Genomic DNA, 40,463 nt, shown 5'->3' with positions numbered 1-40,463 from the left:
ATGACGGTGGGCTCGCCGCCCTCCAGAATCGCGACGACCGAGTTGGTCGTCCCGAGGTCGATACCGACCGCACGTCCCATGTCTCTCGTCCTCCGTCGTTACTGCGTGTGCCCCCGGTCGCGTCCCCCCTGTACGCGGCGGCGGCCGGGTTCGCGTCTCTGTCTCGCCAGGGTGCCCCCGGCGGAAGTCATTGTCAAATCACTTGAGTCTGGGCGACTCAACTTTGCTGACGTTCACATCAACAGGACGTATGAGCCCCCTATTCCCGTTCCCGCCCGCGCCCCTCCGGGCCGGGAATCCGCACCCGGAACGAGGCCCGCCTCCGCCCGGAGGACGAGAGAACCCCTCCTGCCGGCCCGTAAGAAACCGGATCTTTCCCGGAGTACTCCGGGAAGCTCCTGCGCCGGTTCGGGTGATCAGGGGTGAGGACAACTTCAGAGAGGAGCCTCATGAGAGGCAGACGGATCGGCCGCGCGCTGCTCGGCGCGGCGGTCGTGGGCGGCGTGGTCGCCGCGCCGCCGGGCGTGGCGGACGCGGCCAAGCCGCCGGCCGGCGCGGGAGGAGACGGCGGAACGGGCGGTGCGGCGGGTGCCTCGGGAGCGCTGCCCGCGGGCCGCTCGTGGACGGTGACGCTGCTGACCGGCGACGTCGTCCGGGTGCGCACGGTCAAGGGCCGTCCCCCGATGGTCACGACCACGCCCGGCGAGGGCAGGACCAACCGGACGTTCCGCACCTCGTACCGTCCGGACGGGCACGTGGTGGTGACCCCGGCGGACATGGCCCCGCTGGTCGGCCGCGTTCTCGACCCCGACCTGTTCGACGTCACCACGCTGATCCGGCAGGGGTACGACGACGCGCGCGCCCGCGAGCTGCCGCTGATCGTGCAGCGGAAGGGCGGCGTGCGGCCGCGCGCGGCGCTCGGCGGGACGCTGCGGGAGACCCGTGACCTGCCGAGCATCGGCGCGGTCGCGGCCCGCCAGCCCAAGAAGGACGCGGCGCGTCTCGGCGCGTCCCTGGCCCCCCGCACGCGGACCAAGGCGGCGAACGACATCCGCCGCATCTGGCTCGACCGCAAGGTCCGCGCGAGTTCCGCACCGTCCGCGCCCGCACTCGCGTCGGGGGCCGCGCGGGCCGCGTCGGCCGCGAAGCTCGACCGCAACCTGAGCCAGATCGGGGCGCCCGCCGCGTGGCAGGCGGGGATCACCGGGCGCGGCACCAAGGTGGCCGTCCTGGACACGGGCGTGGACCCGGCCCACCCCGACCTCAAGGACCGCGTCGCCGAGACCGCGAACTTCTCCGAGGCCGCCGACGCGGCCGACCGGGTCGGGCACGGCACGCACGTCGCCTCGATCGTCGCGGGCAGCGGCGCGGCCTCGGGCGGGGAGCGGCGGGGCGTCGCCCCGGACGCGAGCCTGCTGGTCGGCAAGGTGCTCGACGACGACGGTTTCGGCACCGAGTCGTCCGTCATCGCGGGAATGGAGTGGGCCGCCCCGCGCGCCAAGGTCGTCAACATGAGCCTCGGCGGCGACACCACCGACGGCACCGACCCCCTGGCGCAGGCGCTGGACCGGCTCACCGACCAGTACGGCGCCCTGTTCGTCACGGCCGCCGGGAACACCGGCGCCATCTCCTCGATCGGTTCGCCGGGATCCGCCGACGCCGCGCTCACCGTGGGCGCCGTGGACGGCCGGGACCGCCTCGCCGACTTCTCCAGCCGCGGCCCGCGCACCGGACGGTACGCGGCCAAGCCGGAGATCGTCGCCCCCGGCGTCGACATCATGGCCGCGCGCGCCGCGGGCACGTCGATGGGCGACGCCCTGGACGCGCGCTACACCTCGGCGTCCGGCACGTCCATGGCGACGCCCCATGTCGCGGGCGCGGCCGCGCTGCTGCTGCAGAAGCACCCGAAGTGGACGCCCGCCCAGTTGAAGTCCGCCCTGGTCGGTTCCGCCTCGCCGGTGGACGGGGACGCGTTCGACCGCGGCGCCGGACGTCTCGACGTCGCCGCCGCCACCACCGCCCCCGCCGTCTCGCTCCAGGCGGCGCCGCACCTGGGCACCTCCGCCTACCCGGGGCACGCCCCGCTCAAGACCGACCTTCGCTGGGCGTCGCGTTCGGCGAGCACGGTACGGCTCGACCTGGACGTGCGGGTGACCGACCGCCAGGGGAACACCGTGGACGGTGCCGCGTCGCTGTCGTCCGCCCAGGTGGACGTCCCGGCGGGCGGCGGCGCGTCCGCGACCCTTCGGGTGGACGCGGCGAAGCTGGGCGGCAAGCCGGGTCTCTACACGGCCGAGGTGACCGCCAAGGCCGATGACGCGACGATCCGCACGCCGGTCACGTTCTACGTGGAGCCGCCCAGCTACGACCTCACCGTCAAGGCGACGCCCCTGCCCGGCACCCAGGACGGGAACATGAGCGCCTACGCGAGCGTGGTCAACCTGGACGACATCGCGCTGTTCACCGACTATCCGTCGACGGGCGAGGACGGCACGGCACGGCTCAGGGTGCCCGCGGGCCGCTACAGCGTCATGGGCTCGGTCTACGACGACAACCGGGAAGCCCCCCGTTCCGCCATCGCCGGCACGCCCGAAGTCGTCATCGACCGCGACACGACCGTCGTCCTGGACGCGGCACGCGCCAAGGAGGCGGGCGCCAAGGTCTCCGACCGTACGACCGAGACCGCGATGGCCGGGTCCGTGCAGGTGCGCAGCAACCGGCAGGCGGTTTGGGGCGAGGCGGCCTACACGTGGGAGCCGCAGAAGGAGAAGGTCTACGTCCAGCCGACCGGCACCGCGCAGACCGGCGAGTTCCGCCCCTACGGCCTCTACCGGCTGACGGCGCCGGGGGAGGTCTACGACCTGCTGGAGCCCATGGGCGACCGGGTGCCCGACGACCCCGTGCACGTGGTGACGCCTGCGTCCCGCGCGCGCTTGGCCCGCGTCGACCAGCGGTTCGCCGCGCTCGACGGGGACACCCAGACGCCGATGAGCGAGAAGCGCTACGGCGTGACCCCCGAGGGCTTCCTCAGCTTCGAGGCGAGCGGCGGGGTGACGCCCGGGACGACGCGCACCGACTACGTCTCCGCCGGCCGTGGCGTCCAGTGGCTGGACGAGGCGTTCTTCGACGCGCTGAACGGGTGGGTCGACCAGCTTCCGCTGCTGCGGCGCGAGCCGGGCAGCCGCACGACGCAGACGTGGGGCCGTCAGCCCCTGCGCCCCGGGCCCGTCTCCGTCACCGCCGTCTCGCCGAGCGAGTGCATCCGGTGGCCGGTGGCCCGCACGCGCGGTGCGCTGAACGTCGCCTTCGTCGACCTGCAGGCGCGCCCGGACGGCTTCGACTGCGGCTACTGGGACGAGAACGACGACGACCCGCTGACCCGCCACCTCACCGTCACCGCGGACGGCCGGAAGATCGGTGAGGCCGCCGGGCCGGCCGGCCGGTTCGAGGTGCCCGCGCGGGCGGCGACGTACGAGATCCGCTACGACAACGACGCCTCGAAGCTCACTGCGGTGTCGACGCGGACGTCCACCACGTGGCGGTTCCGTTCCGCCGCGCCCGAGGACCACTCCAGCGTGCCGGTCCCGCTGCTGACCGTCGACTACGACCTCGGCCTCGACCTGCGCAACCGGCCGACCGGCGGCCCCGCCACGTTCCAGGTCGCGCGGGTGGCGGGCAGCGGCACGGCGAAGGTCACCGGGCTGCGCCTGTGGACGTCGCTGGACGACGGCAAGACCTGGCAGCAGGCCCAGGTGAAGGACCTGGGCGGCGGGAAGTTCTCCGGGACGATGCCGAAGGCCGCCGCAGGCCAGGCGGTGTCGGTGCGCGTCGCCGCCAAGGACGCCGGCGGCAGCGCCATCGACCAGCAGATCATCAGGGCGTACAACGTCCGCTGATCCGCGTCCCTCCCTAAGGGGCCGCCGTGCGCCGACGCGCACGGCGGCCTTTTCGCGTCCGCGAGCGAAAGCGACCCGGGGGTGCGGCGGAGTAGGGGTTCCCGGGCGTGCGGCCCGGATCGGTCGTCGAACGCCATGCGGTGCTCGACTCCGGCTGGACGAACGAGTCGCCGCACCTCGGCTGATCCGGCGGACGTCCCGGCGGGCGCGCGGGCGGCGCCCGTGAAGAAGGAATCCGGGTTCGGCTGAGTAACGGGTGACCGCCGTTCGCCTCGAAAGGCCGGATATGGAATGGAGCCACGGATGACCGCTCCACCGGACGTCGCGACCGACGACGACGCCGCGGTGATCGAGCAGTCCTGGCATGAGCCCGATCGATTCGCCGTGATCTACGACAGGTACTTCCCGGAGATCTACCGCTACGTCGCGGCCCGGCTCGGCAGGGACGTCGCCGACGACATCGCCGCCGAGACGTTCTACGCCGCGTTCCGCAAGCGCGACCGCTTCGACCCGGCGCGCGGGGCCGTACGGCCCTGGCTGTACGGGATGGCCACCAACCTGGTCGGCCGGCACCGGTGCGACGAGGGCCGCCGCAGCGGGCCGGCAGGGCCTGCTGGAGCTGACCCGCACGGCGGGCCGGGCGCCCGCACACCAGCACGAGCGCCGGGACGAGCGCCGGGCCGGGCGCCGGAACGGGTGGCTGCGGGGGCGCCGCCCGCTCGGCATCGGGCTCGGCCTGGTCGCGGCCGCCGCGGCGACCGCCGTCGCCGTCGCGACCGTCGGCTCCGGCGGCGCCGCGCCGGCCCAGCGGAGCGCCCCCGGTCCCCGGGAGATGGTGCTCGCCGCGGCCGTCCAGGCCGAACGGCAGGCCGACGGCCGGTACCTGGTGACGCACGTCCGAAACTGCCACGCCGAACCGGTCAAGGCCAGGACGGGCGACTACATCGTCCAGCCGTGCTACGAGAACTGGCGGTGGCGGGCCCGCGACCGGGCCAACGAGTCGGCGGTCTGGACGCGCGACCTGCCGGCCCGGCCGCAGACGCCCCAGGACGAGGCGCTGTGGAAGCGGGCCGGATCGCCGCGCACGTTCCCCTACAGCCAGGACCCCAAGGCGCTGCCGAACCTCTACCGCACCACGCCGACCCCATGGAAGGAGGATCGCAGCGACCGGAACGAGAACTCCGACCGCTACTTCCTGCCGCTCACCGGGCGGTCGCTGACGGCGGAGGAACTGCGGAACCTGCCCACCGATCCCAAGGAACTGGAGAAGCTGCTGACGCCGCGGCCGCCCAAGGGCGTGGTGATGGACAGGCGCGCCTCCATGACGCCCACCGGACCCGGCCAGAAGATCGTTCAGGCGACCCTGGCGGTGTCCGACCTCCCGCTGCCGCCGAAGGTGTGGGCGGCCTTCATCAGGATGCTCACCGACACCCCGGGCGTGCGCGCGGTCGGCCGGGTCACCGACCCGATCGGACGGCCGGGCGTGGCGCTGGAGGCGCCCCGCACCGCGCCGGCGAGCGGCGGCGGAACCTCGATGGAGCGCGCCATCTTCGACCCGGACACCGGTGTGCTGCTGGCGACGGTGTCGACCACGGTGAAGCGCGGCACGAAGGAGCCCGCCGTCTACCGGCCGGGCACGGTGGAGAACTACGAGGTCATCGTCAAGTCCGAGTGGACGGACAGCCGTCCGTCCCGCCCCGCGAGCGACTGACGACGCGCAGCCCTGACCGCCCGCCGCCCCCGTCCTGCGTGAACGCGCGGAGCGGGGGCGGCCGTGTTCAGTGCGGGGTCCTGCCGCGGCATGCCCTGGTCGCCGGTTTCGGTGCAGGTTCTAATGGTGATGAGGAAGCGCCCCAAAAGGGGGGATTGAGGGGAGGGCGGAGTCGGCTTGGGTGACCACAGAGGCCGCCGTTCCTCGTGCGGCGTCGCCGGGCGGGGTGCCTGGCGCGCGGTGGGCGCGCTGGGAGCCGCCTTCGTCATCCTGCTGCCGGTCTCGGCGTCCGGGCCCGGGGTGTGCCCGCGATCCGGTGCCGGTGGCGTTCCTCCGGGCTTCGTCCCGCCGCCCGGCGCTCCGCGTTCCGGCGGGCCGCCGGAACGCGGGCCGCCCGCCGGCAGTCCGGTCGCGGTCAACGGAAGGCTGCGGGTCTGCGGCATGCGGCTGTGCAACGAGCACGGCGGCCCCGTCCAACTGCGCGGCATGAGCGCGCACGGCCTGCAGTGGTACCAGGACTGCCTCACCCGCGGCTCGCTGGAGGCGCTGGCCCGCGACTGGAGGGCGGACGTTCTCCGGCTGCCGGTGTACGTGCGGGAGGGCGGCTACGAAAGCGGCCCCCGCCGGACCACCGACCGGGTCCACGGCCTCGTCGCGCAGGCCGCCGCCCTCGGCATGTACGTGATCGTCGACTGGCACGTGCTCGGCCCGGGGGATCCGCACCGCGACCTCGGGCGGGCCGCGACGTTCTTCACCGAGATCGCGCGACGGCACGCGGCGCGGGGGAACGTGCTGTACGAGATCGTCAACGAGCCGTACCTGGTGCCCTGGACGCGCGTCCGCGACTACGCCGAACGGCTGGTGCCGTTGATCCGGCGGTACGACCCCCGCGCACCGGTCCTGGTCGGGACGCGGGGCTGGTCCTCGCTCGGGGTGTCGGAGAACTCCGACGAACGGGAGATCGTCAACGCCCCGGTGCGCGCGGACAACATCATGTACACGTTCCACTTCTACGCGGGCGGCCATGGACGCCGGTATCTGGACGCGCTGTCACGCGCGGCCGACCGCATCCCGGTGTTCGTCAGCGAGTTCGGCACCACCGACCCCGAGGGCGTGGGCGACGACTTCGGCCGGGCCGGGCGGTATCTCGACCTGATGGCGCGCAAGAAGATCAGCTGGGTGAACTGGAACTACAGCGACGCCTCGGTGTTCCACGCCGGGACCTGCCCGCACGGCCCGTTCGCGGGCACCGCGTCCCTGCGTCCCGCGGGCGTCTGGATCCGGGCTCGGCTGCGGGCCCCCGATCACTTCCCGGCGCCGCGGCGGCCACGGGGCTGACCGGTGCCGACGCGGGCCGCGAGGCCGTCGAGGACGCAGTCGAGGCCGAACGTGAAACGGCCCTCCAGGACCTCGGCATCGTCCTTGGCCCAGATGTGGGTGATGTGCTCGGCCAGGCGCGGGCGCTCGGCGTTGACGCGTTCCAGGTAGGGGGTCATGGAGGCCATCCACTCGTCGGTCGTGGTCCCCTTCTGGTGGACGCGCCAGCTGGCCTCGCTGCCCGCCGCGCCGATCACGTAGTCGACGATCGCCGACCAGGCGTATTCGAGGTCGAACCCGGTGAAGCCGGCGGTGCGCAGCGCGTCGAGCGCCTCGTCCATGACCCGGGTGGCGTTCGGGCCGATCATGGGGCGGCTGCCGAACAGCGTGACCGTCCACGGGTGGCGGTGGATCATCGCGCGCAGCGAGCGGGCGTAGCCGGTGGCGGCGGCGCGCCAGTCGCCGGGGGAGGCCGGCCGGGGGACGGTCACCTCGGCCATCACCCGGTCCATGGCCAGTTCGAGGAGCTCCTCCTTGCCGGCCACGTGCCAGTAGACCGAGGTGGCGCCCGCGTTCAGCTTGGCGCCGAGCCGCCGCATGCTCAGTTTCTCCAGGCCGTCGGCGTCGAGGAGGTCCAGGGCGGCGTCGACGATCTGCTCGCGGTCGAGGGTGGGCTGCTGCTCGCGCCGCGTGCGTCCCGGCCGCGTCCACACCGACGTGGGCGCCTGTGCTTTCGGCATGCCGTCAAGGCTACCCGGACTTGAACGGCGTGCGAGCTCCCTCGTACAGTGTGCGAGTCAGCTCGAACACTGTACGAGAAGGGCCTGTGATGGACCCCTACCGTCCCCCCCAGCCGCATCCGCGCCGCTGGCGGATCCTCGGCGTGCTGTGCCTGAGCCTGTTCGTGGTCGTGGTCGACAACACGATCCTCAACGTCGCCGTCCCGGTGCTGATGCGGGACCTGAACGCCACCACCGCCGACGTGCAGTGGGTGGTCGACGCCTACTCGCTGGTGTTCGCCGGGCTGCTGCTCACCGCCGGGAGCCTCGGCGACCGGTACGGCCACCGGCGCGCCATGCTCGCCGGGTTCGCACTGTTCGGCAGCAGCGCGCTGCTGGCCGCGTTCGCCGACGGGCCCGGCTGGGTGATCGCCATGCGCGGGCTGATGGGCGTGGGCGGCGCGTTGATCATGCCCGGGACGATGGCCGTCCTGGCGCACGTGTTCGCCCCCGACGAGCTCGGCAGGGCGTTCGCGATCTGGGGCGCCACCTCGGTCGTCGGCGTCGCGGTCGGTCCCACCCTGGGCGGCCTGCTGCTGGAGCACTTCTGGTGGGGCTCGGTCTTCCTGGTGCACGCGCCGGTCGCCGTCGTCGCCGTGGTCGGGCTGCTGGCGCTGGTCCCCGAGAAGCGCGGACCGAGGCGCCGGCCCGACGTCCCGGGCGCGGTGCTGTCCACGGCGGGCATCGCGGCACTGGTCTGGGCGATCATCTCCGGTCCCGGGCACGGCTGGACGGGCGTCCGCACGGTCGGCGGCCTGGCGGTGTCCGCGGCGGCGCTGGCCGCGTTCGTCCTGTGGCAGCGCCGCACGCCCGAGCCCATGCTCGACCTGCGCCTGCTGCGGCGGCTCGACTTCTCCGGCTCCGCAGTGATGATCGCCGCGTTCTCGTTCGCGCTGGCCGGGAGCCTGTTCGCGCTCACCCAGTTCCTGCAGCTGGTGCTCGGCTACGGGCCGCTGCGGGCCGGGGTGGCGCTGCTGCCGGTCGCGCTCGCCGGAGCCGTCGGCAACGGCATGGGCGCCGCCCTGGAGACTCGGCTCGGCAACGCCCGCGTGCTCGTCGCCGGCTTCCTGGCCATCTCCGCCGGGCTCGGCGTGATCGGCCTGGTGGACCCGGGCGACGGCTACGCCGCGATCGTCGCCGGGCTGGTCGTGCTCGGCCTCGGCGCCGGGCTCGGGTCCCCGCCCGCCTACGGGAGGCTGATGCGGGCCGTCCCCCGTGAGCAGGCCGGGGTGGGCTCGGCCGTGAACGACGCGGGCACCGAACTCGGTAACGCCATGGGCGTGGCGGTGCTGGGCAGCGTCATCGCCGCCGCGTACGCGCGCGGGCTGCCCGGCACCGCCCCGGATGCGGCGCGGCACTCGCTGGGAGAGGCGCTGTCCCTGGGTGACCCGGACCTGGCGCAGGCGGCCCGCGACGCGTTCGTGGACGCCCTGGCGACCGGGGCGCTGGCGTCCGGCGCCGCTACCCTGGCCGCCGCGGTCTTCGCGGCGGTGGCGTTCAGAACACCTCGGCCCCGAAGCGCTGCAGCGCCTCGGTCACCGGCTGGAAGAACGTGACACCGCCGACCCGGCAGTCGCCCGAGCCGCCGGAGGTCAGCCCCAGCGCGGTCGTCCCGGCGAACAGCGGCCCGCCGCTGTCGCCCGGCTCGGCGCACACCGTCGTCTGGATCATGCCGCTGACCGTGCCCTCGGGGAAGTTGACGGTCGCGCCGACGGCGGTGACCCGGCCGGTGGAGACCCCGGTGGTGCTTCCGCTGCGCGCGACCCGCTGCCCCACGACCGCCTCGCCGGCCTCGGTGATGTCGCGGGTCTGCCCGTTGTAGAGGTTGACGCCGCCCTGCCCGGCCTGGCCCGCCTGCGCGGACCGCACGAGCGCGAAGTCGTCGCCGGGGAAGCTGCTGGCGACCGTGGCGCCGAGCGGCCGGGCGCCCCGCTGGTCGGCCGTCCACTCCGGCACGGCGTTGCCGCAGTGCCCGGCGGTGAGGAAGAAGTCCTCGCCGCCGCGGCGGACGTTGAAGCCCAGCGAGCAGCGCGAACCCCCGCCGAAGATCGCGTCCCCGCCGTCGGCGAACGTGCGCAGCCGCCCGGCGAACCGCACCATCCGCACGGACGAGCCCATCTGCCGCGCCGTCCGCTGGACGCGGGCCATGCGGGCGCCGGTGACCGACGCGTCCGTCCACAGCACCACCTGGGACGTGACGGGGTCCACGGCCCAGCCGGTGCCCGGCACGTCCGCCATCGAGTCGCGCAGCGTCGCGGTGACGCGGTTCAGCGTGGCCGGGGCGCGCCGCGCCGTCTTCGGCACGGCACCGGCCGCGCGCACCATGGCCGCGTCGCCGTCGTTGGTGACGGTGACCACCGCGCGGCCCGCCGAGTCGACGTAGCCGCCGTTGGTGCGGGCCCCGAGCCGTCCGGCGAGCGTGGCGGCCAGCGCGCCCGCGCCGCCGCCCGCCTGCCGCCGCCCGGCCTGCGCGGCGTTCTGCCCGTTGCGGGCACCCCCGGCCAGCGCGGCCTCGCGCGGCGGGTCCGTCTTCGCGTCGGTGTTCACCGCGTACAGCGAACCGGCCACCAGTCCCGCGGCCCCGAGGGCCACCGAGGTACCGGTGACCATCGCGCGCAGACGGCGTTTCCTGGCGGTGTTCGGACGCCCCATCAGCCCTCCCAGCTCCGACATCCCGGATCTACGTCGGGGAGATACGGCGCCTGGCCGCGACGGAGTTCAAACCGGAACGGAATGGAGCCGGGAGGGGCCCGTCAGAGCAGGTCGCCCGGCGCGGTGCCGGCCGCGGTGAGCGGGAGGCCGAGTTCGGCGCGTTCGGCCAGCCACAGGCTGGGGCGGTAGCGCGGGTCGCCGGTCGCGGCGTGCAGCCCGCGCAGGACGCGCAGCACGGTGGCGGCGCCCGCGTGGTCGCCCCACTCCAGCGGGCCGCGCGGGTAGCCGAGGCCGAGCCGCACCGCCGTGTCGATGTCGTCCGCGCGGGCCAGCCGCTGCTCGGCGATGGCGCAGCCGACGTTGACGATCGAGGCGAGCAGCCGCTGCGCCACCGGCGCGGGCGCGTCCCGGACCACGGTGACGGGCCGTCCGGTCGCGGCGAGCGCGGCCAGCGCGGCACGCCCGGCGGCCGGGTCCATGCCGGGATGCACGCCCAGGGTGAGCCGCGATGCGAAACCGCCGAGCGGGTCGACGCCGAGCACCCGCTCGGCGGGCAGGCCGTGCTCGCGCGCCACGTCCAGCGCGCTGCGCCCGTACGGGGCGACGAGCACCACCGCGTCGGCCGACGGCCGCTCACCCCGCTCGACGTTCTGGCCGAGCAGGGAGCCGAGGGCGTCCCGCACGCCCGGCTCGGTGTCGTGTACCCAGACCGGACGCGCCTCGGCGGCCGGGACGGCGGCCTCCGGCGGCTCCTGCTTGGCGCCGTCCACGTACCGGTAGAAGCCCTCGCCGGACTTGCGGCCGAGCAGTCCCGCCTCCATCCGCGCCCGCGTGATCCGGGACGGACGCAGCCGCGGCTCGTCGTAGAACCCCGTCCAGATGCTCTCCAGCACCGGATGCGACACGTCCAGCCCGGTCAGGTCCAGCAGTTCGAACGGGCCCATGCGCAGGCCGAGCACGTCGCGGGCGATCCGGTCGACGTCCACCGGCTCGGCCACGGCCTCGCCCAGGATCTGCAGCGCCTCGGTCACCAGGCCGCGCCCGGCGTGGTTGACCAGGAACCCGGGGGTGTCGGGCGCCAGCACCGGTTCGTGGCCGAGCCGCCGGACGAGATCGGTCAGCGCCCCGGGGATCCACGCGGCGGTCCGCGCCCCGGCGATCACCTCGACCAGCCGCATCAGCGGCACCGGGTTGAAGAAGTGCAGCCCGGCCAGGCGGCTCGGATCGGCCAGTCCCGCCCCGATCGCCGTCACCGACAGCGAACTGGTGTTGGTCGCCAGCACCGTGTGCCCGGGGCAGATCTTCTCCAGCGCGGCGAACAGCTCCCGCTTGGTCGCCACGTCCTCGCGGACGGCCTCGATCACCAGGTCGCACCCGTCCGCCGGGGCGAGCGGCCCGGCCACCGGACGCAGCCGCGCCGTCGCCGCCGCCGCGTCCTCGGCCGTCATCCGGCCCTTGGCCGCCAGCCTGCCGAACATGCCCGACACGTGGTCGACGGCGGCCGTCACCGCCTCGGGACGGACGTCGGCGAGCTCGACCGTCAGCCCGCCCGCCGCCGCCAGCTGCGCGATTCCGCGGCCCATCACGCCCGTGCCGACCACCCGCACCGTGCCGACCCGTTCCGCCCAGCCGTCCATCGCCGCCTCCTGTTCGCGCGCGGATTCCTGACCGCATTCAACCTTCACTGAGCGGAAGGCCGGAGGCCGGGGTGATCGGCCGACGGCGTAGCCTCGCAGTGGCCGCTGTTCGTCGCGCAGTGGCCTGGTTGGGCCGGTTTCACGGTGAGGAGCGAAACGATGCGCGATGTGGTGATCTGCGAGCCGCTGCGTACCCCGATCGGCCGGTTCGGCGGGGTGCTCAAGCCCGTACCGCCCGTCGAGCTGGCCGCCACCGTGATCCGGGCGCTGCTGGAGCGCACCGGCCTGCCCGGCGACGCGGTGGACGAGGTGATCCTCGGCCACTGCTACCCGACCTCGGACGCGCCCGCCATCGGCCGGGTCGCCGCGCTCGACGCCGGGCTGCCCGTCGGCGTCGGCGGCGTCCAGATCGACCGGCGCTGCGGCTCGGGGCTGCAGGCCGTGCTCGACGCCGCCATGCAGATCCAGACCGGCGTCAGCGACCTGATCATCGCGGGCGGCGCGGAGAGCATGAGCAACGCGCCGTTCTACACCACCGAGGCGCGCTGGGGCCTGCGCGGCGCCTCCCTGGAGCTGCACGACTCGCTGGCGCGCGGCCGCGTCACCGCCGGCGGCCGCAACCACCCCGTCCCCGGCGGGATGCTGGAGACCGCCGAGAACCTGCGCCGCGAGTACGGCATCCCGCGCGAGGAGCAGGACGAGCTGGCCGTGCGCTCGCACCAGCGGGCCGTCGCCGCCCAGCGCGAGGGCCGGTTCGACGACGAGATCGTCCCGGTGACCATCCGGTCGCGCAAGGGCGACACGGTGGTCGACACCGACGAGCACCCCCGGCCCGACACGTCCATGGAGAGCCTGGCCAAGCTGCGTCCCGTCCTCGGCAGGACCGACGGCGAGGCCACCGTCACCGCCGGGAACGCCAGCGGCCAGAACGACGCCGCCGCCGTGTGCGTGGTGACCACCCCCGAACGGGCCGCCGAGCTGGGGCTGCGGCCGCTCGTCCGGCTGGTGTCGTGGGCCCGCGCCGGGGTGCCGCCGCGCACCATGGGCATCGGCCCCGTCCCCGCCTCGGCCAAGGCCCTGGACGCCGCCGGGCTCACCCTCGCCGACATGGACCTCATCGAGCTGAACGAGGCGTTCGCCGCGCAGGTCCTCGCCGTCACGCGCGAGTGGGAGTTCAAGGACGCCGACTTCGACCGTCTCAACGTCAACGGCTCGGGCATCTCCCTCGGCCACCCGGTCGGCGCCACCGGCGCCCGCATCCTGGCCACCCTCGCCCGCGAGATGCACCGCCGCGACGCCCGGTACGGCCTGGAGACCATGTGCATCGGCGGCGGCCAGGGCCTGGCCGCCGTCTTCGAACGCGTCTGACGGGCCCCGGCCCCGTCACGCCCGCGCCCGCGGCCCGATGGAACCGGACCCGGGTGCGGGGGCGTCCCTTCGTTGATCAACACGTCGATCACGGAGGAGAGACCCTCGATGAGCTACGCGATCATGGCTTACGCCGTGCCCCTGAACGAGCTTCAGGCGATGATCGGCTCGCGCGACACCGCGCTGCTGGACCGGCTGCGTTCGCAGTGGTCGAGCCACCTGGCGTCCCTGGACGAGCTGCGCGAGGACACCGGCCTGGACGGCGACGACGTGCCGTCCGCCGAGCGGGCCCTGGAGCAGATGATCATGGGAGAGCCGTACGACGACCGCATCGGCTTCCTCTACGGCTACTGCCTCAAGATCCTCTGCGGGTACGCGGGGTGGAGCCTGCCCAACGAGGGCTGGTGGGGCATGCGGTTCTCGTGGTTCGAGACCGTGGCCGGCGAGCTCAAGAACGCCGGCGTGGACTTCGACCCCACCGACCTCATCTTCGGCGGGGCGCCGATCTCGCTGCCCTTCATCGGGGACTTCCCCAACATCGGCCATCTGAAGCGCGCCGAGATGATCCCGCTGCTCGCCCGCTTCGACGGCCTGAACGAGGACGCCGTCACCGATCGGGAGGCGCTGGAGGCGATCCTGCAGATCCGCGACTGGCTCCGCCAATGCGTGGAGGCCGAACGCGACCTGGTCTGCTTCTATCACTGACCGGCGTCGCCGCGCCCCGAGCGCGGAAGCGCCATACCGCGCTACCGGCAGGAGCAGCCGCGACGGAGGCGGACGCATCCCCGTCCCGTGCGCCGGCGGCGCCGGCCGCCCGTCCGCCGGCTCGCTGGGGACGAGGTGATCGGGCGGCGGGTCGGGAGCCGGCAGAGCAGGTGGCGGGCCCGCCGGGTACCGACGCCGTCCGCGCGGTACCCGGCGGGCCCGTCCGATGAGGAGGAGAGCGCTTCAAGGGCGGTGAGGGCTTGGCCGCCGTCTTCGAACGCGTCTGACCGCCCACCACTGGCCACCCCGCGTCGGGGTAGGGAAGGCTGGGGCCATGGTGGCGGAAGGGATCACAAGGTTCGGCGAACCCATGAGCGAGCGGGGGGTGGCGTTCCGCTGCGCCGAGTGCGGCGAGGTGGCGGCCACCGTGCGGCTCCAGCCCCGCGAGGGCCCCGTGAACATGGGGCCACCGTTCGGATATCAGCGGCAGTCCCGGGACGGCGCCGTCCTGGACGGCTTCCTGGGCACGGTATGGCACGCGCTTGAGCGCCTGACCTATGACGAGATGGCCTGGTTCGTGGCACAGGAACGGCCGGACGCCGCCTGGCTGCGCGCCAAGGACCGGGAGCTCGCGCCGTTCTACTGCAGCCACTGCGAGCTGAACTACTGCCGCGCCGACTGGCACCCCCAGGTCCGCTTCGACGAAGGCTTCTACGACTGCACCGTGGGCCACTGCCCCCGCGGCCACCGCCAGACGATCGACGACTGACCCGCGCCGGAAACCCATGCGCCGCCGGGCTTGTCCGGCCGATTCGCGGTGCATATATATAGGCGATCTCGCGTGGCCGGGACCGGCCCTCGCGGGGGCGGCGTCCTGTGGCCGGGTGGGACGGCGCATGCGGTGGAAGGAGCATAAGCTACCGCCGAGTAGTATTCGGGGCCCGGATGAATCACGGACTGTCGCGAGCCCTACGCTGGCAGCCGACGCCGTACCTCGGGAGGACGGAACAGTGTTCTGGCTCACATTGATACTCGGGCTCGCCGGAACGGCGGTCGCGGTGGCGCTCGCCGGGCGGCGGGTCCTGTTCCTGTGGAAGCTGTTCACCAGCGGGCAACCCGACCCCGAGCGCGTCCTGCAGGTCAAGCGTGATCCCAAGGCCGACCTGGAGGGCCAGGTCGTGGAGGTCATGGGTCAGCGCAAGCTGCTCAAGTGGACCGCCTCCGGCCTGGCGCACTTCTTCGTCATGTGGGCGTTCATCCTGCTGATCACCGTCTACCTGGAGGCGGCCGTCGCGCTGCTGTTCGGGCTGGACGCGCACATCCCCGGCCTGCAGACGTGGGGCCCGATCGGGTTCGTCCAGGACACCATCGCGCTGCTGTGCCTGGCCGGGCTCGTCGTGTTCTCGATCATCCGGTGGAAGAACTCGCCGAAGAAGCTGGACCGCAAGTCCCGGTTCAAGGGCTCGCACACCGGCGGCGCCTGGCTGATCCTGTTCATGATCTTCAACGTGATCTGGACGATGTTCTTCTTCCGGGGCGTGGCCGAGGCCAGCGGCAACCTCGCCTTCGGCAAGGGCGCGTACTTCTCCTACCTGACCGGGCAGCTGTTCGAGGGGCTCGGCCACGACACCCTTGAGGTGCTGGAGTCGATCGGCCTGCTGGCCCACATCTACGTCGCGCTGATCTTCCTGGTCATCGTCGTCAACTCCAAGCACCTGCACATCTTCCTGGCGCCGCTGAACGTCATGTTCAAGCGCCGCCCGGACGGCCTGGGCGCCGCCCAGCCGATGATGAGCAACGGCAAGCCGCTGGACTTCGAGGAGGCCGACCCCGACGAGGACGTCTTCGGCCGCGGCAAGATCGAGGACTTCACCTGGAAGGGCTTCCTCGACATGGCCACCTGCACCGAGTGCGGGCGGTGCCAGTCGCAGTGCCCGGCCTGGAACACCGGCAAGCCGCTGTCGCCGAAGATGGTCGTCCTGGACCTGCGCGACCACGCGTTCGCCAAGGCCCCCTACATGCTCGCCTCCGAGGAGGAGCGGGAGAAGTTCACCGACGAGCAGAAGGCCGCCATGCAGGTGGACAAGCCGCTCGTCGGCGAGGACGGCGTCATCCACCCCGACGTGCTGTGGTCGTGCACCAACTGCGGCGCCTGCGTCGAGCAGTGCCCGGTCGACATCGAGCACATCGACCACATCCTGGACATGCGCCGCTTCCAGGTGATGATCGAGTCGAGCTTCCCGTCCGAGGCGGGCGTGATGCTCAAGAACCTGGAGAACAAGGGCAACCCGTGGGGCATGTCGGAGATGAAGCGCCTCGAATGGATCGAGGAGCTGGACTTCGAGGTCCCCGTCGTCGAGGAGAAGGTCCCCGAGGACGCCGAGTACCTGTTCTGGGTGGGCTGCGCGGGCGCCCTGGAGGACCGCGCCAAGAAGACCACCAAGGCCGTCGCCGAGCTGCTGCACATCGCGGGCGTCAAGTTCGCCGTGCTCGGCCCGATGGAGGCCTGCACCGGTGACCCGGCCCGCCGCCTGGGCATGGAGTTCGTCTTCCAGATGCTGGCCCAGCAGAACGTGGAGACGCTCAACGAGGCCGGCGCCAAGAAGATCGTGGCGACCTGCCCGCACTGCTTCAACACCCTGGCCAACGAGTACCCGCAGCTCGGCGGGAACTACGACGTCGTCCACCACACCCAGCTGCTGGCGCACCTGGTCGAGGAGGGCAAGCTCACCCCGATCACCCCGATCGAGGAGAACATCACCTACCACGACCCCTGCTTCCTGGGCCGCCACAACAAGGTCTACAAGCAGCCCCGCGACATCATGGCCAAGGTCCCGGGCGTCAAGACCCAGGAGATGCACCGGCACAAGGACCGCGGCTTCTGCTGCGGCGCCGGCGGCGCGCGCATGTGGATGGAGGAACGCATCGGCAAGCGCATCAACACCGAGCGCGTGGACGAGGCCCTGGGCACCAACCCCGACACCGTCTCCACCGCCTGCCCGTTCTGCCTGGTGATGCTGGGCGACGCCATCAACGAGAAGAAGAACGCGGGCGAGGCCAAGGAGTCGCTGGAGGTCGTGGACGTCTCCCAGCTGCTCATCCGCTCCGTCAAGGGCGAGGGCAGCCCCCAGGGGGAGAAGGAGCCCGCCACCGCCGAGTGAGCCCCGCGGAGTGAGCTGACCGACCGCGAGCAAAGGGAAAGGGCCGTCCGGTGACCGGACGGCCCTTTTCCTTGCGCGGCGACGTTCTCGGTGACGCCGTCGGCGCGATCAGCCGGTGATCGACGTGGCGAAGGTCGGGTTCGCCTTCAGCCACTCGTCGACCGCCTGGTCGGGCTTGCCCTTGTACTTGTTCTCCATGAGGTCCTCCAGGGACCCCAGCTGCTGGTCGTTCATCTTGAACTTCTTCAGCCAGCCGGTGACCTCGGGCTGGTCCTTGCTGAAGTCCTCGCGGGCGACGGTGTTGATGCCGTCGGGCTGGCCCATCGCGCCCTTGGGGTCGGCCAGGTCGCGGACCGGGTACTTGCTGTACGCCCAGTGCGGCCGCCACAGCGTGACGATGATGTCCTTCTTGGCGTCGGTGGCCTTCTTCAGCTCGCTGAGCATGGCCGCCGTGGACGAGGTCGTCACCTCGTACTCGTCCTTCAGCCCGTAGGCGGGCAGCATCTTCTCCTGCGCCACCCGGTACAGGCCCGAGCTCTTCTCGATGCCGATGATCTTGCCGCCGTACTGACCGCCCTTGCCCTTGAGGTCCTCCAGCGACTTCAGCGGCGAGTAGTTCGGGACCGCGATCGTCAGCGGCGCCTTGTCGTACCAGACGCCGATCTTCTCCAGCTTGTCGCCGTACCGCTTCCAGTAGTCCTCGTGGGTGCCCGGCAGCCAGGCGTCCACGAACACGTCCACGTCGCCGCGCGCCATGCCGGTGTAGAGCGGACCGGTGTCGAGCGTCTTCACCTCGACGGTGTAGCCCTTGTCGGTGAGCATCCGCTTCCACAGCGCCGTGGCGGCCTCACCCTCGGCCCAGCCCGCCACCACGCCGATGGTGATCTCCTTGTCGTCCCCCGAGCCCGATCCGCCGCCGCATCCGGCCGCGGTCAGCGCCACGGCCAGCGCCGCGGTGGCGATGGTCAGACCCTTGAACTTCAAGCGCATGCTGTCATGTCCTTCCGTCGGTTACAGGAGTTCAGGCGGGCGTACCGGGGGTTTCCGGGCACGGTCGTCCGGCGCCACGCCTGGACGGCCGCCCGCGTGCGTCACGGGTGCGCACCACGGCTCGTGCCCGTGTGCGCGCGGGGGCGGCCGTCCGTCCGCCGCAGGTCGATCAGGCGGTCATCTTGGCGGTGGCGCGGGACACGGCCGAGCGGTCGCCCAGCGCCGAGGTGACGCGGTCCAGGAAGATGGCCAGCACCACGACGGCGAGCCCGCCCTCGAAGCCCTTGGCGATGTCGACCCGCTGGATGCCCTGCAGCACCTCGTCGCCGAGGCCGCCGGCGCCGACCATCCCCGCGATGACGACCATCGACAGCGCCAGCATGATCAGCTGGTTGATCCCCGCCATGATGGACGGCATGGCCAGCGGGATCTGGATGCGCGTCAGGATGCGTCCCGGCGCGGTGCCGAACGCCTCGCCGGCCTCCACCATCTCCGCGTCGACGCCGCGGATGCCCAGCTCGGTCAGGCGCACCCCGGGCGGCAGCGCGAAGATCACCGTCGCCACCACGCCGGGCACCACACCGATGCTGAAGAAGAAGATCGCCGGGATCAGGTAGACGAACGCCGGCATCGTCTGCATGAAGTCCAGCACGGGACGCAGCACCCGGCTGGTCATGTCGTTGCGCGCCGCCGCGACGCCCAGCGGGAGCGCCAGTATCAGCGCCACCACCGTCGACACCAGCACCAGCGCGAGGGTGTCCATGGCCGGCTCCCACAGCTCCATGCTGTCGATCAGCGCGAAGCCCACCAGCGAGAACACGCCCAGCTTCCAGCCGCTCAGGAACAGCGCCAGCAGCGTGAAGACGCCCACCAGCACCAGCGGGGGCGGTGCCGTCAGCAGGCCGGTCAGCCCCTCGACCGCGCCCTCCACGGCCGAGCCGATCGCGTCGAACAGCCAGCCCAGGTTGTCGGTCAGCCAGTCCACGACGTCGGCGAACCACTCGCCGACCGGGGCACGCGGCAGCTCCACGGCCGCCACCATGGCGTCAGCCGGCATTGCTCACCTCCCGCGTCGCCGCGGGCACGTTCTCCCTGGGCTCCGCCGGGGGCGCGGCCGAGTCGGTGACCTCGTGCAGATGCGTGCTGATCGCGCCGAGCGCGGCCAGCAGCGTCACCCGCGGGATCACCCCGAGCAGCGTGCCCCTGCCGTCGGTGACCGGCACCGGCAGGTCGCTCTCGGCGCAGCGGGCGAACAGGTCGGCCACCGGGGTGTCGGGGGAGACGGGGTCCAGGTCGCCTGGGTCGAGCAGCCCGTCCAGGTTCTGCCGCCCGTCCTGCACCGCGTCGGCGATCTTGGCGGCGCTCACCCGGCCGACCAGCCTGCGGTCGCGGCCCACCACGAACGCCGCACCGGTCTGGTGCTCGCGCATGGTGCGCAGCGCCGTCCGCGGGCCGGTGTTGGCGGGCACGGTGACCAGCGGCTTCTCCATGACGGACGCGGCGGTCAGGACCCTGGTACGGTCCACGTCCTGCACGAACTGCGCCACGTAGTCGTTGGCGGGGTCGGTGAGGATCTCCTCGGCCGTGCCGATCTGCACGATCCGGCCCTCGCGCATCACCGCGATGCGGTCACCGATGCGCATGGCCTCGTTGAGGTCGTGGGTGATGAACACGATCGTCTTGCCCAGCCGGCCCTGCAGGTCCAGCAGCAGGTCCTGCATCTCCCGCCGGATCAGCGGGTCGAGCGCGCTGAACGCCTCGTCCATCAGCACGATGTCGGTGCCGGACGCCAGCGCGCGGGCCAGGCCCACACGCTGCCGCATTCCGCCCGACAGCTGGCCGGGCAGGTGGTCCTCCCAGCCGTCCAGGCCCACCACCTCGAGGAACTCGCGGGCGGTCTTCTCCCGCTGCTCCCTGGGCACCCCCTGGACCTCCAGCCCGTACGCGGCGTTGGCGAGGACGCTGCGGTGGGGGAACAGCGCGAAGTGCTGGAAGACCATACTGATCTTCTTCTGCCGCAGTTCGCGCAGCGGTTTGGCGGGCATGCGGGCGATGTCCTGCCCGTCGACCTCGACGCGTCCCGAGGTCGGCTCCAGCAGCCCGTTCAGCATCCGGATCAGCGTGGACTTGCCGGAGCCCGACAGGCCCATCACCACGAAGGTCTCGCCGCGCTCCACCTCGAACGTGGCGTCGACCACGGCGGGAGTCACGCCCAGGGCGCGGATCTCCGCCAGATCCGCACCGGCGTCAAGTTTTCGCAAAGCTTCGCCGGTCTTGCGGCCGAACAGCTTGGTAACGCTTTCCGCGCGGAGTATGGACACGGTCTCCTTTCCGGGTTTCCACGGACACCCGGTACGAGCCGGGTGCCACCCCCGGGGGCTGCCAGGGGCGCGCGGAAACATCTCCATGAGCGCGTCCTTGAGGCGCTCCGAGGTTTCCTTCCACGGCCTTGTCGTCCGGCGTGATGTGGTTCACACAAAGCGAAGGTCAACCGGACGTCAACGCTGTGCGTCGACTGAAACTACCCTCCCTGGGTAGATGTTTCATCTTTTGGTGATCTGAGTCACACTCCGCGGCGGTCCGCGCACACTCCTCCCACGGTGGGGCCCTCCGCTCACACCCCACCGCGATGTCACGTTCCAGTACCTACCCCCCAGCAACCACGCACAAGCCCCTGCGCTACCCCTCCCCACCTGTCCCCACACCAACACCCGTACACCCCGTGAACTCCCTCACGAAAACCAAAAACCCCACCAATCACCGAAGCCACAAACCCAACACATCCCGCGCTACGCGGCGTCCCGAACTGCTAAGCGCAAGCCGCAAGCACGGGAAGGGCGAGCCTCCCAGCCCAAGGCACACACGCGTAACCAGCCGAGCACGTGCACGAAGAGCGCGCGAAAGCTCCACACGCGCCGCGGCGCTGGAGGAGGCCCGTCGCGAGACGCCTGCCTAAGCAGGCGAGCACGCGCGGCTGAGCGCACACCGTGGCGGTGGTGCTCGGTGCGAGGCGCGTGCGTGTGAGCAGGTGAGCGCGTGCGTGGAGAGCATGCGGAGCTGAGCGCACATCGTGGCGGTGGACGGGCCTGGCGCGAGGCGCGTGCGTGTGAGCAGGCGAGCGCGTGCGTGGAGAGCGTGCCGGGGCTGAGCGCACATCGTGGCGGTGGTGCTCGGCGCGAGGCACACATGCATGGAACTGACGAGGTGTTGCCGGTGGGGCCGAGGGTTTTTGTGAGCGACGTTGCTGCAAAGGGAGCGTTCGAGCTGAGGCGCGCGCGTGGAAACAGGTGACGGTGTGCCTAGAGTGCTGACGAGACTCCGAGCGGCCCCCGGCCTGTCGCCGACCCGGTCGCATGCGTCGGCGCCACGCGGCGCAGGGCCACATGGCCATCGCGAGGCGCATGCATGAAACTGACGAGGTGCCGGATGAAGGCGGGCGCAGCGTTGTATGAACGGTGTCAGTGAAAAGGGCGCTGCTGGATGCGACATATCCGTGTGCAAATCGATGACAGTGGGCCTTGAGCATTGAGGAGGGCTGAGCGCCCCGGAGCGACCCCCTGCTTGCCGCCGGCCGGGGCGCGCGCGTCGGCGCCACGCGGCGCAGGCCCCCGTGGCCATCGCGAGGCGCATGCATGGAACTGATGGGGTGTGGGGGTGGGATGCGGGTGGCGGGTTGTTTGCGAGCACTGGGGTGAAAAGAGGCAGAGTTCGATGCGAGGCAGGAAGTGGAAATAGATGAGGCGGGGGCCTGAGCGTTGAGGCGTGGCGTAGAAGGCGGGGCCGCCTCCGGTGTGGGAGGCGGCCCTGCGGTGTTCAGAGTGGAGTGTTTGCCTGCGTGACCAGCGGGACTCTTGGTTAGTGCTTCGCCTCGTGGGCTCGGTCTTTGGGGCGGCCGTTGCCCTTGGTGGGCTTGCGGCGGCGGACGACCTCGTAGGGGCGCATCATCTCGTTGTCCTCGTGTTCCAGCATGTGGCAGTGCCAGACGAAGCGTCCGGGGATGTCGAAGCGGGCCTTGATCCGGGTCGTCTGCCGGGGCAGCGCGGTCACCGTGTCGAGGTAGCCGGTGTCACCCGGGCCCGGTGGCGCCGTGCCGTCCGGACCACGTCCGACCACCTGGAACTGGACCTGGTGCAGATGGATCGGGTGCGCTTCCACGGTGTCATTGCGCAGTGCCCAGATCTCGGTGGCGCCGAGGATGGGGGACTCGGTGACCGGGTCTCCCCACATGCGCGGTACCGCCGCACCGGATGCGCTGATCGTGCCGAGCAGCGTCCGGGTCGGGCTGGCGGTGGGATTGGAGACGGTCGACATCTCCTCGGTGAGCACGAGACGGCGGGTGTTGGCCGCCGCGCCCAGCGACGGGAACGAGGGAAGCCGGAGCTGGTCGGGCGGAACGCTGCGGTCGGGGCCGCTGCGCGGGCGGACCACGAACTTCAGTACCTGGCCCGTGGTCTGCGGGTTCGCCGGTGGGAAGTCCACGCCGGGAGCGCCACGGCCGATGGTGGTGTCCGGACCTTCGTTGATGAGCCACAGTTCGGTGCCCACGGGGACCTTGCTGAAGTCGATGACGGTGTCGCACCGGTTGCCGGGCGCGATCCGCAGCTGTTCGAACCGCACGGGCTTGGGCAGGAACCCGCCGTCGCTGCCGATCTGCCAGATGGACAGCGCCGCCCGAGCCGGCCGGGCGACCGGGTCGGCCGCGATCTTGAGGATCAGGAACCGCGAGTTGCAGCCGTTGAGGAACCGCAGCCGGTATCGGCGCTGTTCCACCGGCAGCACCGGCCATGTCCTCCCGTTGGCGACCATCGCGTTGCCGAAGAACTCCGGATTCCAGATCGGCGGCACGTCCGTGGCCGGGATGTACGGGCCGGGATAGCCGGCGAACGACCTGCTGTTCGGGTAGAACAGCGAGCCGTCGGCGTAGAACGACCGGTCCTGGATCACGATCGGGATGTCGAAGCAGCGCTTGCCTCTGGGGTCGCCGACACCGGGAGTCGGACCGGGCAGCACGCCGTCCGGCAGGTCCGACGGGCCGCCCCTCAGCAGGTAGAAGCCGGCCAGCCCTGAGTAGACGTTCGTCCGCGTCATGCCGAGGGCGTGGTCGTGGTACCACAGGGTGGTGGCGCGCTGGTCGTTTCCGTAGTGGAACGTGGCGCTGCCCGGCCGCCACCGGACACCGAACCGTTGCTCGGATTCAGCCCGGAACCGGTCGTAGAAGGACCCCACCCTGGCGTATTCACGCGGTATGTTCCTCGCCGCCGGGAGATACCACGCCTCCGGGTAACCGTCGCTGTCCTGCAGGGTGTGACCGCCGTGCAGATGCGTCACGATCGGCACCGGCCCGCGATAAGGGCCGGGTGTCGAGCTGAACCCCGGCGTGGAGTCCCGGCGGGCGGCGCCGCCCGGCGGGTTGGCCCAGTGCAGGGTCGGGTCCACGGCCTCCAGAGACGGCAGGAAATCGCCGCGGGAATCCATCAGCTGGTTGATCCAGGTCACGCGCACTGGACGGCCGACCCTGGCGTTGATGGTGTGAGCCGGATAGCTGAACGTCCCGGGATGCGCCGTCGAGCCGTAACCCCAGACGGTGGTCCGCGGCATGGACCGCGGCAGGACCTGCTGGCGGAACTGCCGCACCCCGATGCGGTACTCGGTGATGTCGCCGCGACGGCCCACTGGCGGCATCGCGGGCGGAATCAGGAGCTCCTCGACGTACTTGGGGATTCTCGCCGGATCCATGGGCCGCAGCCGTGCCGCTCCCAGGGCGCGTGCGGGAAAGAGCGTCAGCCCACCGCCGGCCGCGGCACCTGCGGCAGCGCCAACCTTGAGAACTTGCCTGCGCGTGAACATGAGCTCCTCCGAACCCGGCGATCAGCCTGCGAAATCGCCTGGAGACTGCCCCGGGAAATGGCGCGCCTAAACCGGCCGCCGGTAAACTAACCGCCGCGAAGTCGCCCGATAGTCGTGCTGACAGAAACGCCGGAAAGGTAACGAGATAAGGCGGCGGATGTGCATGTTCGCAGACTGTCGAATCATGCTGTTTGGGCTGCTCATCGGGTGGACGGCGGGACGTGCGGCCGTCTGAGGCGATCGGGAGGGTCGTGAACCTGTACCGGGATATCGTCCGAGATTCGGCGAAACGTCAGGCTGTTGGGCCTGCGCGCCCGCACGGCCGAATGCGCAATTGCGGCCCATGGCAGATGATCAGAGGAAATGGTCACGGCCGCTTCGGAGCGGCCACCCGTTGTGACCGCCGACGCCGAACGCCAACCACCGCGCCGCCGGACGCCAACCACCGCACCGCCAGCCGGTGCTGCGGGACGTCGGGCGGTGCTGCGGGACGTCGGGCGGTGCCGCGGGGCGTCGGGGGGTGCTGCGGGACGCCCCCCTCCCGGCGCCGCCGCCTCTAACGCCCGAACAACGCGGGCGTGCCCCTTGCCATCAGCAATTAGCTGCACGACACCTCCTTCGGCGGCGGCCTAGGATCGGGTGGCACCCGCCGTCTTTCCCTGACGACCCGGCACGGGCCGCCCGGCACGAGGCGATCCAGGCATGGGATCGATTTCGGCCGTCGTTTCTTCGTCCGCTACGGCGACGACGGACGGCGCTCAGCCATCGGCTCCCCGATGACCGCAGCGCCCTGCGGGCTCTTGCTGAGCAGGTCCTCGGCAAGGGGATCGCCTGCGACGCCGCCCACCGCTTACACCCGCTCGGCTCCGTCCGCGTCCGGATGGAACGCGACCGCAGCGCCGAGGAAGCCGCGGCCCCCTGCACGTCCATCCGAAAACTTCCAGACCGCCTGCACTGCTTCGCCGACCGCGGCCTGACGTCCGCCCGCCTTCACTGGGAGCTGGCCGGACATCCGGGGCGCCGGCCGGCTGGGCAGCACCGCAGACCGGCCGGCCGTGGCGCTGGTCAGCCCATGCTCTTGGCGCCGTCCAGGGACTCGCGGATGATGTCGGCGTGCCCGGCGTGCTGGGCGGTCTCGGCGACGATGTGCATGAACACCCGGCGGGCCGACCACCGCACGTCGCCGTCGAACCAGGGGGCCTTCGGCAGCGGCTGGTCGGCGTCCAGGTCGGGCAGGGAGACGACCAGCTCGTCCGTCCGGTGGGCCGCCTCCTCGTAGGCGGCCAGCACCCCGGCGAGCGTCTCCCCGGGCAGCATCCGGAACTCGTCGGCCCGCTTGGCCCAGTCCGCCTCGGTCATGGTGGTGAAGTCGCCCATCGCCGACGGGCCGTTCACGATGAAGTCCGCCCAGCTCCGCTCGACCGAGGTGACGTGCTTGATCAGCCCGCCCAGGCACAGCTCGCTGGCGGTCGTCCGCAGCCCGGCCTGCTCGTCGGTGAGGTCCCGGGTGGTGAAGCGCAGGAAGTGCCGCTGCTTGGCCAGCATCTCCAGCAGGTCGGCGCGCTCGCGGGTGATGGTCAGCTCGTTGACGGTCATGTTCTCGGCCCTCCGTGGTCGTCGCGTGCAGAACCCACGCTAGGAGCCACAGCGGTCACTTTCTGACCTCAATTGCGCGAGGATGGAGAACGTGGCGAACACCAGCACCCGGACGCTGCGACTGCTGTCCCTGCTCCAGACCCACCGGTACTGGCCGGGCACCGAACTGGCGGAACGGCTGGGCGTCTCCGTCCGCACCCTGCGCCGGGACATCGACCGGCTGCGTGAGCTGGGCTACCCGGTGGAGGCACAGCGGGGAGTGGACGGCGGCTACCAGCTGGCCGCCGGCGCGGCCCTGCCGCCGCTGATGATCGACGACGAGGAGGCGGTCGCCCTGGCGGTGGGGCTGCAGACCGCCGCGCAGGGCGCGGTCGAGGGCATCGCCGAGTCCTCGGTACGCGTGCTGGCCAAGGTGGTCCAGGTGATGCCGCCCCAGCTACGCCGCCGGGTCGAGGCGCTTCGCGCGATGACCGTGCCCGCCGGCTGGGGCGGTCCGGGCAGGGCGGGCGTCGACCCCGGCGTCCTCACCACGCTCGCGCTGGCCTGCCGCGACAGCGAACAACTCCGCTTCTCCTACACTGCAGCCGACGGCCGCCACACCGACCGGCACGTCGAACCGCATCGGCTCGTCCCCCTCGGGCGGCGCTGGTACCTGGTCGCCTACGACCTCGCCCGGCACGACTGGCGCAGCTTCCGGGTCGACCGGCTCTCGGCACCGGACGGCACCGGCACCCGGTTCCGTCCTCGCGACCTGCCCGCCGCCGACGCCGCCGAGTTCGTCCGCGCCGGCCTGGAGAACCTGCCCCGCCCCTACCAGGTGGAGGTGCTCGTCGACGCCCCTGCCGTGACCGTCCGCGAACGCATGGGCCGCTGGAGCACCGTCGAGGAGATCGACGCCGAGCACTGCCGGGTGCACATGACCACCGACTCCCTGGACTGGCCGACCATGGCGCTGGGCGCTCTCGACGCCGACTTCCGCGTCCTCCACCCGCCCGAACTGCTCGACCAACTCCACAACTGGGCGACCCGCTTCCACCGCGCCTACGCCAAAGGGCGGTGAACGCGGGGCCTCAGACCTTGGTGCGGTGGAAGTTCAGGTACGACCGCGACGGCGTCGGCCCCCGCTGGTCCTGGTAGCGCGACCCGTACCGCGCCGACCCGTACGGGTGCTCGGCCGGCGAGCTCGTCCGGAACAGGCACATCTGCCCGATCTTCATCCCCGGCCACAGCTTGATCGGCAACGTCGCCACGTTGGACAGCTCCAACGTCACGTGCCCGCTGAACCCGGGGTCGATCCACCCCGCCGTGGAGTGCGTCAGCAACCCCAGCCGCCCGAGCGAGCTCTTGCCCTCCAGCCGCGCCGCCAGGTCGTCCGGCAGCCCGAACACCTCGTAGGTGGAGGCCAGCACGAACTCCCCGGGATGCAGCACGAACGCCTCCTCGGCGTCCACCTCCACCAGCCGCGTCAGGTCGCTCTGCTCCACGGCCGGATCGATATGCGGATACCGGTGGTTCTCGAACACCCGGAAGTACCGGTCCAACCGCACGTCCACGCTGGACGGCTGGATCATGCTCGGCTCGTACGGGTCGATCTTCACCCGCCCGGATTCGAGCTCGGCCCTGATGTCACGATCGGAGAGCAGCACGTCAAGCACGCTACCGGGTCCGCGGCACCCCCGCGGCCTCCGCACACCGTTCTCACCAACCCCCTGGTTTCCGGTACGATGTGCGAGGCGGCCACCACCGCCACGCGGGTGTAGTTCAATGGTAGAACTTCAGCTTCCCAAGCTGACAGCGCGGGTTCGATTCCCGTCACCCGCTCCAGCATCAAGGCCCAGGTCAGAGACGGTCCTCCGATCTGGGCCTTGATCTTGCCCCCGCCTGTCCGCAGCCCCCGGGCCATTAGCGTGCCATTAGGCCACCGGCACCAGCACCCCCGCAGCGCCGCCGCCCTCGTCGTCGTCTTGACCACGCTCAGCCTGAACCAGCGCGTCGAGACCATCGGCGATAGCGCGATCACCCTTGGCTGACCTGTGCTGGTAACGCAGCGCAGCCCGCTCGTTGTCGTGCCCCATGCGCGCAGGCCTCTGTCACCGTTCCTACGGGCCGTCCTGGTGTCCGGGGAGTCGAAGCGATCTCAGCCGAAGTGCGGGGTTCAGCGTAGGTCACCGTCCCGCACGAACAGGTCATAGAGCAGTCTGCCGGCGGCGATCAGCACTGCCCCGTACCTGGCGAGGAACTCCCCCACTCTCTTTCTCCTCGGACGTTCGTCCATGATCACAGTCCTCTCGCGATGTGAACTCGATGATTCGAGTCTGCGGCGTCGGCGATCGGGCGAGTCGATAGATGACAGATGATCGAGGGAAACCGTTCCTGGAGGGTTAGAATCCCGCGTCGATGTGACACTAGTTGACGGGGGACGACATGCCTCGGATTCCGATGCTGGACGAAGACGCCCTCCCGCCGGGGCCGCACCGAGACCTCGTGGTCGCTCTCCAGGAGATCCACGCCGCGGCGGGATGGCCGAGCACGCGAACGATAAGCAGGGTCGAGGCGGAGGAGTTTCCTGGGACCCTGAGCCACGAGCGGGTCCGTACGATCATCAGCGGTAAGACGCTTCCACGCTGGGAGACCCTTGAGACGCTGGTGCGGGCGCTGGTCCATCTCAGGGTGTCCGCTCCCCGAGATGCTGCCGCGGAGGTCGGCCGGTTCATGTCGCTCTGGAAGGCCGCGTCGGTGGGCGAATACGGCGCGGTGGAGCAGCTCATCCACTCCGATCCCGCGGACGGCGTGCATGGAGACGGCAAGCAGTGGGTCGCGAGCGATATCGCTCGGCTCATGGTCAATCCGATCTACGCGATCGAGATAGACCCGCAATTGGCATGGCCGCATGAGCCGATCGTCTCGGAAGAGGAGTGGATAGCCGCCAATCTCCGCGTGATCGCGGATGTCGGCCCCGAGGCCTTCCTCAGGACGCTTCTCCACGTCCTCAAAGGAGGATGGGTCGCAGGCGGCGACGATGAGGACGGGAACGAGCATGCCGAAATCGCCCCTGAGGTCCTCGATGCCTTCATTACCGAACAGGTGCTCAGGCGGATCAGCGAAGAGCCGAACGTCCTGGGCCGTTCGGCTGCAGCGCTGGACCGCCGTGGGGACGCCGAGGAGGCCATCGCCGAGATCGAGGAACTCGAGTCCGACGTCGTCGTGCTTCGAGAAACGCTCACCATGACCCCGGACAAGTGGAACACGATGTCGCCGCAAGCGCAGCGGCTCGTCTTTCTTTATCTCCTAGATCACGTGCTTGTCGGCCCCCCAGGAACCGGACCCGAGCAGATTGAGATTGTCTGGCGTGTCCCTCCTGCTGACAGTGCTTCGGTTTGACGGCTTCGGAGACCGCACGGGCCGCGGGATGCCACGTTCCCGGTGCTGTTACCGGTGTGTGTAGACGCTGATGTGCCGCCAGCTCGACGCCGTGAACGGCTCTTGTTCCCAGCCGCCCCATCTGTCGGGTAGACGAAGATCCGCGACGCGGGCCATCAGGTCGAATTCTGGCGGATGGGCCTGGCGCAGCCGGATCGGCTCGAAGATGATGCCCCCTGCGGCGATGGTGACGGGGTCAGGAGGTTCCCGATCGTGTTGAACACCAGGTAGACGAGCCCGTAGGTACGGCCGGTGGTGACGCGCGACATGTCGCCCATCGTCACCGGGATCTTGTCGCCGTCCGGCTTCTCGCGGAGCCGATCGACCATGTCCTGTGACAGTTCGATGCCGTCCACGGGGACCCCCGCCCGCATGAGCGGCAGGGCGATGCGGCCGGTGCCCACCGCGAACTCCAGCGCGCGCCGTCCACCGGCGAGCCCGGCGAGGAACCTGACGGTCTGCTCCTCGTCCCCACGGGGGAAGCCGTCATAGCGCTTCGACACTTCGTAGCCGAAACTCTTGGCGGGATCGAAGCCTTCCATGGTGTCTCCCAGTGGTCACGCGTGAAGGGCCGAATCATGGTCACACGTGCATGCGCGTAAGGCGACCCATTTTTCGGCGACCCGGCTTTTGTTCACTGCGGCCGCCGTGAATGTGGCCGGACGCGTGGTTGTTAGAGCGGAGATCACGGTCGTTGACGGGGCAGTTTGCGCTTAGGGGCAGGTCAGTGGCGCCGCTGGTGATGGTTGATCAACGGGCGAAACTTTTCAAGGTGACGGCGCGGCGGCGATTTCCGTCAGTAGTTTGGGGGTGGCGAAGTCGCAGCTCAGGAGTGGTTTTTGGGGAGTGGGGTTCTTGGTTTGCGAGCCTTTTTCGCCTTCTTCGGTTCGCGCTTGACCACCTAGGTGACCGCTGAGGGTGGCGGCGCTCGCGTCGTTGCGCCGGACGGCACCGTTGCGGCGGTCGTGGTTGCGGGAGACAAATCGCTCCAGAAGGAACATGGGTGAGCAGTAGCATCTGCGCCGTGATCGACGACGTGGTGGGGGCGTCCAACGCGCTGACGGCGCGGTGGGTGCGGTATGCGTGCACGGGCGGGTCCAGGGCGCTGTCGGGGGCCGGGGTCTGGCCGCTGCTCGCGCTGCTGGAGGCCGCGGCCGAGGGGCCGGGACGGAGCGAGCTGCAGGCGGCCGTGGGGCTCGACCCCGCCGTCGCCGACCGGGGCGCGCGGGAACTGCTGGAGGTCCTGGCGCGCGGCACCGGGGTCGGCGGAGCGTTGGGGCTGTGGAACCTGGCCGGACTTCCTCTGGATCCCTGGTGGCTGGACGTCGCGCCGGGCGGGGCGCGGGGGGAACTGACCGGTGACCCGGCAGTGGACAGGCCGCGCCTGGACGGGTGGGTCGAGCGGCACACGCGCGGACGGCTGACGCGGATGCCGGTGGCGCTGCGCCCGGACACGCTGCTCGTGCTCGCGACCGCGCTGAGCATCGACACGAGCTGGCGGGAGCCGTTCCGCGACGTCCCGCTGCGGCCGCAGCGGGGCCCCTGGGCCGGACGGCCCCGGCCCGCGGCGGGGCTCAGCAGGGGCGGGACCGATCTCAGTCCGCTCGCACTCGCGGAGACGCCCGCCGGGCCGCTCACCATGTTCGCGGTGTTGGGCCAGGACGACGTCGACGTCTATCTGTGCCTGGGCGAGCAGGAGTGCGCCCCGGGCGAGATCCTCGCCGGGGCCATGGAGGCGCTCGCCGGCCACCACCCGATCCAGTCGGGGGCCGCGCTCCTCGCGGAACCGCTCGCCCGCAGGGCCCCGGGGGTCGAGTTGATCACGGTCCCGTCGTACGATCCCACGCCCCACCTGCGCGTGATGACCGTGCGGTTCGACCTCACCGACCAGCACGACCTCCTCTCCCAGCCCGGTCTGTTCGGCCTGGGCACGGTCTCCCAGGCGGACCCGCACGGCCACTTCCCCCGCATCAGCCGGGTGCCGCTGAAGGTCGACCAGGGCGTACAGGACGTCAACGCCACCTTCACCGCGGAAGGGTTCAAGGCCGCGGCGGTCACCGCCCTCAGCGTCGCCGCCGGCTCCGCGCCGCCGCAGGGTCAGACCCTCGTGCTGGACGCGCAGTTCGACCGCCCGTTCGGGTTCCTCGCCCGGCACCGCCCCACCGGACTCGTCCTGCTCGCCGGCTGGGTCGCCGAACCGGAGGAATGGCCGGAGGACGCCGGGCCGATCTGGTGAGCGGTCCCGGCCGTCGCTGGTGACATCGCCGGCACGACGGCGTCGACGGCGTCGACCGCGCCGTGGCGGGGAGCGGCGCCGCGTGCCCGCCGATCCGCTCCGCCGTTGCGCGGGCCGGTACGAGACCGCGCTGCGTGTCGGCCGCTGGGCCGCGGCGCACGGCGACCTGGGGTTCGACGTGTTCGTCCCGTCCGAGGTGGTGGAGGCTGCCGTCCGCAGCGGCTGCCCCGAGCTGGCCGAGCCCGTCATGGAGCGGCTCACCGACGCCCGTTCGGCACCAACTGGGCCCGCCGGCATCGGGCTCCGGTCGTGCGCCCTGCTGACCACCGGACCCGGCGCCGAGGAACCTCTACCGCGAGGCGATCCGCCGGAGGGAACGCACCCGCGCCGTGCCGGAGCTCGTCCGGACGCGGCTGCTCTACGGGGAATGGTTCCGCACGCGAGGCCAGGCGCGGCGACGCGCGCATCCAGCTCCGCCGCGCCTACGAGACCCTGGTGTCGATCCGGCGCCGCCGGATTCGCGACCCGGGCCGCCCGCGAGCTCGCCGCCTGCGGCGACCGTCCGCCCAAACCAGGTACGACGCCGCTGGAACGGCTCACCCCCAGGAGATCCGGATCGCCCTGCTCGTCGCCGAGGGCGTCACGTCGAAGGACGCCGCCGGACGGCTGTTCCTCAGCCCCGCACCGTGGACGCGCACCTGCGCAACATCTTCCGGAAGCTCGGCCTGTACCTCCCGCAGGCAGTTGCGGGACCTGGCATCGCACCTGCCCGCGGACCCGGCGAGCACGACCGGCCACCGCCCCCGATAGCGCGCGTCCCGGCCCGCCGCGGCCACCGGCTCGAAGGCAGAGCCGCCCGGTCGGCGGGGACGGGGAGACGCACAGCACATCCGTCTGGGCGTCACATCTCGCCGGGCTGCTCCGTCAAAGAGGTGTAGCAGCCAACACGGCAAGGAGAACCCCATGGACGCCCGTTTCAACTACTACGGCACCTCGGTCGCGGCCAAGTACATGAAGTACCTCCAGTCGGCGGGCAAGGTCGTGGCGGACTCGACGCTGCCGGCGGCGACGATGGAGCTGGTGAAGATCCGCGCTAGCCAGATCAACGGCTGCGGAGTCTGCCTCGACATGCACACCAAAGACGCCGCGCACGCGGGGGAGACCTCGGTGCGCCTCAACATGATCGCCGCCTGGCGGGAGGCCACGGTCTTCACCGAGGCCGAGCGGGCCGCCCTGGAACTGACCGAACAGGGCACCCGCATCGCCGACGCCGCCGGCGGCGTCACCGACGAGGCCTGGGCGAACGCCGCCAAGCACTACGACGAGGAGCAACTGGCCGCCCTGGTGTCCCTCATCGCCCTCATCAACACCTGGAACCGCATGAACGTCATCACCCAGCAGCCCGCCGGCGAATACCAGCCCGGCCAGTGGGGCTGACCGACACCCCCGACCAAAGAGCAGCCCGCCCCTCACCGTGGGGCCGCTCAAACCGAGCACTCCACGGCGAGGGCGGACGCCCCCCGAGCACGGATCGCCAATCAGATCAGCGGCTTGGCGACGCCTCGGGAGACGGCGAAGCATCCACCCTGAGCACCCGAAGCACCTCACGGTGGAACCGGTCCATGGCGATGTCCACACTGCGCACGAAGCCGGTCTCCTCGACGCCTCGCTTGGTGCCCATGCCGGTGGGCAGCGTCAGGCGGAAGGAGGTGATCTGCGCCCCGTCCTCCGGGACGAGAAGGCCGGGCTCGGCCTGGAGATTCTTGAGGAGATCACACGGCCCCGCCGTCCGGCGCGGGCTCAGGGCTTCGATCCGCAGTTCCGGAGGCGCCTCGGCCAACTGCCTGAGCAGCCACTGCACGCGAGTGAGCGGCCGGGCTCGTTCGGCGGCGGGTATCTCGGTCGTGGTCTCGATCTGTCCGGTACGCAGGTCGGCCTCGATGAGGACGGGACCGCCGGCGCTGGGGACGCGGATCTCAGCGCTCATGCGTCCCGTCTCGACCAGCGAGGTGACGGTCTGCAGTCGACGCACCGTCAGAGATGGGGCGGAGGCATGCGCGTACGCCGGGAGGTCAAGGGAGGTGACCCCCCAGGATTCGAAGGCTTGTGTCGGGGTGGCGTGTCTGTTGCTACACAGTGCGGTGTGGGGGCCAGTCTCGGGGTGCCGGCGGGGGTGTGCCGACAGGTGCTTTTGTGGGGGTGTGGTTTTAGGGGGTGGGGTGTCAGGGATTGGGGGTGGCTTTTGTGAAAGCTCGTGCCACCATGTGCCTGACCTGGTGCCACAGGTGTTCGTCGGCTGACGGGTCCATGCCCTCGGCTCGGAAGACCGCCTCCGCGAAGGAGTCCACGTCCGTCGGAGGTGAGGTGCGAAGTGTGGCCTGGTCCTCTGGGAACAGGCAGAAGCCGAGTTCGACGCACAGGTCGTAAAGGAGCGAGGCTACTTCTTCTGGGGAGAGTTGAGGGGTGGCCACGAGGCCATTCTGGCTTGTCGGGCCGTTTACTGTCTGCGGGGTGGCGTGGGGCGGATCTTCCGGGGGGCGAACGGGCCGAGGGGCGAGTCAGGCGGACTGGAGTTTCTGGAGGGTGTCCAGGCGTTTGTAGTGGTCGTCCAGCCAGGATTCGTCCACTTCTATTGTCAGTTCCACGGTCACCCGGGAGTCGTCGTCGATCGTCGAGACCACCAGGCGGTCGTGGTCGTCCCATTCGAGCCACAGTTCGATGGCGCGTCCGCCCTCGCGCCAGGCCGTGTTGTCGCCTCGTTCGAGGTCGCCCAGGACCGTTTCCCATTCCGCCAGGTCCTCCGGGGACACCCGGGTTCTGATCCGGCCGTTGACGAAGGGGCTGGCCACTTCGATCTCCCCCGTCAGGCCTTCCGGATCCAGTTCCGTCACCCGGAGGACGAGGCTGTTGCCGATGTCGTCGGCCAGGTGGATCAGATCAGGCAGATCGTCGTGTGTCACCCGGCCCAGATTAGCCGCCGGAGCCGGGCCGGAAGGGCGCCGGGAGAACGGGCGGGAGGGGCGTTCGAAAGTGTCATTTTCGATTCAGGTTCTCGTTACCTGTTCCCGGCAGAGGGGAGCAAAGGCGGGTTGAGGCGGGCGAAGCCTTCTTGGCGGTGGTAGGGGAACTGGGGGTAGGGGGCGGTGGTGGCGCTGGCGGCGTCGAGTTTGGCGATCTGGTCGGGGGTGAGGGTCCAGCCGATGGCGCCCAGGTTGTCGCGGAGTTGTTGTTCGTTGCGGGCGCCGATGATGACCGACGAGACGGTGGGGCGCTGGAGGAGCCAGTTGATGGCGATCTGCGGGATGGACTTCCCGGTCTCGGCGGCGATCTCGTCCAGGGCGTCGACCACGGTGAACAGGAGGTCGTCGTCCACCGGGGGGCCGTAGTCGGCGGTGCGGTGCAGGCGGCTCTGGGACGGCAGCGGCCGGTCGCGGCGGATCTTGCCGGTGAGGCGTCCCCAGCCGAGCGGGCTCCAGACGAGGGCGCCGACGCTCTGGTCGAGGCCGAGGGGCATCAGGTCCCACTCGTAGTCGCGGCCGACGAGCGAGTAGTAGACCTGGTGGGCGACGTAGCGGGGCCGGTGGTCGCGGTCGGCGACGGCCAGCGACTTCATCAGCTGCCAGCCGGAGAAGTTCGAGACGCCCACGTAGCGGACCTTTCCGGCACGGACCAGGTCGTCGAGGGCGGACAGGACCTCCTCGACGGGCGTTCCGGCGTCGAAGGCGTGCAGCTGGAACAGGTCGATGTGGTCGGTGCCGAGGCGGCGCAGGGCGTCCTCGGCGGCTTTGATCAGGCGGGAACGTGACGTGCCGGCGTCGTCGGGGCCGTCGCCCATCGGAAGGCCGGCCTTGGTGGAGATCAGCACCCGGTCGCGGCGGCCCTTGACGGCCTGGCCGAGCACTTCCTCGGACGCGCCCGCGGAGTAGACGTCGGCGGTGTCGAACATCGTGACGCCGGCGTCCAGGCAGATGTCCACCAGACGGCGCGCCTCCCGCGCGTCGGTGTCGCCCCACGCGCCGAACAGTTCGCCGCGGCCGCCGAACGTTCCGGCGCCGAAGCTCAGCGCGGGGACCTTGAGGCCGGACGCGCCCAGCCGTCGGTACTCCATGGTCAACCTCCGTTAATGGGACGGGAGTTCCGTTAGTGAGGACGGTAGCATGCATCCGGGTGCTAACGGAACTGGAGGCCCATTTGGAACCGGATGAGGGACGGCCGGGGACGGTCCGGCCGGGCGGGCGGACGGCACGGGTGCGCGCCACCGTGCTGCGGGCGGCCGGGGACGCCCTGGCCGAACAGGGCTTCGACCACCTCGACCTGGCCGAGATCGCGCGGCGGGCGGGCGTGGGAAAGACCACCGTCTACCGCCGCTGGGGGTCGGTGGCCGGGCTGGTGGCCGACCTGCTGACGGACATGGCCGAGCAGTCGCTGCCGCGCGCCAGGACCGGATCGGTCGCCGAGGACCTCAAGGCCAACGCCCGGCTCGTCCAGCGGACACTGACCGACCCGCGCCAGGGCGCGCTCTTCAAGGCCGTGATCGCGGCGGCGGTCTGCGACGCCCGGACGGCCGAGGCCCTGCACCGCTTCTACGACACCCGCATCGCGGAGTGGGCGCCGTGCGTGGAGGAGGCCGTCGAACGGGGGGAACTGCCCGAGGGCACGGACGCCCGTGAAGTCGTCCGTGCCGTGTCCGCGCCTCTCTACTACCGCCTGCTGGCCAGCGGCGACCCGCTCGACGAGGCCGCCGCCGACCGGGCCGCCGAGGCCGCCGTCGCGGCGGCACGGGCCGGCGCCTACGTCGTGCGGGGGTGAACCGCGGCCCCTGGCGGCGTGCCCGCGGCGCGTGGAATGTCGGCATGAGCCGCTACGATGCGCGCCATGGTGGACGAAGGGGAGCTCCAGTACCTGCGCCGTTGTGTCGAGCTGGCGGCAGAGGCGCTGGAGGCGGGGGACGAGCCGTTCGGGTCGGTGCTGGTCGACGGGGAGGGCACCGTCCGGGGCGAGGACCGCAACCGCGTCGCCGGGGGCGACCAGACCCAGCATCCGGAGTTCGCGCTGGCCCGGTGGGCGGCCACCAACATGACCCCGGAGGAGCGCGCGCGGGCCACCGTCTACACCTCCGGCGAGCACTGCCCCATGTGCGCGGCCGCGCACGCATGGGTGGGGCTGGGGCGCATCGTGTACGTGGCGTCGTCGCAGCAGCTGGCGTCCTGGCTGGACGAGCTGGGCGTGCCGCGGCCTCCCGTGCGGACGCTGCCGGTGAACGAGGTGGCGCCGGACGTCGTCGTGGAGGGCCCGGTGCCCGGCCTGGACGAACAGGTGCGCGCGCTGCACCGCCGTTTCCACGGGGCCGGCTAGGGGCAAGATCGAACTGAATGGGGCTCGGCGTCCGTACCACGGATGTCCGGTGAGGCGACTGGGAGTGCGTGATGCGGACCGAGGGCCGGCGGGCACCCGATGCCGACGCCCCGTGGAACGAGATCGTTCCGGGCCTGTGGATGGGCGGGCACCAGTACCGCGACGCGGGCGGGCAGCTCGCGCCCGCGGTGGTGGACGCCCAGTTCGACGTCGTGATCAGCCTCTACCGGCGGGAGGGACACGGGCCGCCCGCCTGGATCGACCACCACCACGTCGACCTGCCCGACGGTCCGCTGAGCGCCGACCAGCTGGAGGCCGTGTGCCTGCTGGCCGACCTGGCCGCGGCGGCGGTGCGTTCGGGCCGCCGGGTGCTGGTGCGGTGCCATTCCGGCTACAACCGGTCGGGGCTGGTCGTCGCGCACGCGCTGGTCACGCTGGGTTTCACGACCGAGGACGCGATCTTCCTCCTCCGCCGGCAGCGGTCCCCGTGGGCGCTCAACAATCGGCTTTTCGTCGACTACCTGACGACGGGGCTCGACGTCGCCCGCCTGCTCGCCGGCCTGGAACCGGACGGCCTTCCCGGCTGAGCCCGGCGCCCGGCGCGGCGGTCCGCGCGGCCCGGAGCCGGGCTGCGAAGGGCCGGGCGCGAATATCTTCCTGACCTCGGGGGCGGCTCGGTTGTGCGATGACCTTGGCCGCCCGTTTGGCCCGGATACGGGCGGGTCGTCGACGCGAAATGATCATGATAATCCGCCCATACGGGACGCCGGGCGTTTTCGAAATCACCATCCGGGCAGACACCCTGCAACGAGGGGAATGGAGGGCGTCCGGCATGGAGGTCGTAATAGAAATGACCCTCCCGAGGAACGCGCGCAGCGCCCCGCTCGCCCGGCGCACACTCGACGCGTCGCTGAGCGGGCTCGGCGTCACCGGCGAGATCCGCGCCGACATCGCGCTCGCGCTGGGCGAGGCGTGCGCCAACGTCATCCGGCACGCCAACGCGGGGGAGGAGTACGAGGTCCGCGCGCACCTGGACGACACGGTGTGCGTCATCGAGGTGATCGACGGCGGCCGGCGCGCCGCCGACCCGTCGAGCTGGGACCGAGGTCCCGCCCCGCTCGGCGCCGAGCACGGCCGCGGGCTGCAGCTCATCCGCGCCTTCACCGAGGACCTGCGCATCGCGCCCCGGCCGCACGCTCCCGGGTCGGTCGTGCACTTCGAGAAGTCGCTCACGGTCTCCTAGAACTTTCTCCGTCCGTCCGGTAACGATGGCACCGCCCGGACCACTTCCTGGTGACGGAACACACCGGGATGGACGGAGGTGCGGGCGGTGCCCCATGACGCGCCGGGCGAAGCGCCCGACGACGAGCGGCGCTTCGCCGCGATCTACGACGACTGCCGACAACGGGTGTGGGCGTACGCGGCCGCGCGCGCCGGACGGCAGATCGCCGACGAGGTGGTGAGCGAGACCTTCGCGGTGGCCTGGCGGCGGCTGCGCGATGTGCCCGACCCGCCGCTGCCGTGGCTGCTGGGCGTGGCCCGCAACGTGCTGCGCGACAACCACCGCGCGGAACGGCGACGCGAGGAGTTCGCCCAGGAACTGCGGCACTGGACGGTGACGTCCGCGGGCGACATCGCCGACGACGTGACCGAACGGCACGCCGTGCTGCGCGCCCTGGCCGCCCTGCCCGAGGTCGACCGCGAGGTGCTGATCCTCGTGGCCTGGCAGGGGCTGACGCCGCGCGACGCCGCCCGTGTCGTCGGCTGCTCGTCCGCCACGCTGCGCGTCCGGCTGCACCGGGCGCGTCGCCGGCTGCGGCGCGCCGCGGAGGAGATCCCGCCCGAACGGGTGCCGGTCCCACCGTCGGCGGGGCGGGTGCCGCCCCAGCGCGACCGCGCCGCGCGCCCCCCCGTGCAGATGATCAGTGAGGAGTTGTCATGAGCCGCGACGTGCTGCGCGCGCTGGCCGCCGCCCGTCCCGCCGAGCTGGATCCGGACGCGCCGGTCGACCCCGCCACCCGCGCCGCCGAACTGGCGCGCGCGAGGACGGGCCACTCCCGTGCCGAACGGGTCGTCCCGCGACGCCGCGTCCGTCCCATGTGGGGGCTGGGACTGGTCGGCGCCGCCACGGCCGCCCTGGTCGCCGCGACCACGCTCACCGGCACCGGCACCGGCACCGACTCCCCGACGACCGTGCGGCCGGGCGCGTCCGGCGCCCCCCGCGCGATGGACGCCCGCACCGTCCTGCTCGCGGCCGCCGACCAGGCGGACAAGCAGACCGAGGACGTCCGCGCCTACTGGTACCAGGCGACCGTGGTGCGCAGCTACTTCCGGGCGACGTCGCCCCAGGGGGACTACACGGTCGTGTCCGAGGAGCGAAGCGAGGGCTGGACGCCCAGCGCTCCCGGCGGCAGGCAGTGGGGCCGGCAGCAGTCCCTCGGGGTTCGTCCCGCCACCAAGGCCGACCAGGCCGCCTGGCAGCGCGCGGGGTCGCCGTCGACCTTCCAGGTGAAGACACCCGTCGCGCCGAAGGGACGCGGCGCCTCCCGGTACAAGAACGCGGAACTCAACGCGGCCCCGGGCAAGCCCCAGCTCAGCAGCACGTCCCTGGTGGACGGCGACAAGGTGTTCTGGCTCGGCCGCAACGTCACGATGAAGGACCTGCGGTCGCTGCCCGCCGATCCGGCGCGGCTGAAGAAGTCGCTGCTGCGCTGGTACAAGGGGCACGACACCGAGTCGTCCAGCGTGCCGATGGCCTCCGACGAGTGGCTGTTCCAGGTCACGCGGGGGCTAGTCATCGACATGCCGGTCAAGCCCGAGGTGCGCGCGGCGGCGTTCCGGATGCTCGCCGAACTCAAGACGGTGCGCTCCGTCGGCGAGGTCAAGGACGCCCAGGGCCGCACCGGCGCCGCCGTGGCCGTGACCACGAGCACGCCCAACGGCGTCCTGCAGCACCGGCTGATCATCGACCCGGGGACCGGCAACGCGCTGTCCGACGAGATCGTCGTGCTCAAGCCGGCGGGTGCGAACGCGAACCTGCCCGCGGGCACGCCGCTCCAGTCCACCACGGTCATCAAGACCGCCTGGACCGACTCGGCCCCCCGCTGAGCCATGCCATGCCGACCGAGGAGCCCAGGGCCGTGCCCCTGGGCTCCTCGCCGTGCTCAGGACGACGCGAGCTCGGTGAGCGCGAGGCCGTCCAGGTAGTCGCGGCAGTGCGTGATCTCGCCGTCCCGGATCCGCAGCACCAGCAGCCCCGGCATGGCGAACCGCGGCCCGCACTCACGCACCCCGACGCGGCCGCCACCGCCCGCTCCGCCCTCACCGACCAGATCGACCAGCTCGCCGCCGCCCTGCCCGGCGACGACGCCGCCCTCCGCGCCGCCCTGGCGATCTCACTGATGCTCGGCGTCACCCTCGGCCACCAGATGCTCGACCTGCCGCCGCTCGCCAACGCCTCCCCGGACGAGATAGCCCGCCTACTCCGCCCCACCATCCAAACCCTCCTCACCGCCCCGCCCCCCACCCCCTGACCGACAGACAACCCACGCGCCCCCCACGCCTACGCCCCCGCACACGGCCGCTTCGCTGCCGTTGGCGAAGCGGCCAACCCGCTGACGACGCCCACAAACCGGACCGTGCGCACGCTGATCGTCCCGTCCGCCGTCGCACGCTCAGGGCCGATGTACTGGGTGTCTGGGACTGTACGGTTTTCGGTGTAACTCCTGATCAAGGAGTGACACCTGATGACGACAACTGAAGCGAAGGCGGACGCCGCAGTGGCCAAGTCCGA

General features: G+C 71.5%; 34 protein-coding genes, 1 tRNA gene and 2 pseudogenes. 21 read left to right on the top strand and 16 right to left on the bottom strand.

The annotated features are described in order from the left end of the window. Nucleotides 1-80: Hsp70 family protein (locus ABZ801_RS40585; protein WP_360708727.1), on the bottom strand; the 80-nt coding region annotated here is incomplete at its 3' end. A 369-nt stretch (nucleotides 81-449) separates the two neighbouring features. Between ABZ801_RS40585 and ABZ801_RS40580 the strand changes: the two genes are divergently transcribed. From ABZ801_RS40580 to ABZ801_RS40565, 4 genes and pseudogenes are all read left to right on the top strand, one after another. Beyond that, entirely contained in the window at nucleotides 450-3,896 is a 3,447-nt protein-coding gene (locus ABZ801_RS40580) for a S8 family peptidase (protein WP_360709027.1), read from the top strand. A 291-nt stretch (nucleotides 3,897-4,187) separates the two neighbouring features. After that, a pseudogene (locus ABZ801_RS40575) lies at nucleotides 4,188-4,475 on the top strand (sigma factor); the annotation flags it as partial. A gap of 31 nt (nucleotides 4,476-4,506) precedes the next feature. Further along, nucleotides 4,507-5,607: a CU044_5270 family protein gene (locus ABZ801_RS40570; RefSeq protein ID WP_360709033.1), complete on the top strand. Its 1,101-nt coding sequence runs from the start codon at nucleotides 4,507-4,509 to the stop codon at nucleotides 5,605-5,607. Nucleotides 5,608-5,784: 177 nt separating this feature from the next. Further along, nucleotides 5,785-6,945, top strand: coding sequence for a glycoside hydrolase family 5 protein (locus ABZ801_RS40565; RefSeq protein ID WP_360709024.1), 1,161 nt, complete (start codon nucleotides 5,785-5,787; stop codon nucleotides 6,943-6,945). Here the strand turns inward: ABZ801_RS40565 and ABZ801_RS40560 are convergent. Continuing rightward, the gene (locus ABZ801_RS40560) at nucleotides 6,912-7,664 is read right to left on the bottom strand and encodes a TetR/AcrR family transcriptional regulator C-terminal domain-containing protein (RefSeq protein ID WP_360709021.1); all 753 of its coding nucleotides are present in this window, start codon (nucleotides 7,662-7,664) and stop codon (nucleotides 6,912-6,914) included. The two genes, ABZ801_RS40565 and ABZ801_RS40560, sit on opposite strands and share 34 nt — an antisense overlap. 89 nt (nucleotides 7,665-7,753) lie before the next feature. Between ABZ801_RS40560 and ABZ801_RS40555 the strand changes: the two genes are divergently transcribed. After that, nucleotides 7,754-9,259 carry an MFS transporter gene (locus tag ABZ801_RS40555; RefSeq protein ID WP_360709030.1) on the top strand — a complete coding sequence of 502 codons (1,506 nt, stop codon included), beginning with the start codon at nucleotides 7,754-7,756 and terminating at the stop codon, nucleotides 9,257-9,259. On the opposite strand, the gene ABZ801_RS40550 is transcribed toward ABZ801_RS40555, so the two are convergent. Both ABZ801_RS40550 and ABZ801_RS40545 read right to left on the bottom strand, forming a co-directional pair. Beyond that, nucleotides 9,201-10,355 carry a S1 family peptidase gene (locus ABZ801_RS40550; RefSeq protein ID WP_360709018.1) on the bottom strand — a complete coding sequence of 385 codons (1,155 nt, stop codon included), beginning with the start codon at nucleotides 10,353-10,355 and terminating at the stop codon, nucleotides 9,201-9,203. The genes ABZ801_RS40555 and ABZ801_RS40550 overlap by 59 nt on opposite strands. 101 nt (nucleotides 10,356-10,456) lie before the next feature. Further along, complete coding sequence (locus tag ABZ801_RS40545; protein ID WP_360709015.1) at nucleotides 10,457-11,992, bottom strand: 3-hydroxyacyl-CoA dehydrogenase; 1,536 nt, start codon at nucleotides 11,990-11,992, stop codon at nucleotides 10,457-10,459. 159 nt (nucleotides 11,993-12,151) lie between these two features. Here ABZ801_RS40545 and ABZ801_RS40540 point away from each other — a divergent pair, with 159 nt between their 5' ends. The 4 genes from ABZ801_RS40540 (at nucleotide 12,152) to ABZ801_RS40525 (ending at nucleotide 17,226) form a co-directional block, all read left to right on the top strand. Then, a complete protein-coding gene (locus ABZ801_RS40540; RefSeq protein ID WP_360709012.1) occupies nucleotides 12,152-13,360 on the top strand; it encodes an acetyl-CoA C-acetyltransferase in 1,209 nt (402 codons plus the stop codon). Nucleotides 13,361-13,468: 108 nt separating this feature from the next. Continuing rightward, nucleotides 13,469-14,065 carry a hypothetical protein gene (locus ABZ801_RS40535; RefSeq protein WP_360709009.1) on the top strand — a complete coding sequence of 199 codons (597 nt, stop codon included), beginning with the start codon at nucleotides 13,469-13,471 and terminating at the stop codon, nucleotides 14,063-14,065. Nucleotides 14,066-14,435: 370 nt separating this feature from the next. Then, nucleotides 14,436-14,834, top strand: a complete 399-nt coding sequence (locus tag ABZ801_RS40530) for a hypothetical protein (protein WP_360709006.1) — start codon at nucleotides 14,436-14,438, stop codon at nucleotides 14,832-14,834. 241 nt (nucleotides 14,835-15,075) lie between these two features. Then, nucleotides 15,076-17,226: a (Fe-S)-binding protein gene (locus tag ABZ801_RS40525; RefSeq protein WP_360709003.1), complete on the top strand. Its 2,151-nt coding sequence runs from the start codon at nucleotides 15,076-15,078 to the stop codon at nucleotides 17,224-17,226. 108 nt (nucleotides 17,227-17,334) lie between these two features. Here ABZ801_RS40525 and ABZ801_RS40520 read toward each other — a convergent pair whose 3' ends face one another. The 5 genes and pseudogenes from ABZ801_RS40520 to ABZ801_RS40500 form a co-directional block, all read right to left on the bottom strand. Beyond that, nucleotides 17,335-18,216, bottom strand: coding sequence for a glycine betaine ABC transporter substrate-binding protein (locus ABZ801_RS40520; RefSeq protein WP_344949809.1), 882 nt, complete (start codon nucleotides 18,214-18,216; stop codon nucleotides 17,335-17,337). A gap of 169 nt (nucleotides 18,217-18,385) precedes the next feature. Next, a pseudogene (locus ABZ801_RS40515) lies at nucleotides 18,386-19,117 on the bottom strand (ABC transporter permease subunit); the annotation flags it as partial. Between the two features lie 145 nt (nucleotides 19,118-19,262). Continuing rightward, nucleotides 19,263-20,537 carry a glycine betaine/L-proline ABC transporter ATP-binding protein gene (locus ABZ801_RS40510; protein WP_344949807.1) on the bottom strand — a complete coding sequence of 425 codons (1,275 nt, stop codon included), beginning with the start codon at nucleotides 20,535-20,537 and terminating at the stop codon, nucleotides 19,263-19,265. Nucleotides 20,538-22,071: 1,534 nt separating this feature from the next. Then, nucleotides 22,072-23,952, bottom strand: coding sequence for a multicopper oxidase domain-containing protein (locus ABZ801_RS40505; protein WP_360708999.1), 1,881 nt, complete (start codon nucleotides 23,950-23,952; stop codon nucleotides 22,072-22,074). A 1,176-nt stretch (nucleotides 23,953-25,128) separates the two neighbouring features. Then, nucleotides 25,129-25,659, bottom strand: a complete 531-nt coding sequence (locus tag ABZ801_RS40500) for a DinB family protein (protein ID WP_360708996.1) — start codon at nucleotides 25,657-25,659, stop codon at nucleotides 25,129-25,131. A gap of 91 nt (nucleotides 25,660-25,750) precedes the next feature. Here ABZ801_RS40500 and ABZ801_RS40495 point away from each other — a divergent pair, with 91 nt between their 5' ends. After that, nucleotides 25,751-26,719, top strand: coding sequence for a YafY family protein (locus tag ABZ801_RS40495; protein ID WP_360708993.1), 969 nt, complete (start codon nucleotides 25,751-25,753; stop codon nucleotides 26,717-26,719). Between the two features lie 10 nt (nucleotides 26,720-26,729). On the opposite strand, the gene dcd is transcribed toward ABZ801_RS40495, so the two are convergent. Continuing rightward, nucleotides 26,730-27,305 (bottom strand): dCTP deaminase, encoded by a 576-nt coding sequence (dcd, locus tag ABZ801_RS40490; protein WP_344949795.1) that lies wholly within the window; start codon nucleotides 27,303-27,305, stop codon nucleotides 26,730-26,732. A gap of 104 nt (nucleotides 27,306-27,409) precedes the next feature. On the opposite strand from dcd, the gene ABZ801_RS40485 reads away from it, so the two are divergent. Continuing rightward, a tRNA-Gly gene (locus tag ABZ801_RS40485) sits at nucleotides 27,410-27,483 on the top strand. 89 nt (nucleotides 27,484-27,572) lie between these two features. On the opposite strand, the gene ABZ801_RS40480 is transcribed toward ABZ801_RS40485, so the two are convergent. Further along, a complete protein-coding gene (locus ABZ801_RS40480; RefSeq protein ID WP_360708990.1) occupies nucleotides 27,573-27,734 on the bottom strand; it encodes a hypothetical protein in 162 nt (53 codons plus the stop codon). 364 nt (nucleotides 27,735-28,098) lie between these two features. On the opposite strand from ABZ801_RS40480, the gene ABZ801_RS40475 reads away from it, so the two are divergent. Then, on the top strand, nucleotides 28,099-29,040 hold the full coding sequence (locus ABZ801_RS40475) for a hypothetical protein (RefSeq protein WP_360708987.1): 942 nt from the start codon (nucleotides 28,099-28,101) through the stop codon (nucleotides 29,038-29,040). Between the two features lie 155 nt (nucleotides 29,041-29,195). Here the strand turns inward: ABZ801_RS40475 and ABZ801_RS40470 are convergent, their stop codons facing one another. Both ABZ801_RS40470 and ABZ801_RS40465 read right to left on the bottom strand, forming a co-directional pair. Beyond that, a complete protein-coding gene (locus ABZ801_RS40470) occupies nucleotides 29,196-29,621 on the bottom strand; it encodes a class I SAM-dependent methyltransferase (protein WP_360708984.1) in 426 nt (141 codons plus the stop codon). Nucleotides 29,622-29,846: 225 nt separating this feature from the next. Then, nucleotides 29,847-30,080, bottom strand: a complete 234-nt coding sequence (locus ABZ801_RS40465; RefSeq protein WP_360708981.1) for a hypothetical protein — start codon at nucleotides 30,078-30,080, stop codon at nucleotides 29,847-29,849. 2 nt (nucleotides 30,081-30,082) lie between these two features. Here ABZ801_RS40465 and ABZ801_RS40460 point away from each other — a divergent pair, with 2 nt between their 5' ends. Both ABZ801_RS40460 and ABZ801_RS40455 read left to right on the top strand, forming a co-directional pair. Further along, complete coding sequence (locus tag ABZ801_RS40460; RefSeq protein ID WP_360708978.1) at nucleotides 30,083-31,315, top strand: hypothetical protein; 1,233 nt, start codon at nucleotides 30,083-30,085, stop codon at nucleotides 31,313-31,315. A 963-nt stretch (nucleotides 31,316-32,278) separates the two neighbouring features. Beyond that, nucleotides 32,279-32,752 carry a carboxymuconolactone decarboxylase family protein gene (locus tag ABZ801_RS40455; protein WP_344949728.1) on the top strand — a complete coding sequence of 158 codons (474 nt, stop codon included), beginning with the start codon at nucleotides 32,279-32,281 and terminating at the stop codon, nucleotides 32,750-32,752. A gap of 106 nt (nucleotides 32,753-32,858) precedes the next feature. On the opposite strand, the gene ABZ801_RS40450 is transcribed toward ABZ801_RS40455, so the two are convergent. The 3 genes from ABZ801_RS40450 to ABZ801_RS40440 all read right to left on the bottom strand — a co-directional run bounded on the left by ABZ801_RS40450 (nucleotide 32,859) and on the right by ABZ801_RS40440 (nucleotide 35,423). Continuing rightward, a complete protein-coding gene (locus tag ABZ801_RS40450) occupies nucleotides 32,859-33,347 on the bottom strand; it encodes a hypothetical protein (protein ID WP_360708975.1) in 489 nt (162 codons plus the stop codon). Nucleotides 33,348-33,873: 526 nt separating this feature from the next. Next, nucleotides 33,874-34,275, bottom strand: a complete 402-nt coding sequence (locus ABZ801_RS40445) for a DUF5959 family protein (protein ID WP_360708972.1) — start codon at nucleotides 34,273-34,275, stop codon at nucleotides 33,874-33,876. 95 nt (nucleotides 34,276-34,370) lie between these two features. After that, complete coding sequence (locus ABZ801_RS40440; protein WP_360708969.1) at nucleotides 34,371-35,423, bottom strand: aldo/keto reductase; 1,053 nt, start codon at nucleotides 35,421-35,423, stop codon at nucleotides 34,371-34,373. Nucleotides 35,424-35,482: 59 nt separating this feature from the next. Between ABZ801_RS40440 and ABZ801_RS40435 the strand changes: the two genes are divergently transcribed. The 7 genes from ABZ801_RS40435 to ABZ801_RS40405 all read left to right on the top strand — a co-directional run bounded on the left by ABZ801_RS40435 (nucleotide 35,483) and on the right by ABZ801_RS40405 (nucleotide 40,203). Continuing rightward, the gene (locus ABZ801_RS40435; RefSeq protein ID WP_360708966.1) at nucleotides 35,483-36,124 is read left to right on the top strand and encodes a TetR/AcrR family transcriptional regulator; all 642 of its coding nucleotides are present in this window, start codon (nucleotides 35,483-35,485) and stop codon (nucleotides 36,122-36,124) included. Nucleotides 36,125-36,190: 66 nt separating this feature from the next. Beyond that, a complete protein-coding gene (locus tag ABZ801_RS40430) occupies nucleotides 36,191-36,670 on the top strand; it encodes a nucleoside deaminase (protein ID WP_360708963.1) in 480 nt (159 codons plus the stop codon). Between the two features lie 71 nt (nucleotides 36,671-36,741). Continuing rightward, nucleotides 36,742-37,257, top strand: a complete 516-nt coding sequence (locus tag ABZ801_RS40425) for a hypothetical protein (protein ID WP_360708960.1) — start codon at nucleotides 36,742-36,744, stop codon at nucleotides 37,255-37,257. A gap of 263 nt (nucleotides 37,258-37,520) precedes the next feature. After that, nucleotides 37,521-37,913 carry an ATP-binding protein gene (locus ABZ801_RS40420; protein ID WP_344949703.1) on the top strand — a complete coding sequence of 131 codons (393 nt, stop codon included), beginning with the start codon at nucleotides 37,521-37,523 and terminating at the stop codon, nucleotides 37,911-37,913. An 87-nt stretch (nucleotides 37,914-38,000) separates the two neighbouring features. Further along, complete coding sequence (locus tag ABZ801_RS40415) at nucleotides 38,001-38,612, top strand: RNA polymerase sigma factor (RefSeq protein WP_360708957.1); 612 nt, start codon at nucleotides 38,001-38,003, stop codon at nucleotides 38,610-38,612. Continuing rightward, nucleotides 38,609-39,778 (top strand): CU044_5270 family protein, encoded by a 1,170-nt coding sequence (locus ABZ801_RS40410; protein WP_360708954.1) that lies wholly within the window; start codon nucleotides 38,609-38,611, stop codon nucleotides 39,776-39,778. The genes ABZ801_RS40415 and ABZ801_RS40410 overlap by 4 nt, the downstream gene beginning before the upstream one ends. 8 nt (nucleotides 39,779-39,786) lie before the next feature. Continuing rightward, nucleotides 39,787-40,203 (top strand): hypothetical protein, encoded by a 417-nt coding sequence (locus tag ABZ801_RS40405; protein ID WP_360708951.1) that lies wholly within the window; start codon nucleotides 39,787-39,789, stop codon nucleotides 40,201-40,203. Nucleotides 40,204-40,463: the final 260 nt, after the last annotated feature.

Source organism: Actinomadura sp. NPDC047616, assembly GCF_040642915.1.
In the GTDB taxonomy this organism is placed as follows: Bacteria; Actinomycetota; Actinomycetes; order Streptosporangiales; family Streptosporangiaceae; genus Spirillospora; species Spirillospora miaoliensis.
The sequence above is the reverse complement of the archived record's forward strand: the minus strand, read 5'-3'. Positions and strand labels throughout refer to the sequence as shown.

Excerpts from the sequence above, each read along its gene's own strand:
- ABZ801_RS40580 (WP_360709027.1), top strand. The coding sequence starts at position 450 with ATGAGAGGCAGACGGATCGGCCGCGCGCTGCTCGGCGCGGCGGTCGTG.
- ABZ801_RS40560 (WP_360709021.1), bottom strand. The coding sequence starts at position 7,664 with ATGCCGAAAGCACAGGCGCCCACGTCGGTGTGGACGCGGCCGGGACGC.
- ABZ801_RS40555 (WP_360709030.1), top strand. The coding sequence starts at position 7,754 with ATGGACCCCTACCGTCCCCCCCAGCCGCATCCGCGCCGCTGGCGGATC.
- ABZ801_RS40550 (WP_360709018.1), bottom strand. The coding sequence starts at position 10,355 with ATGGGGCGTCCGAACACCGCCAGGAAACGCCGTCTGCGCGCGATGGTC.
- ABZ801_RS40545 (WP_360709015.1), bottom strand. The coding sequence starts at position 11,992 with ATGGACGGCTGGGCGGAACGGGTCGGCACGGTGCGGGTGGTCGGCACG.
- ABZ801_RS40540 (WP_360709012.1), top strand. The coding sequence starts at position 12,152 with ATGCGCGATGTGGTGATCTGCGAGCCGCTGCGTACCCCGATCGGCCGG.
- ABZ801_RS40535 (WP_360709009.1), top strand. The coding sequence starts at position 13,469 with ATGAGCTACGCGATCATGGCTTACGCCGTGCCCCTGAACGAGCTTCAG.
- ABZ801_RS40530 (WP_360709006.1), top strand. The coding sequence starts at position 14,436 with ATGAGCGAGCGGGGGGTGGCGTTCCGCTGCGCCGAGTGCGGCGAGGTG.
- ABZ801_RS40520 (WP_344949809.1), bottom strand. The coding sequence starts at position 18,216 with ATGCGCTTGAAGTTCAAGGGTCTGACCATCGCCACCGCGGCGCTGGCC.
- ABZ801_RS40505 (WP_360708999.1), bottom strand. The coding sequence starts at position 23,952 with ATGGATCCGGCGAGAATCCCCAAGTACGTCGAGGAGCTCCTGATTCCG.
- ABZ801_RS40500 (WP_360708996.1), bottom strand. The coding sequence starts at position 25,659 with ATGACCGTCAACGAGCTGACCATCACCCGCGAGCGCGCCGACCTGCTG.
- ABZ801_RS40480 (WP_360708990.1), bottom strand. The coding sequence starts at position 27,734 with ATGGGGCACGACAACGAGCGGGCTGCGCTGCGTTACCAGCACAGGTCA.
- ABZ801_RS40475 (WP_360708987.1), top strand. The coding sequence starts at position 28,099 with ATGCTGGACGAAGACGCCCTCCCGCCGGGGCCGCACCGAGACCTCGTG.
- ABZ801_RS40470 (WP_360708984.1), bottom strand. The coding sequence starts at position 29,621 with ATGGAAGGCTTCGATCCCGCCAAGAGTTTCGGCTACGAAGTGTCGAAG.
- ABZ801_RS40465 (WP_360708981.1), bottom strand. The coding sequence starts at position 30,080 with ATGTTCCTTCTGGAGCGATTTGTCTCCCGCAACCACGACCGCCGCAAC.
- ABZ801_RS40455 (WP_344949728.1), top strand. The coding sequence starts at position 32,279 with ATGGACGCCCGTTTCAACTACTACGGCACCTCGGTCGCGGCCAAGTAC.
- ABZ801_RS40440 (WP_360708969.1), bottom strand. The coding sequence starts at position 35,423 with ATGGAGTACCGACGGCTGGGCGCGTCCGGCCTCAAGGTCCCCGCGCTG.
- ABZ801_RS40430 (WP_360708963.1), top strand. The coding sequence starts at position 36,191 with ATGGTGGACGAAGGGGAGCTCCAGTACCTGCGCCGTTGTGTCGAGCTG.
- ABZ801_RS40425 (WP_360708960.1), top strand. The coding sequence starts at position 36,742 with ATGCGGACCGAGGGCCGGCGGGCACCCGATGCCGACGCCCCGTGGAAC.
- ABZ801_RS40420 (WP_344949703.1), top strand. The coding sequence starts at position 37,521 with ATGACCCTCCCGAGGAACGCGCGCAGCGCCCCGCTCGCCCGGCGCACA.
- ABZ801_RS40410 (WP_360708954.1), top strand. The coding sequence starts at position 38,609 with ATGAGCCGCGACGTGCTGCGCGCGCTGGCCGCCGCCCGTCCCGCCGAG.
- ABZ801_RS40405 (WP_360708951.1), top strand. The coding sequence starts at position 39,787 with ATGCCGACCGAGGAGCCCAGGGCCGTGCCCCTGGGCTCCTCGCCGTGC.